55 protein-coding genes and 1 pseudogene (1 of these 56 cut by a window edge) are annotated in these 56,548 nt (G+C 71.2%); 17 read left to right on the top strand and 39 right to left on the bottom strand.

What is annotated here, in order from left to right; all coding sequences use genetic code 11:
- Positions 1-124: pseudogene (locus LUU90_RS00005) on the top strand (IS481 family transposase); the annotation flags it as partial.
- On the opposite strand, the gene LUU90_RS00010 reads toward LUU90_RS00005, so the two are convergent.
- Positions 121-2,214: a M3 family metallopeptidase gene (locus tag LUU90_RS00010; RefSeq protein WP_275001137.1), complete on the bottom strand. Its 2,094-nt coding sequence runs from the start codon at positions 2,212-2,214 to the stop codon at positions 121-123. The pseudogene LUU90_RS00005 and the gene LUU90_RS00010 sit on opposite strands and share 4 nt — an antisense overlap.
- Positions 2,215-2,254: 40 nt before the next feature.
- On the opposite strand from LUU90_RS00010, the gene LUU90_RS00015 reads away from it, so the two are divergent.
- The gene (locus LUU90_RS00015; RefSeq protein ID WP_275001138.1) at positions 2,255-2,704 is read left to right on the top strand and encodes a DUF6314 family protein; all 450 of its coding nucleotides are present in this window, start codon (positions 2,255-2,257) and stop codon (positions 2,702-2,704) included.
- A 47-nt stretch (positions 2,705-2,751) separates the two neighbouring features.
- On the opposite strand, the gene LUU90_RS00020 is transcribed toward LUU90_RS00015, so the two are convergent.
- The 8 genes from LUU90_RS00020 to LUU90_RS00055 form a co-directional block, all read right to left on the bottom strand.
- Positions 2,752-4,056 (bottom strand): alginate lyase family protein, encoded by a 1,305-nt coding sequence (locus tag LUU90_RS00020; RefSeq protein ID WP_275001139.1) that lies wholly within the window; start codon positions 4,054-4,056, stop codon positions 2,752-2,754.
- Positions 4,056-5,336, bottom strand: coding sequence for a ricin-type beta-trefoil lectin domain protein (locus tag LUU90_RS00025; protein WP_275001140.1), 1,281 nt, complete (start codon positions 5,334-5,336; stop codon positions 4,056-4,058). The genes LUU90_RS00020 and LUU90_RS00025 overlap by 1 nt, the downstream gene beginning before the upstream one ends.
- 236 nt (positions 5,337-5,572) lie before the next feature.
- Positions 5,573-6,601, bottom strand: a complete 1,029-nt coding sequence (locus LUU90_RS00030; protein ID WP_275001141.1) for a chitinase — start codon at positions 6,599-6,601, stop codon at positions 5,573-5,575.
- A gap of 97 nt (positions 6,602-6,698) precedes the next feature.
- Positions 6,699-8,429, bottom strand: coding sequence for an ABC-F family ATP-binding cassette domain-containing protein (locus LUU90_RS00035; RefSeq protein WP_275001142.1), 1,731 nt, complete (start codon positions 8,427-8,429; stop codon positions 6,699-6,701).
- A 242-nt stretch (positions 8,430-8,671) separates the two neighbouring features.
- Complete coding sequence (locus tag LUU90_RS00040) at positions 8,672-9,187, bottom strand: DoxX family protein (RefSeq protein ID WP_275001143.1); 516 nt, start codon at positions 9,185-9,187, stop codon at positions 8,672-8,674.
- 144 nt (positions 9,188-9,331) lie between these two features.
- Positions 9,332-10,249 carry an ABC transporter permease gene (locus LUU90_RS00045; protein WP_275001144.1) on the bottom strand — a complete coding sequence of 306 codons (918 nt, stop codon included), beginning with the start codon at positions 10,247-10,249 and terminating at the stop codon, positions 9,332-9,334.
- The gene (locus tag LUU90_RS00050) at positions 10,246-11,259 is read right to left on the bottom strand and encodes an ABC transporter ATP-binding protein (RefSeq protein WP_275001145.1); all 1,014 of its coding nucleotides are present in this window, start codon (positions 11,257-11,259) and stop codon (positions 10,246-10,248) included. Before LUU90_RS00050 ends, LUU90_RS00045 begins: the two co-directional genes overlap by 4 nt.
- Positions 11,256-12,347 carry a LolA family protein gene (locus LUU90_RS00055; protein ID WP_275001146.1) on the bottom strand — a complete coding sequence of 364 codons (1,092 nt, stop codon included), beginning with the start codon at positions 12,345-12,347 and terminating at the stop codon, positions 11,256-11,258. Before LUU90_RS00055 ends, LUU90_RS00050 begins: the two co-directional genes overlap by 4 nt.
- Before the next feature lie 181 nt (positions 12,348-12,528).
- Here LUU90_RS00055 and LUU90_RS00060 point away from each other — a divergent pair, with 181 nt between their 5' ends.
- Both LUU90_RS00060 and LUU90_RS00065 read left to right on the top strand, forming a co-directional pair.
- Positions 12,529-13,212: a response regulator transcription factor gene (locus LUU90_RS00060; protein ID WP_275001147.1), complete on the top strand. Its 684-nt coding sequence runs from the start codon at positions 12,529-12,531 to the stop codon at positions 13,210-13,212.
- Positions 13,213-13,244: 32 nt separating this feature from the next.
- The gene (locus LUU90_RS00065; protein ID WP_275001148.1) at positions 13,245-14,543 is read left to right on the top strand and encodes a sensor histidine kinase; all 1,299 of its coding nucleotides are present in this window, start codon (positions 13,245-13,247) and stop codon (positions 14,541-14,543) included.
- Between the two features lie 22 nt (positions 14,544-14,565).
- On the opposite strand, the gene LUU90_RS00070 is transcribed toward LUU90_RS00065, so the two are convergent.
- A complete protein-coding gene (locus LUU90_RS00070) occupies positions 14,566-15,138 on the bottom strand; it encodes a TetR family transcriptional regulator (protein WP_275001149.1) in 573 nt (190 codons plus the stop codon).
- 106 nt (positions 15,139-15,244) lie between these two features.
- Here LUU90_RS00070 and LUU90_RS00075 point away from each other — a divergent pair, with 106 nt between their 5' ends.
- Positions 15,245-16,645 (top strand): FAD-dependent monooxygenase, encoded by a 1,401-nt coding sequence (locus tag LUU90_RS00075; RefSeq protein WP_275001150.1) that lies wholly within the window; start codon positions 15,245-15,247, stop codon positions 16,643-16,645.
- A gap of 36 nt (positions 16,646-16,681) precedes the next feature.
- Here LUU90_RS00075 and LUU90_RS00080 read toward each other — a convergent pair whose 3' ends face one another.
- From LUU90_RS00080 to aspS, 5 genes are all read right to left on the bottom strand, one after another.
- The gene (locus tag LUU90_RS00080) at positions 16,682-17,266 is read right to left on the bottom strand and encodes a DUF4190 domain-containing protein (RefSeq protein WP_275001151.1); all 585 of its coding nucleotides are present in this window, start codon (positions 17,264-17,266) and stop codon (positions 16,682-16,684) included.
- Positions 17,267-17,402: 136 nt separating this feature from the next.
- The gene (locus tag LUU90_RS00085; protein ID WP_275001152.1) at positions 17,403-17,984 is read right to left on the bottom strand and encodes a DUF4190 domain-containing protein; all 582 of its coding nucleotides are present in this window, start codon (positions 17,982-17,984) and stop codon (positions 17,403-17,405) included.
- A gap of 133 nt (positions 17,985-18,117) precedes the next feature.
- Positions 18,118-18,687: a DUF4190 domain-containing protein gene (locus LUU90_RS00090; RefSeq protein WP_275001153.1), complete on the bottom strand. Its 570-nt coding sequence runs from the start codon at positions 18,685-18,687 to the stop codon at positions 18,118-18,120.
- 97 nt (positions 18,688-18,784) lie between these two features.
- Positions 18,785-19,567, bottom strand: coding sequence for a GNAT family N-acetyltransferase (locus LUU90_RS00095; protein ID WP_275001154.1), 783 nt, complete (start codon positions 19,565-19,567; stop codon positions 18,785-18,787).
- Positions 19,564-21,366 carry an aspartate--tRNA ligase gene (gene aspS / locus LUU90_RS00100; protein WP_275001155.1) on the bottom strand — a complete coding sequence of 601 codons (1,803 nt, stop codon included), beginning with the start codon at positions 21,364-21,366 and terminating at the stop codon, positions 19,564-19,566. The genes LUU90_RS00095 and aspS overlap by 4 nt, the downstream gene beginning before the upstream one ends.
- 247 nt (positions 21,367-21,613) lie before the next feature.
- Between aspS and LUU90_RS00105 the strand changes: the two genes are divergently transcribed.
- From LUU90_RS00105 to LUU90_RS00125, 5 genes are all read left to right on the top strand, one after another.
- Complete coding sequence (locus tag LUU90_RS00105; protein ID WP_275001156.1) at positions 21,614-21,937, top strand: hypothetical protein; 324 nt, start codon at positions 21,614-21,616, stop codon at positions 21,935-21,937.
- The gene (locus LUU90_RS00110; RefSeq protein ID WP_275001157.1) at positions 21,934-23,610 is read left to right on the top strand and encodes a polymorphic toxin-type HINT domain-containing protein; all 1,677 of its coding nucleotides are present in this window, start codon (positions 21,934-21,936) and stop codon (positions 23,608-23,610) included. Before LUU90_RS00105 ends, LUU90_RS00110 begins: the two co-directional genes overlap by 4 nt.
- A 95-nt stretch (positions 23,611-23,705) precedes the next feature.
- Positions 23,706-23,981, top strand: coding sequence for a hypothetical protein (locus tag LUU90_RS00115; protein WP_275001158.1), 276 nt, complete (start codon positions 23,706-23,708; stop codon positions 23,979-23,981).
- A gap of 119 nt (positions 23,982-24,100) precedes the next feature.
- Entirely contained in the window at positions 24,101-25,345 is a 1,245-nt protein-coding gene (locus LUU90_RS00120; protein ID WP_275001159.1) for a hypothetical protein, read from the top strand.
- 69 nt (positions 25,346-25,414) lie between these two features.
- Complete coding sequence (locus tag LUU90_RS00125) at positions 25,415-25,885, top strand: PPOX class F420-dependent oxidoreductase (protein ID WP_275001160.1); 471 nt, start codon at positions 25,415-25,417, stop codon at positions 25,883-25,885.
- 10 nt (positions 25,886-25,895) lie between these two features.
- On the opposite strand, the gene LUU90_RS00130 is transcribed toward LUU90_RS00125, so the two are convergent.
- Positions 25,896-26,501 (bottom strand): hypothetical protein, encoded by a 606-nt coding sequence (locus tag LUU90_RS00130; RefSeq protein ID WP_275001161.1) that lies wholly within the window; start codon positions 26,499-26,501, stop codon positions 25,896-25,898.
- A gap of 180 nt (positions 26,502-26,681) precedes the next feature.
- On the opposite strand from LUU90_RS00130, the gene LUU90_RS00135 reads away from it, so the two are divergent.
- A complete protein-coding gene (locus LUU90_RS00135) occupies positions 26,682-27,896 on the top strand; it encodes a pyridoxal phosphate-dependent aminotransferase (protein ID WP_275001162.1) in 1,215 nt (404 codons plus the stop codon).
- Between the two features lie 195 nt (positions 27,897-28,091).
- On the opposite strand, the gene LUU90_RS00140 is transcribed toward LUU90_RS00135, so the two are convergent.
- The 4 genes from LUU90_RS00140 to LUU90_RS00155 all read right to left on the bottom strand — a co-directional run bounded on the left by LUU90_RS00140 (position 28,092) and on the right by LUU90_RS00155 (position 33,082).
- On the bottom strand, positions 28,092-30,260 hold the full coding sequence (locus tag LUU90_RS00140; RefSeq protein ID WP_275001163.1) for an intein-containing Rv2578c family radical SAM protein: 2,169 nt from the start codon (positions 30,258-30,260) through the stop codon (positions 28,092-28,094).
- Positions 30,261-30,329: 69 nt separating this feature from the next.
- Positions 30,330-31,709, bottom strand: a complete 1,380-nt coding sequence (gene hisS / locus LUU90_RS00145; protein WP_275001164.1) for a histidine--tRNA ligase — start codon at positions 31,707-31,709, stop codon at positions 30,330-30,332.
- Between the two features lie 30 nt (positions 31,710-31,739).
- The gene (locus LUU90_RS00150) at positions 31,740-32,423 is read right to left on the bottom strand and encodes a DinB family protein (protein WP_275001165.1); all 684 of its coding nucleotides are present in this window, start codon (positions 32,421-32,423) and stop codon (positions 31,740-31,742) included.
- Positions 32,420-33,082: an MBL fold metallo-hydrolase gene (locus LUU90_RS00155; protein ID WP_275001166.1), complete on the bottom strand. Its 663-nt coding sequence runs from the start codon at positions 33,080-33,082 to the stop codon at positions 32,420-32,422. The genes LUU90_RS00150 and LUU90_RS00155 overlap by 4 nt, the downstream gene beginning before the upstream one ends.
- Positions 33,083-33,285: 203 nt before the next feature.
- Here LUU90_RS00155 and LUU90_RS00160 point away from each other — a divergent pair, with 203 nt between their 5' ends.
- From LUU90_RS00160 to LUU90_RS00175, 4 genes are all read left to right on the top strand, one after another.
- A complete protein-coding gene (locus tag LUU90_RS00160) occupies positions 33,286-34,050 on the top strand; it encodes a peptidylprolyl isomerase (RefSeq protein ID WP_275001167.1) in 765 nt (254 codons plus the stop codon).
- Positions 34,047-36,029, top strand: coding sequence for a DUF349 domain-containing protein (locus LUU90_RS00165; protein WP_275001168.1), 1,983 nt, complete (start codon positions 34,047-34,049; stop codon positions 36,027-36,029). Before LUU90_RS00160 ends, LUU90_RS00165 begins: the two co-directional genes overlap by 4 nt.
- A gap of 73 nt (positions 36,030-36,102) precedes the next feature.
- Entirely contained in the window at positions 36,103-36,720 is a 618-nt protein-coding gene (locus tag LUU90_RS00170) for a hypothetical protein (protein ID WP_275001169.1), read from the top strand.
- A gap of 9 nt (positions 36,721-36,729) precedes the next feature.
- Positions 36,730-37,833, top strand: a complete 1,104-nt coding sequence (locus tag LUU90_RS00175; RefSeq protein WP_275001170.1) for a DNA polymerase domain-containing protein — start codon at positions 36,730-36,732, stop codon at positions 37,831-37,833.
- Positions 37,834-37,960: 127 nt separating this feature from the next.
- Here the strand turns inward: LUU90_RS00175 and LUU90_RS00180 are convergent, their stop codons facing one another.
- Complete coding sequence (locus tag LUU90_RS00180; protein WP_275001171.1) at positions 37,961-38,230, bottom strand: DUF7218 family protein; 270 nt, start codon at positions 38,228-38,230, stop codon at positions 37,961-37,963.
- A gap of 112 nt (positions 38,231-38,342) precedes the next feature.
- Here LUU90_RS00180 and LUU90_RS00185 point away from each other — a divergent pair, with 112 nt between their 5' ends.
- On the top strand, positions 38,343-38,906 hold the full coding sequence (locus LUU90_RS00185) for a dihydrofolate reductase family protein (RefSeq protein ID WP_275001173.1): 564 nt from the start codon (positions 38,343-38,345) through the stop codon (positions 38,904-38,906).
- Between the two features lie 14 nt (positions 38,907-38,920).
- Complete coding sequence (locus tag LUU90_RS00190; protein WP_275001174.1) at positions 38,921-40,090, top strand: ATP-dependent DNA ligase; 1,170 nt, start codon at positions 38,921-38,923, stop codon at positions 40,088-40,090.
- A gap of 21 nt (positions 40,091-40,111) precedes the next feature.
- Here the strand turns inward: LUU90_RS00190 and LUU90_RS00195 are convergent, their stop codons facing one another.
- From LUU90_RS00195 to LUU90_RS00280, 18 genes are all read right to left on the bottom strand, one after another.
- Positions 40,112-42,451 carry a RelA/SpoT family protein gene (locus LUU90_RS00195; RefSeq protein ID WP_275001175.1) on the bottom strand — a complete coding sequence of 780 codons (2,340 nt, stop codon included), beginning with the start codon at positions 42,449-42,451 and terminating at the stop codon, positions 40,112-40,114.
- Between the two features lie 75 nt (positions 42,452-42,526).
- Positions 42,527-43,111, bottom strand: coding sequence for an adenine phosphoribosyltransferase (locus tag LUU90_RS00200; protein WP_275001176.1), 585 nt, complete (start codon positions 43,109-43,111; stop codon positions 42,527-42,529).
- A gap of 10 nt (positions 43,112-43,121) precedes the next feature.
- Positions 43,122-44,213, bottom strand: a complete 1,092-nt coding sequence (secF, locus tag LUU90_RS00205; protein ID WP_275001177.1) for a protein translocase subunit SecF — start codon at positions 44,211-44,213, stop codon at positions 43,122-43,124.
- Positions 44,213-46,069: a protein translocase subunit SecD gene (secD, locus tag LUU90_RS00210; RefSeq protein ID WP_275001178.1), complete on the bottom strand. Its 1,857-nt coding sequence runs from the start codon at positions 46,067-46,069 to the stop codon at positions 44,213-44,215. The genes secF and secD overlap by 1 nt, the downstream gene beginning before the upstream one ends.
- 81 nt (positions 46,070-46,150) lie before the next feature.
- A complete protein-coding gene (gene yajC / locus LUU90_RS00215) occupies positions 46,151-46,582 on the bottom strand; it encodes a preprotein translocase subunit YajC (protein WP_275001743.1) in 432 nt (143 codons plus the stop codon).
- A gap of 145 nt (positions 46,583-46,727) precedes the next feature.
- Entirely contained in the window at positions 46,728-47,840 is a 1,113-nt protein-coding gene (ruvB, locus tag LUU90_RS00220) for a Holliday junction branch migration DNA helicase RuvB (RefSeq protein ID WP_425596153.1), read from the bottom strand.
- The gene (gene ruvA, locus LUU90_RS00225) at positions 47,833-48,468 is read right to left on the bottom strand and encodes a Holliday junction branch migration protein RuvA (RefSeq protein WP_275001179.1); all 636 of its coding nucleotides are present in this window, start codon (positions 48,466-48,468) and stop codon (positions 47,833-47,835) included. Before ruvA ends, ruvB begins: the two co-directional genes overlap by 8 nt.
- Positions 48,469-48,628: 160 nt before the next feature.
- Positions 48,629-49,195: a crossover junction endodeoxyribonuclease RuvC gene (gene ruvC / locus LUU90_RS00230; protein WP_275001180.1), complete on the bottom strand. Its 567-nt coding sequence runs from the start codon at positions 49,193-49,195 to the stop codon at positions 48,629-48,631.
- A 110-nt stretch (positions 49,196-49,305) separates the two neighbouring features.
- A complete protein-coding gene (locus LUU90_RS00235; RefSeq protein ID WP_275001182.1) occupies positions 49,306-50,067 on the bottom strand; it encodes a YebC/PmpR family DNA-binding transcriptional regulator in 762 nt (253 codons plus the stop codon).
- A 68-nt stretch (positions 50,068-50,135) separates the two neighbouring features.
- Complete coding sequence (gene pdxT / locus LUU90_RS00240; RefSeq protein ID WP_275001183.1) at positions 50,136-50,771, bottom strand: pyridoxal 5'-phosphate synthase glutaminase subunit PdxT; 636 nt, start codon at positions 50,769-50,771, stop codon at positions 50,136-50,138.
- A gap of 57 nt (positions 50,772-50,828) precedes the next feature.
- The gene (locus LUU90_RS00245) at positions 50,829-51,248 is read right to left on the bottom strand and encodes a hypothetical protein (protein WP_275001184.1); all 420 of its coding nucleotides are present in this window, start codon (positions 51,246-51,248) and stop codon (positions 50,829-50,831) included.
- Positions 51,245-51,886 carry a hypothetical protein gene (locus LUU90_RS00250; RefSeq protein ID WP_275001185.1) on the bottom strand — a complete coding sequence of 214 codons (642 nt, stop codon included), beginning with the start codon at positions 51,884-51,886 and terminating at the stop codon, positions 51,245-51,247. The genes LUU90_RS00245 and LUU90_RS00250 overlap by 4 nt, the downstream gene beginning before the upstream one ends.
- On the bottom strand, positions 51,883-52,566 hold the full coding sequence (locus tag LUU90_RS00255; protein ID WP_275001186.1) for a hypothetical protein: 684 nt from the start codon (positions 52,564-52,566) through the stop codon (positions 51,883-51,885). Before LUU90_RS00255 ends, LUU90_RS00250 begins: the two co-directional genes overlap by 4 nt.
- Positions 52,563-53,264 (bottom strand): signal peptidase I, encoded by a 702-nt coding sequence (locus LUU90_RS00260; protein WP_275001187.1) that lies wholly within the window; start codon positions 53,262-53,264, stop codon positions 52,563-52,565. Before LUU90_RS00260 ends, LUU90_RS00255 begins: the two co-directional genes overlap by 4 nt.
- A 13-nt stretch (positions 53,265-53,277) precedes the next feature.
- Entirely contained in the window at positions 53,278-53,817 is a 540-nt protein-coding gene (locus LUU90_RS00265) for an alternate-type signal peptide domain-containing protein (protein ID WP_275001188.1), read from the bottom strand.
- Positions 53,818-54,194: 377 nt separating this feature from the next.
- Positions 54,195-54,761 carry an NUDIX hydrolase gene (locus LUU90_RS00270; RefSeq protein WP_275001189.1) on the bottom strand — a complete coding sequence of 189 codons (567 nt, stop codon included), beginning with the start codon at positions 54,759-54,761 and terminating at the stop codon, positions 54,195-54,197.
- 137 nt (positions 54,762-54,898) lie between these two features.
- Entirely contained in the window at positions 54,899-55,669 is a 771-nt protein-coding gene (locus LUU90_RS00275; RefSeq protein ID WP_275001190.1) for an ABC transporter ATP-binding protein, read from the bottom strand.
- An 11-nt stretch (positions 55,670-55,680) separates the two neighbouring features.
- A protein-coding gene (locus tag LUU90_RS00280) for an ABC transporter permease (RefSeq protein WP_275001191.1) crosses the window boundary here: on the bottom strand, positions 55,681-56,548 show its final stretch. 1,571 nt of this gene lie beyond the right edge of the window; 868 of the gene's 2,439 nt are visible here — the last part of the coding sequence; its start codon lies off the right edge, out of view; the stop codon is at positions 55,681-55,683.

The raw sequence follows: 56,548 nt of genomic DNA on the forward strand, positions 1-56,548 counted from the left end.
GGCCGAACGCCGCACCGAACTACCGGGCTGGCTTCACTTCTACAACCACCACCGCACCCACTCAGCGATCGGCAACCAACCACCCATCAGCCGACTGAACAACGTCCCTGGACATCACAACTAGGCCAGCCCGCGGCGCTCGAGCAGCGGCGTGATGTCCGCGGGGCGGCCCCGCAGGTCCTCGAACGAGGCCAGCGGGTCCTGCGACCCGCCGCGGGCCAGCAGCTTGCGGCGGAACGCCTCGCCGTTCTCCCGCGTCAGCCCGCCGTTCTCGGCGTACCACTCGACGGTGTCGGCATCGAGCACCTCGGACCAGATGTAGGAGTAGTACCCGGCCGAGTACCCGCCGCCGAAGATGTGGTTGAAGTAGGTCGTGCGGTACCGCGGGGGCACCGCGTCGAGGTCGACGCCGGCCGCGGCGAGCGCCGCCGCCTCGAAGGGCAGCACGTCCTCCACCGACGTCGGCACCTGCGACGGCGTGAGCTGGTGCCAGGCCTGGTCGAGCAGCGCGGCGGCGAGGTACTCCGTCGTCGCGAAGCCCTCGCCCCAGATGCGGGACGCGAGCATGGTGTCGACCCACTCCGCAGGCATCGGCTCGCCGGTGGCGTGATGGACGGCGAACGACCGCAGGATCTCCGGTTCCCAGGACCACATCTCGTTGACCTGAGAGGGGTACTCGACGAAGTCGCGCGGCACGGACGTGCCGGACTGCGACGGGTAGCGCACGTCGCTGAGCAGGCCGTGCAGCGCGTGCCCGAACTCGTGGAAGAGCGTCGTGACCTCGTCCCACACCAGCAGGGTGGGCTCGCCGGCGGGCGGCTTGACGATGTTGAGGTTGTTGACGACCACCGGCTTCTGGTTCAGCAGGTGGTTCTGGTCCACCAGGCTGTTCATCCAGGCTCCGCCGCGCTTGGACTCGCGGGTGTACCAGTCGGCGAGGAACAGGCCGAGTCCGGTGTCCGGCTCGCCCGGCTCGGGCGCGTCGAACACCTCGAAGACGCGCACGTCCGGGTGGTAGCGGGGCAGGTCGTGCCGCTCGGTGAAGGAGAGCCCGAACAGGAGGTTCGCGGCCTTGAACACGCCGTCGTGCACCACCCGCTCGAGCTCGAGGTAGGGGCGCAGCGCGGCGTCGTCCAGGTTGAACCGCTCCTTGCGCACGGCCTCGCTGAGGTAGGACCAGTCGGCGGCGGCCACGCTGCCCGACGCCGACCCGCTCACCTTCGCGAGCTCGCTCGCCTCGCGGCGCGCGTTGGCGACGGCGGCGGGCGCGAGCCGGGCGAGCATCTCGTTGACGGCGGCCGTGGTTCCCGCCGTCGCGTCCGCCGCGATGTAGGCGGCGTGGTGCTCGTAGCCGAGCAGCTGCGCGTGCTCGGCCCGCAGCCGGGCCAGCTCCAGCAGCACCTCGCGCGTGTCGGTCTCGCCACCCGTGGCGCCGCGCGCCATGGAGGCCTCCTGGACCCGCGCCCGGAGGCCGGCGTCGGCGAGGGATGCCAGCACGTTCTGGTGGGTGAAGAGCTGCATCTCCAGGAGCCAGCCGTCCTGCCCGCGTGCCTCGGCGGCGGCGCGCGCCCCGGCCTTGGCGTCCGCGGACAGCCCGGCGAGCTCCGCCTCGTCGGTCACGAGCACGCTCGCCTCGTTGGCGCCCGCGAGGAGCTTGCGCCCGAAGCTCGCCTGCAGGGTCGTGATGCGGGAGTTGAGCTCGCGCAGCCGCTCCTGGTCGGTCTCGGACAGCTCGATGCCGGACCGCTTGAACCGCGTCATGAGCTTCTCGAGCAGGTACGCGGTGTGCGGCTCGAGCGCGAGAGTCCCGGCGGCGTCGGCCAGGGACCTCACGCGCGCGAAGAGGCGTGCGTCCATCAGGATGGCGTCCTGGTGGGCCGCGAGCTGTGGTGCGATCCGCTCCTGGATGTCCTCCAGGCCCGGCGTCGAATTCGCGGGCAGCAGGCTGTAGAACGCCGTGACCGCGCGGTCGAGCAGCCGCCCCGCCCGCTCGAGCGGCTCGAGGGTGTTCTCGACGGTCGCCGGTTCCGGGTTCGTCGCGATCGCCTCGACCTCCGCGCGGTGGACGGCCATGCCCTCGACGATCGCGGGCTCGTAGTGCTCCTCGCGGATCGCCGTGAAGTCGGGCAGCTCGTACGGGAGCGTCGACGGGGCGGCAAAGGGGTTGGCCGGGTCCAGCTCCGCGGAGCGGGTGGTCTGATCGATCGAGGTCATGGGGACATCCTTCCCCATACCGTCGCCGTAGGATCGGTCCGTGGATCCGCTCCGCCTCGTCGGCACCTGGGACTTCCGGCGGGAGGTCCGGGACCACCGCGACGGCTCCGCGTACACCGCGCGGGGCGAGGCCACGTTCCGCTCCGAGGACGACGGCCGGATCCGGTGGGCCGAGAACGGCACCCTCACCTGGTCCGCCGGGACCACGCCGGTGACCCGCACGCTGTTCCTGGTCCGGGACGAGCCGGGTGTCGCAGCCGCCTCGTCCGGCTGGCGCGTGACGTTCGAGGACGGCCGCGACTTCCACCCGTGGACGGGCGGCGCCGTCGAGCACCTGTGCGGCCGCGACCTCTACCAAGGTGGCGTGACCCTCCCGCCCGGCCCGCCCCGGTCGTGGGAGCTGACCTGGCGAGTTCAGGGTCCGGAGAAGGACTACACGATGCACACCCGGTACTCGCGCCCTTTCGAGGTCAAGGTTTCTCCGCTCTGAAACGCTTCAGAGCGGAGAAACCTCGACCTCGAAGTGGAGCCGGCTCGTCAGCCGAGCACGTTCGGGTTGTCGGCGTGGGTGAGCGTCTCCCACGCGACGAACAGGTTGTTCGTACCTTGCGGCCGCATGGACTCGGTGAGGGCCTGGGTGTTCGTCATGGCGAAGCCCTGCCGGTTGTGCAGCGCGTTGAACCCGACCTCGGTGACCGGCCCGAGCCCCAGGTGGACCGACCCGCCGCAGAGCCACGACGGCACAGCGGTGCCGCGCTGGTAGGCCGAGTGGAACCCGAGCGCATGCCGTAGCCGCTCCCCCACCTGCGGGTACAGATCGTCACCCTGGATAGCAGCGGTCTCCGCCACGTGCGAGATCGCCGCGATGCCGTAGCCGGTGTGCGTGAAGTCCCGGCAGGTCTCCTGCGAGAGGCCGTTGACCAGTGTGCGCTGGTCGTGCCAGAACGCGAAGATCTGGTCAGGTGTGTCCCGGCCGGTTCCGGGCACGGTGCGCGGGACCGCGCCGTCGGACGTCAGGTAGATGAACGCGGGCACCCGCACGAGGAACCGCTGGCGGGCGGAGGCGTACGCGTTCCGGTCGTCGAGGAAGACGGCGATGCCGATGGCGGCCTCCATCATCGACAGCTCCCAGTTGCCGTTGCTGCGGGACCCGTTGATCACCTCCGGCAGGTAGACGGTGCGCAGCATCGTCTCGAACCGGTCGACCTCGGACGCCGCCCATCCGGCACCGGTGTACCGGATGATCTCGGCGGCCCGGGGCCACACCGAACCTGCCCACGCCGTCTGCAGCGGCGCGTTGGAGTTGGTGTGGTCCCGGATCACCTGCGACCACGCGTTCATGATCGATATCGACTTCTGCGCGTACCGCGAGTCGCCGGTCACCGACCAGGCCAGGGCGTGGGTGTAGGCCGCTATCGCGTCCTCGCGCTCGTCGGTGCACCCGTTGTTCGGGTTGGAGTACGACCCGCACTCGACGACGGCCCTCGGGTGCGCCGTGTACGACAGCGACGCGTACCGGCTGGCCATCATCGAGTCGTACGCCCGCCGCCACGGCTGGGCGCCGGCCTGCACCCGCTGCCGGACGAAGTCGAGCTGGGACCGGCTGACGTGCACCCCGGGGTGGGTGAACGTCGTGGGCACGTCGGCGAGCACCTCGGCGGGCACCTCGGCGGGCACAGCGCCCGCCCCGCTGCCGGGCAGGGCCTGCTGCCCGACGGCGGTGGCCGTCCCGCGCGTGGCGCCCACCGTGCCGCTGGCCACCCCCGCCGTCGACAGGAGCAGGCCGGCGGCTGCCGCCACTGCGATCAGTGCACCGGCCGCACGGTGCCGTCCGGTGCGCATCAGAATCCCGCCGTGATGCGCGTGAACTCGAACCCGGGCTGGTCACGGTTGACGGACCAGAACGCCAGCCGCGTCAGCCCGTTGTTCCGTGCGTAGTCGCGGATCTGGGTCCAGGCGGCCGTGGTGGTGACCTCACCCTGGTCGGAGCTGCCGTTCATGCCGGAGATGCCCATGTGCGCGTACGCCTGGGCGTCCGACCAGCCGTTGGCCGCCTTGAGCTGGTTCTTCAGGCCCTCGGACGCGTTGATCGTGTCCTGCGCGATGTTCGAGGAACCGAAGTTGAACGGCATGATCGTGTAGTTGTCGATGGGGACGCCCAGCTCGGCGGCCCGGTTGATGAGCCGGGTGCCCGCACCCTCCGGGCCGCTGCGGCCGGTGCCGATCGTGACGGCGATCTTCACGTTCGGGTTGTTCTGCTTGACGATGATCAGGCCCCGCAGGATCCGGTCCTGGACGGCTGTGTTCTCGAACTCGTCGGCGTTCTCGATGTCGAAGTCGACGACGTGCGGCTGGTGGGCGTTGATGACCTGCTGCACAGCACCCGCGTACGCGGCGGGCGTCGAGCAGTTCGGGCCGAGCTTGTTGCCGGACCAGCCGCCGAACGAGATCTGCACCTGGCCGCCTGCTGCCTTGATCGCGTTGATGGTCTGCTGGTCGACGCCGCCGGTGAGCGGGCGGCTGCCGTCCCAGGCGGGGTTGCAGCCGCCCGAGGACAGGATGAACGCCATGGTGAACGCCCGCACGCCCGTCTGGCTCATGACCGACGTGGCGCTCGGCGGGTTGCCCCAGCCCAGGTAGAGGTAGGGAGCGGCCGGCATCTTCGCCGGGTTGCCCGGGTTGCTCCCGCCGGACGGGAGAGTCCAGCGCTGGTTGGCGGCCCCGGCGGTGCAGTCCCACAGCTGCAGGGGTGTGCCGTCGGCCGAGCTCGGCCCGGTCGCGTCGAGACACTTGCCGAGTGCCCGGAGCGTGCTGTCCGCGCCCGCGGTCCAGCGCTGTGCCGCGGTGCCGTTGCAGTCCCAGAGCTGCACGCGGGTGCCGTTGGCAGAGCTGCCGCCCGCCGCGTCGAGGCACTTGCCCAGGGCGCGGACGGTGCCGTCGCTCCGCACGTCCCAGCTCTGGGCGTTCGTGCCGTTGCAGCCGTACAGCTGGACCTGCGTGCCGTTCGCGGTGTTCGCCGCGGCGACGTCGACGCACTTGCCGCCGTAGCCGGTGATGGTTCCCGTGGCGGCCTGCGCGGGAACCGCACCGCCCCCGACCGCCAGCGCGGTGACGAGTGCCATGGACAGAACTGCGAGGCCACCGAGTACACGGCGCCGTAGACGTGCTTGCATGGTCGTCCTCCCTCAACTTTCAGGCCTGTAAGTTGAGGAGAACGTACGGCTCGCGGAGCCCTGCCACATCAGGGCTTCCCCGTACAGCGACCACAGCACGCGCCCTTCCTGGTTGTGGGCGTGATCGTTGCGCCTACGACGGACGAACCCTCGTAACCATCACGCCCACAACCAGAGGGGGTGGTTCAGAAGCCCGCGGTGATGCGGGTGAACTCGAGGTTGCCCTGGTCGATGCCGCTGCAGTTCGACGTCACGCCGCCACCCGGGCAGGGCCGGTCGCGGTTGACCGCCCAGTACGCGAACCGGGAGACGCCCTGAGCGCTCGCCCAGTCCCGGATCTCGGCCCACTGCGCGGGCGTCGTGGTCTCGTGCATGTCCGAGAGCCCGTTCATGCCCGAGATCCCCGAGTGGGCGTACGCCTCGGCGTCCGTCCAGCCGTTCGCTGCCTTGAGCTGGTCCTTCAAACCCTGCGCGGCGCTGATCGTGTCGGCGACCATGTCGGAACCGCCGAAGTCGAACGTCATGATCGTGTAGTTGTCGATCGGCGTGCCCAGCTCGGCGGCCCGCGTGATGAGACGAGACCCCGGGCCGGCCGGGCCGCTCGTCGCGGTCGGGATCGTCACGACGGTCCGTACGTCCGCGTTGTTCTGCTTGACGATGGCGATCGCCTGCAGGATCCGGTCCTGCACCGCATAGTCCTCGTACTCGTCGGTGTTCTCGATGTCGAAGTCGACGGCGTCGGGGCCATGCGCGTCGATCACCTCCTGCACCGCGCCCGCGAGCGCCTCCGGGCTGGAGCAGTTCGGCCCCAGCTTGTTTCCGGAGTACCCGCCGAACGAGATCTGCACCTGCCCGCCGGCGGCCTTGATCGCGTCGATCGTCTGCTGGTCGACGCCCCCGGTCAGGGGCCGCTGGCCGTCCCACACGGGGGTGCAGCCGCCGGAGGACAGCATGAAAGCCATCGTGAACGCCGAGACACCGGTCTCGCTCATCACGGAGGTCGCGTCCTGCGGGTCGCCCCACCCCAGGAACAGGTAGGGCGCGCCGGGCATCTTGGCAGCCTCGGCCTGAGAGGTCGCGGCCGGGCCGCCGGCGCCGGCGGCGGTGTCGAGGGCGGTGCCACTGGTGGCGGCGGCGCCGGCCGCGCCACCGGTGGCGAGGAGCACCGCCGTGAGCGCGCTGAGCACGCCGAGGCGCCTCGGGTGTGTCTTCATCGTCGTCTCCCGAAGTTGTCGGTCAGAGAAGCACCGCGACCGTACAACCGGGTGAAATTTGGCACATCAGGGCAATCCCGTACCCATCCGAACCCCGCTACCGCCGCGCCTCCGTCAGGTTCCCATCCGCGTCCAGCCGGATCTCCGCGTCCAGATCCAGTCGGTCCAGGAACGCCTTGTCGTGGCTCACCACGAGCAGCGCGCCTCGGTACGCCGCCAGGGCGGCGACGAGCTGGTCGGTGCTCGCGATGTCGAGGTTGTTCGTCGGCTCGTCCAGCACCAGCAGCTGTGCCGGCGGGTCAGCCAGGAGCAGCCTGGCCAGCGCCACCCGGAACCGCTCACCGCCCGACAGCGTCGCGACCGGCCGGTCCACCGCGGCCCCACGCACCAGGAAGCGCGCCAGCCGATTGCGCAGCTCCCCCGGCGGCACGTGCGGCGCACCGGCCCGCACAGCCTCCAGCACCGGGGAGTCGTCCGGCAGCACGTCCATCCGCTGCGGCAGATAGGCGGTGCGCTCGGTCAGCAGCTCGCCCGATGCCCCACCCGGTTGAGTGCTGGCTATCTGTGGAGCGGAATCGGTTTCGTCGCGCACATATCCAGCACTCAACGGGGAGGTGGGGTGGTGGGTGGACAGCAGGCGTTCCAGGAGGGTGGTCTTGCCGACGCCGTTCGGGCCCGTCAGCGCGATCCGTTCCGGACCCTGGACCACGATCTCCCGGCCGTCCGCGCCGCGCAGCACCGCCAGCCGCCGCCCGGCGGGCACCCTCGGGTCGGGCAGGTCCACGGAGATCCGGTCGTCGTCACGCACCGCACGCTCCGCCTGGTCGACCGCCGCCCGCGCGGCCTCGACCTTGTCGTCCAGCATCCCCCGGCGTGAGCCCTGCGACTTCTCCGCGCTGTTGCGGCGGTCGTTGATCACCGCCTTGACGTACTTGCTGTTCGCGGCGTCCTTGCGGCCCTTGCGCTCGCTGTGCGCGATCCGCTCCTCGGCCTCGATCCGCTGCCGCTTCTCCCGGCGCAGCGTCTGCTCCGCCGAGCGCAGCGTCTGCTCGGCCGCCTCCTGCTGCACCTCGAGCCATTCCCGGTACTCCGAGTACGGGCCACCGAACGTGGTCAGCGTGCCCGCACGCAGCTCCGCCGTCTCGTCCATCAGCTCCAGCAGCGCCAGGTCGTGCGAGACGACGACGAGCGCGCCCCGCCAGCCCCGCACCAGCTCGTAGAGGCGCTCGCGGGCATCGCCGTCGAGGTTGTTGGTCGGCTCGTCGAGCAGGGCGACCGAGGCGCTCCCGTTCGACTGGCGCAGCCGCACGCCGGTGATCGCGGTGAGCATCGTCTCGCCGCCGGACAGCGTCGCGACCGAGCGGTCGAGCCCCGTGGGCAGGCCGGTGGCGGAGAGCAGGGCCACCGCGCGCTCCTCGACGTCCCAGTCGTCGCCGACGACGTCGAAGTGCGCGGGGTCGACGTCCCCCGACTCGATGGCGCGCAGCGCCCGCACGACCGGCGCGATGCCGAGCAGGTCGGCGACGGTCGCGTGGCCTCGGGGTCCTCGCGAGATCCCGGAGCGGAGCGACGGAATCTCGTGGGGAGAGGCGTCGAGGGTGATCCGTTGCGGCAGGTAGTCGGCGGTCCCGCTCAGCGTGACCTTGCCCGACGTCGGCGTGAGCAGGCCGGCGACCAGGCGCAGCAGGGTCGACTTGCCCGCGCCGTTGAGGCCGGTCAGGCCGGTGCGGCCGCGGCCGAACGAGCCGGAGACGTGGTCGAGCGCGACGGCGCCGTCGGGCCAGGCGAAGGTGACGTCGTGCAGCACGACGGAGGGGTTGGACAACATGGAAGGACTCCCGGGTGGTGGCTGATGCCGACGCCGGGGTGCCGCAGCGGATGGTGCGGCAGGGCAGACGTCAGCGCGAGGTGGTCTCGTACCGGGAGATGTCTGTCATCACAGTCCTTCGAGTAGCTCCCTCACACGCGCGGCACACCCGCAGGAGCGAGACCAGCCTGACACGGACCCTTTCCGGGGCGCAACGTGATTGCCGGCTCCGTCGCCGTGGCTCACGGCGCGCCCCGGCAGGATCAGCGTCCGGTCAGGACGGCTCCGCGGATGCGCTCGCTGCGCAGGAACAGCGCCGCCCAGATCGCGACGGCGTACAGGACGGGCATGAGCGTGTGCGACACCGAGTCCTCCAGCCGGATGTGCGCGGCCACGGCGCCGCCCAGGTAGGCGGTCAGGAGCAGTCCGCCGAGGAACGCCGTCCACGGCACGAGGTAGAGCACCACCGCCACGCCCTGGAGCACCCCGATCAGGAAGACGGCGGACGCCGGGTAGCCGATGGCCTCGAACATGCCGACGGACCGTTCGGACTCGGTGAGCTGGCCGTACGCGCCCTGGGCGAGGTTCGCGGCGACCGCCAGCGTGACGATCCAGCCGAGCACGGGAGCGGCCCGACCCGCGAACGCCCACCAGCCGCGGTAGCCGGTGGCCGGGGCCGGTTCGGCGTCTCGTGCCGGGGGCTGCGGGGCGGCCTGTGCCGCGGTGCGTGGTGCGGAGGGCCTGACGGCCTCGGTGGGGCCGGGAGCATCGATGGTCATGTCGTGGTCTCCGTCTCGTGCGACGTCAGCGGCGCGGTCACAGGAAACGTAGGACGACGTATCGCCGCAGGACACGGCACTAAACGTTTAGGAAGCCGAACTCGCACGGGTGGTCGCGCGGGGCCGGCGGCCCCGCGCGACGGCTCAACCGTCCTTGGTCGTGATGCGGGCGTAGGCCAGCGACATGCCGATCACGAGGTAGCACCCGGCCCGGAACGCGCCCTCGGCCAGCCCGTCGAACGACACCGGGTCGCGGATCAGGTCGACCATGCTGGTCAGTGACGACGGCAGCAGGTAGGGGTGGAGCCAGTCCAGTGCCGAGATCTGCATCAGCACGACGGAGACGATGAGCCCGCCGAGCACGCCCACCACGACCACCATCGGGTGCTCGGTGAACGCCGAGATCGCCAGGGCGACCGCGCCGATCGCCATCAGGTAGAACGTCGCCCAGGCGACGGCAACGCCCAGCCGCCACAGCACGTCGCCCATCGACAGCTCGGTGCCGGACATCGACACCAGCCCGTCCGTCCCCGTGAGGACCAGCCCCGTCACCATTCCTGACGCGACGACCAGCCCGGACGCGACCAGCGCGACGACGAGCACGCCCGCCGACTTGACCAGCAGCAGCCGGCCACGGGACACGGGGGCGAGCAGCCAGCCACGCAGCGTGCCGTGGGACTGCTCGCCGGCCAGCGCGTCGCCGCTCGCCATGGCCACCGTCAGCGGCAGCATGAGCATCAGCAGCGTCATGAGCGAACCGAGCGGCAGCACGAAGGCGCTGGCCGCCATGGTCACGAAGATCGGTGGGCCGCCGTCGGACGCGCCCGGACCCGCTCCCGGCGGCCCCGTGTCGACCGGCGCACCGCCGCCGTTCAGCGTCAGGTCGACGGCCACTCCCGTGATCACGGGGAGCACGGCGAGCAGGGCGAGCACGACCAGCGTCCGCGGACGCCGGAAGATCCAGCGCACCTCGGCGCGCAGGAGGCGCCAGAGCGGAGCGCGCCGGCGGGCAGGCAGCTCTGCGGGCGGGACGTCGGGTAGGACGTCGGGTAGAGCTGTCATCGCACGACCTCCGGCTCCTCGGCCTCCAGCTCGCCGACCAGGTCGCCGACATCGTGCGTCAGCCGCGCGAAGGCCTCCTCCAGACCGGTGCGCTCCCGCCTGGCCTCGTCCACGCGTGCGCCGGCACGGACCAGCGTCTCGATGACCGCCGCCGGAGCGGTCGTCGTGATGTCCACGCGGATGCCGTCCGGTGCGAGCCGTGCGGGGATCCGGTGGTCCCGCAGGGTCTCCACGGCGGCTGCCCCGTCGGGCGTGGACACGAGCAGCGTCGGGCTGCCGGACTCCAGCAGGTCGTCCAGGGCACCCTGCGCCACGATGACGCCCTGGTTCAGCACCACCACGTGGGTGCAGGTGGCCTCGACCTCCGCCAGGAGATGGGAGGACACGAGCACCGTCACACCCCGGTCGTGCAGCTCGGCGATGATCCGGCGGACCTCCTGCGTGCCGGCCGGGTCGAGACCGTTCGTCGGCTCGTCCAGCACGACGAGCCTGCGCGGCGCGAGCAGCGCCGAGGCGAGCCCCAGCCGCTGCTTCATGCCGAGCGAGTACGCGCGGTACTTCTTCCGGGCGGCGCCCGCGAGGCCCACCCGCTCCAGCGCCGCCGACACGGCGCCGTCCAGCTCCCCGCCGGCCAGCAGCGGCTCCGCGGCGGCGAACCGCAGCAGGTTCTCCCGACCGGACAGGAACGGGTGGAAGCCCGGCCCCTCCACCAGCGCCCCGACGTGCGGGAGCACCCGGTCGGCGGCCTCCGGCACGGGTACGCCCAGCAGCTCGATCTCGCCCTCCGTCGGCTGCACCAGGCCGAGCAGCATCCGGATGGTCGTCGTCTTGCCCGAGCCGTTCGGCCCGAGCATCCCGACCACCGCGCCCTCCGGGACCTCCAGGTCCACACCGTCCACGGCGACCGTGCCGCGGTAGACCTTGCGCAACCCCCTGGTACGGGCCGCCAGGGCGGTACCGGAGCCGTTCCTGGCCTCCGGTACCGCCCCTCCGGCGCGCGCTGTGGTCACTGGCGGACCGTGCCGTCGAGGGCGTCGACGAGCACCTGCCGCGGTACCGCACCGGCCGCGATCCGGCCGTCCTCGGTGACGACGGCGCCACCGACGGCGATCCGGACATAGGTGCCGGAGCCGAACTCGCCGGTCACCGGCGTACCGATCTGCTGCAGGAGCCCGTCGAGGTCCTCGCCGCGCTCACCGGCGTCCCCACCGGAGTCCCCGACGGAGCCCTCGACCGGGGCCTCCCCGACCACCACGGTGTCCCAGCCGGTGCCCACCGTCGTCATGCGCTGGCCGACGCCCGCGTCCTCGGTGTCCTCGAGCGTCCGCACCGCGTCGTCTGCCTCGGTGGTCTCGACCTTTGCGCCGTCCGGCGGCGTGAACTCGAACAGGTCCGCGTCCTGCGCACCGATCTCGAGCTCGACGAAGCCGAGCGACAGGACAGGGTCGGACGTGCCGTTGGCGAACACGTCGAACCGCAGCGGAACCCGCGTCTCCTCGTCGATCGCCACGGTGATCTCCCGCAGCAGCGTCTTCTCCGACGGCTTCGGCGTCAGCACCAGCTCGTAGGCGGCGCGGCCTGCGACGCTCGCCGTGCCGTCCACGGCGATGTCGCTCGTCGGGCGGAGCTGCTCGATGATCTCCGCCGCCGACTGCGACGGGTCCGCCATCCCCGCCTCGGCGTGCCCCCGTGCCGCTTCCGCGTCGTCCTCGTCCCACGTGAGGGCCTTGGCGGTGCGCTCCTGGGAGTCGTAGGCCCACGCCTCGTCCGCGTTCTTGACGAACGTCAGCTCGGAGGCCTGCCGTTCGACCTGGACCCGGGCGCTCTCCTCGCCGTCGTGGAACACCCGCACCTTCTCGAAGTCGAGCGCCTCCGTCCCCGGCACGGCGGGCAGCCCGAGCTCGTTCTGCAGCTCGGCCACGCCGGCGAAGGCGGGCGCCCGGGCGGCCAGCGTCGAGGCGACCAGCTCCTCCGCACCGATCGCGGGCAGCACCGGGTCGTCGTCCGCTCCGGCGGGCAGCGAGCTCAGCGCCAGACCGGCTATCCCGACGGTAATCCCTGATCCCGCGGCGACCAGTGCTCTTGTCCTCGGACCCATGTACAGCTCCTTCGCTCTTCGACCGGCGTGCTCTGCCGCATCCTGTACCGAGTCCTGTACCGGATCGTGTACCGGATCGTGTACCGACACCGTCAACGATGCCCCCTACCGGCTGAGACCTTCCTCAGGGAGCCGTTCCAGGATGCTCCAGGAGGGCGCCGCGTACGGCATGCTGGCAGGCATGAGGCCGCAGATACTCGTGGTCGACGACGAGCCAGGCGTGCGCAAGGCGCTCGATCGTGGGCTGCGCGCCGAGGGGATGGACGTGACGGTCGCCGCCGACGGGCCGTCCGCCCTGCGGCTGGCGCGCAGCGGCTCGTTCGACGCGATACTCCTCGACATCATGATTCCCGGCCTGTCCGGGTACCGCGTGCTCGAGCAGCTGCGGGCCGACGGGATCGCGACACCGGTGCTGCTCGTGTCGGCGAAGGACGGCGAGGTGGACCAGGCGGACGGCCTGGACCTCGGCGCCGACGGCTACGTGGTCAAGCCGTTCTCGTTCGTGGTGCTGCTCGCCCAGCTGCGTGCGACCCTGCGCCGCGCGGCGGCGTCGACGGCCCGGGACCTGATCCGGCTCGGGCCGCTGACCATGGACCGGCAGGCACGCACCGCACGGTACGACGACGCCGACGTCCCGCTGAGCCCTCGCGAGTACGCACTGCTCGAGGCGCTGGCCGTGCGGGCCGGGACCGTGCGGACGAAGGAGGAGCTGCTGCACGAGGTGTGGGGCGACGAGTGGGCGGCGACCAGGAACGTGGTGGAGGTGTACATCGGCTACCTGCGGCGCAAGCTGTCCGCCGCCGGTGGCGGCGACCTGGTGCGGACCGTGCGGGGCCGCGGGTACCAGCTCGGGGAACCCCGCTAGTGCGTGCGCCGGCGGGCGGGCGTCGCACGGGCATGTCGCTGCGCCTGCGGATCACCGCCCTCGCCACCGCCGTCACGCTGGCCTGCCTGCTCGGTCTGGCGACGGTCGCCGGGAGGGGCCTCGGGCCGCTGCTGACGGACGCCGTGGACGACGAGCTCCAGGAGGCGCTGGGCGGCGCGACCCGCGCGGTCGCCGCCGGTGATGCGCCGGTCTCCCCCGACGGTCTGGAGGTGCGGGTCCTCGACACCGCGGGCGGCCCCGTCGACGACGGCCCACCACCCGCCCTGACGCGCGCGGAGGTCCGCACGCTGAAGGCCGGTACCCCGGCCACCACGGGCGGCCGGGGGTCGGTTCGCTGGCACGGCGCGGTCGTCACGGCCCCCGACGGGAGCCAGCGGCTCGTGGCCGTCGGGACCGGGCTCGTGGGACAGGACGCCGCCGAGGCCTCGGGCAGCCGCTGGCTGCTGGTCACCGCCCTCGTCGGCACGGTGGTGGCCGGGGTGGCGATCTGGTTCGCCGTCGGGTCGGCGCTGCGCCCGGTCGCCCGGATGCGCCGGTCCGTCCGCCGTCTCGCACCCGGCGCCCGCATCGAGGTGCCCGACGCCGCGGCCGGCGAGCTGCGCGCCCTGGCTGACGACTTCAACGCCCTCCTGGACCAGCAGGACGCCACCGCGGAACGGCTGCGGCGGTTCACCGGTGACGCCGCGCACGAGCTGCGGTCCCCCGTGGCGTCGATCCGCGTGCTGTCGGAGGTCGCGGCGGCCAATCCCGACCCCGAGCTGTCGCAGGAGGTGCATGCGGACGTCCTGACGGAGGCCGAGCGGCTGTCCGCGCTGCTCGACGGGCTGCTGGCGCTGGCGCGCTCGGACGCCGGCGAGCTGCCCCCGGCGGATTCCGTCGACCTGGTCGGCGAGGTGCGCGCCGCGGTGGACCGCGCCGGGGAGCAGCCCGTGCCGATCGTGGTCAACGCCATGACCGGACGGGCCTGGGCCGCCGCCGCGCACACCGAGATCGAGCTGGTCCTCGACAACCTGCTGCGCAACGCCTGCCGGTACACGCGCACCCGGGTGGTGGTCTCGGTGCTCGCGAGCCGCTCCACCGTGCGCGTGCTGGTCGACGACGACGGGCTCGGCGTCCGGCCGGAGCACCGGTCGAAGATCTTCGACCGCTTCTACCGGGTCTCGGACGACCGCGCCCGCGCCTCCGGTGGCGCCGGGCTCGGCCTGGCGCTGGTCGCCGAGCTCGTCCGCCGCAGGGGCGGTCGGGTCGCCGTCGGCGAGTCGCCCGACGGCGGCGCCCGGTTCACCGTCGTGTGGCCACGGGCCGGCTGAGTCGCGCCCTCGGCACCGCCGGTCAGGGCGCCTCCGCGGTGATGTACCGCTGCACGGTCGGCGCCAGCCAGGCGATCACATCCGCTCTGGACATGTCCGCGGCAGGGCCGAACTTCAGCACGTACCGCACCAGCGCCATGCCCAGCACCTGTGACGCCACGAGCGCGGCACGCCGTTCGGCGTCGGCCGGGTCGGGGACGAACGCCCGGGCCGCCGGTACGAGCTGGGTGGCGAACACCTGACGCAGGCGGTCGGAACCGGACTCGTTCGTCACCCCCACCCGGAGCAGGGTGCGCAGAACGGTGTCGCGCTCCCACAGCTCGAGGAAGTGCGTGACCAGGACGACGCCCAGCCGGTCCGGGTCGAGCTCGCCGAGGTCCGGGAAGTCGAGCTCGACGTCGATCACCGCGGCGAACAGTCCTTCCTTGGAACCGTAGTAGCGCATGACCATGGAGGGGTCGATCCCGGCGTCCCGGGCGATGGCCCGCACGGTCGCGCGGTCGTAGCCGTCGGACGCGAAACGCTCCCGGGCCGCCTCCAGGATCGCGGTGCGGGTCACGTCGGAACGACGGCGAGGAGTCTCGGGGCCTGTCATGCCTACAACTGTAGGCCAACACCCGTTGACCTCCGCGCCCGACTCTCGCTAGGGTGGTCAACAAGCGTTGGCAAACAACCGTTGGCCAAGCATCGGGGAGGACACCATGGACACGGACGTCGTCGTCGTCGGAGCAGGGCCCACCGGCCTCCTGCTCGCGGGGGACCTCGCCACCGCCGGTACTCGGGTCACCGTGCTGGAGAAGCGCCCGGCCCGGCTGAGCAACCTCACCCGCGCGTTCGTCGTGCACGCCCGCAGCCTCGAGGTGCTCGACGCACGCGGCCTCGCGGACGAGCTGGTCGCCACCGGGCAGCCGGTCCGGAGCATCCGGCTCTTCCAGCGCCTCACGATCAGCCTCGAGGACCTGCCCTCCCGGTACCCGTACGTGCTGGTCGTGCCCCAGTACGAGGTGGAGAGGCTGCTACGCCGCCGGGCCCAGGAGGCGGGCGCCGAGCTTCGCTACGACAGCGAGGTCGTGGCCCCGGCGCAGGACGACGAGGGCGTCACGGTCACGACCGCCGACGGCCCCGGCCTGCGCGCGAGGTACCTGGTCGGCACGGACGGCGCCCGGTCCACGGTGCGGAGCGCCGTCGGTATCCCGTTCCCGGGCCAGGCGGTCATCCGGTCGATGGTCCTGGCCGACGTCCGGCTGGCCCGCGAGCCCGCAGACACCCTCACCGTCGCGACGGCGGACGAGTCGCTCGGCTTCATCGCCCCGTTCGGCGACGGCTGGTACCGGTTCATCGGCTGGCACGGGAACCGCGACGTGAGCGAGGACGAACCGGTCGACCTCGACGAGGTGCGCTCCATCGCGCGTGCCACCCTGGGCGACGACTACGGCATGACCGAGCCCCGCTTCCTGTCCCGGTTCCACTCCGACGAGCGCCAGGCGCCCACCTACCGCAAGGGCCGGGTCCTCCTCGCCGGAGACGCCGCGCACGTGCACAGCCCGGCGGGCGGGCTCGGCATGAACACGGGCATGCAGGACGCCGCGAACCTCGGCTGGAAGCTCGCCGCGGCACTCCGGCTGCCTGCCGGCTCCGGCGCCGCAGTCCTCGACTCCTACGAGGCCGAGCGGCACCCCGTCGGCCGGCAGGTCCTACGCGCCAGCGGCGGGATCCTGCGGGCGGCGACCAGCCGGGGACCGGTCGCCAAGGTCGCGAGCGCCATCGGCGTCGGCATCGTGTCGCGGGCGGCGCCGGTCCGGCGCCGGGCGGCGGGCTTCGTCTCCGCGCTCGGCATCGCCTACCCGCGGCCCCGCGGGGCACACCCGCTGGTCGGCACACGGGCGCGCGACCTGCCGCTGGAGGGCGGCTCACGCCTCGCCGAGGCGCTGCGCCAAGGCCGGTTCGTCCTGGTCGCGCCGGCGGGCGCGCCGACGCCCGACCTGCCCGCCACGCTCGGCGAGGTCGACCCCGCCGAGCGCGTCCTGACCCGCCGGGCCGACGGCGGCGCCACCGCCCTGCTCGTCCGCCCCGACGGCTACGTCGCAGCCGTCCAGGTGTGACGCCGGCGGCATGGCCCGGGCTCAGCGGTCCCGAGCTCAGTACTCCGAGTAGGAGCTCGAGTCGCCGAAGAAGCCCTCGCGGAACTCCGGGATGCTGAACACGATCGCGGCGCCGATGACCACGAGAGCGGTCAGCCCGATCGTCACCCAGCCCGTGATGAGGCCACCGAGGGCCAGACCCCCGTTGTCCGCCAGACCCTCCTTCTGCGCCTTGCGGCTCATGTGCCCCGTGATGACGGCGGGGATGGCCGCCAGGAACCCGACGAGGCAGCTGAACAACATGACGATGCTGAGGATCCCGAGCACGAGTGACCACACGCCGAGCGCGTTCTTCTCGGGCGGAGCCGCGTACCCGTAGGGCGCTCCGTAGTGCGGCGGCTGCGGCTGCCCGGGATGGTAGGCGGGCCCCTGCTGGTACGGCTGCTGGTACGGCTGGTACGGCCCCTGCTGGTAGGGCTGCTGCGGAACGGGCTGCTGCAGGTCCGGGTAGGGCTGCCCGTAAGGGGGCGGCACCGCGGCCTGGCCCGGGACCGGGGACCCGGCAGCCGGGTCGGGGACCGGCCCCGGGGTGTCCTGCTGGGGCGGGTCGTACGGGGACTTCCACCCGTCGGACTGGGTCATCGTGCTGCCTTCCGTGCTCGGCTGCGCCGGGCGGCGCCGTACGTGAACGTGCAGATCAGCCCGTCACACGCCGGGTGAGGTACGCCTCGGGCGTGACGGGCTGACCGGGACCTGCTGGACGATCGCGGAGGCTGGACTAGCCGTTCTCGAGCTGCTCGAGCTGGTCGAGCGCGTCCTGGAGCTCGGGGTCGATCGACGGGTCGACGCCCTGCTCCTCGAGACCCTGGTCGAACTCCTGCTCGTACTGCTGCTCGAGCTCCTGCTCGAAGTCGTTCTGGAATTCCGGCGAGTTGACCAGGAAACCGATGAACACGAGGTACGCGGCCCAGCCCAGGGTGATCAGCACCGTGCCGATCCAGCCCATGATCAGGCCGGCCAGGCCCATGCCGCCGTTGTCGGCCTGGCCCTCTCGCTGCGCCCGACGGCTCTTCGAACCGGTGATGATGGCGGCGATACCGGTGAAGAGACCGCAGCCCAGGATCGACAGGATGCCCAGCACGAGCGACCACACACCGAGGCTGTTCTTCGGCAGCGGCGCGGCACCGTAGGCCCCGGGCTGGCCGCCCTGCGCGTAGACCGGACCCTGCGGCGCCTGCGGATACGGCGTCTGCTGGTACGGCGCCGGCTCCCCCGGAGCCGCACCTGGCTGGCCCTGGTCGGGCTGCTGCGGCTGCTGCGGCGGGTCGTACGGCGACTGGCCGCCGTCGGGCTGGGTCATCGTGCTGCCTTTCTGCTTGCGTCATGCCGGGGCTGAACCGGCGGAGAGGTGCCAAACCTACAGGTCGGAGGGCCTGTACGGCACGTGAATCGGATGGGGAGGGCTACCCGTGCGGGAGGCCGCCGGAGGTTCATCAGTCGTTCATGTAGCTCCACTGGCTGATACCGCCGGACAGCAGCCCGGCTCCCAGCACGAAGATGAAGAACACGACGCCGAGGATCGCCAGCGCCACGTTGATCCAGCCCAGGATCAGGCCCGCGGTCGCCATGCCACGGTTGTTCGCGAGACCGTCGTCCGCGGCCCGGCGACCCATGGTTCCGGTCACGATCGCCGCGATGCCGAGCAGGAGCGGGCACGTCACGTAGCTGAGGATTCCGGTGACCAGCGACCAGACGGCCAGGTCGTTCTTCGGCGGCGTCGCCGCGTACCCGTACTGGGTGACGGCGGGCGCCGCCGGCTGGCCATATCCCGCGCCATATCCCGCTGCCCCGCCCTGCTGCTCGTACGGCGTACCCGCCTGCCCGTACGGCGCATCCGCGCCGGCCTGTCCATAGGGTTGGGTCGCGCCCTGCTCGAAGGTCTCGCTGCGGCCGGGATCCGCCGGGGCCGGCTCCGCTCCGAACGACTCGGGCACCGGCTGCGTGGGCGGCGTCTCCGGATCCCGCTGAGGATCGCGTGGTGTGCCGCCGGCGTTCTCGGTCATGAGGCGTCCTTCCAGGTCTGAGTCCCGGGGCGCCGGGACCGGCGCCCCGGCTCCACCTAACCAGTGAAAACGTGGGCGCGCCCGGGAAACACGCGGGTCAGACGGGGTACCACGTCTCCACCTCGTGCGCGAGCACGAAGCCGAGCCGCTCGTAGACGCGGCGCGCGGCGTGGTTGTCGTCGTACAACCCGAGCGTCGCCAGCCCGCACTCGGCGACACCGTCCGCCGTCATGCGCGCTGTCAGGGCGCCGGCGTACCCGCGCCCGCGGAACGCCGGCAGAGTCCCGATCGAGCCGAGGTGGACGGCGCCGCCCGGAACGGGCGTGGCCGAGCCGACCGCGACGAGCACGCCCGCCGGGCGACCTGCCCTCTCGGCCGTCGTCCGGACCCCGTACCAGCGCGCGCGGCGCGCGTGCGGGCCGCGCAGGCCGCGCCGCGTGTCCGGGTTGGCCTCAGCGAGCGTCTCCGCCATCTCGTCGGCGTCGCGGTCCAGGTCGAGCCGCGCCACGACGACGCCGTCGACGTCGGGCACCTCCGGTGCGGTCTCGGTGACCATCCGGTCCCACGTGGTGGCCGGTCCGAGGCCCCAGCCGGAGAGGATGTCCCCGGCCAGGGCCCCGGTACCGCGGGTGACGGCCACGCCGCGCACCGTGTCCCGGGGCGTCACGGTGCCGAGCAGCGCGGCCACCCGTACGGGCTCGCCGACCGCCGTGACGACCCGTCCGGGTCGCTCGCCCGTCGGGTCGACGAGCTCGAGGACGGCGGCCGCGCCAGCGTCGTCAGGCGCCGTGCTGTCGGTCCACGACCGCGCGACCTCGAGGAAGTCCGTCCGGACGGTGTGGAAGACGTGGTCGAGCCCGTGCCGACCCAGCCGGGTCACGCCGTGGTGGCCGCCACGGGCACGGCGGCCTCGGGCTTGAAGTCGACACCGGCCTCCTTGCGCTGCTCCGGCGTGATCGGCGCGGGCGCCGCGGTCAGCGGGTCGAACCCGCCGCCCGACTTCGGGAACGCGATGACGTCGCGGATCGAGGCCGACTTCGTCAGCAGCGCCACGATGCGGTCCCAGCCGAACGCGATGCCGCCGTGCGGCGGGGCGCCGAAGGCGAAGGCGTCGAGCAGGAAGCCGAACTTCTCCTGCGCCTCCTCCTGGCCGATCCCCATCACCTCGAAGACGCGCTCCTGCACGTCACGGCGGTGGATACGGATCGAGCCGCCACCGATCTCGTTGCCGTTGCACACGATGTCGTAGGCGTAGGCCAGGGCGTCGCCCGGTGCCTGCTCGAACGTGTCGATCCACTCGGGGGTGGGCGACGTGAACGCGTGGTGCACGGCCGTCCAGGCGGACGAGCCGAGGTCGACGTCGTCGTCCTCGCCCGCCGGCTTGAACAGGGGCGCGTCGACGATCCACACGAACGCCCAGGCGTCAGGTGATTCAGGACTGTCGATCTGTCCGAGCTTCCGCGCGATCTCGACGCGCGCCGCACCGAGCAGCGCGCGGGAGTCGGAGGTCTTGCCCGCGGCGAAGAACACCGCGTCACCCGGCTCCGCGCCGGTGACCTTGGCGAGGTTCGCGCGCTCGTCGTCGGACAGGTTCTTGGCGACCGGGCCGCCGAGCTCGCCCTCCTCCGAGAACGTCACGTACGCGAGGCCACGCGCGCCGCGCTGCTTGGCCCACTCCTGCCATGCGTCGAACTGGCGGCGGGGCTGCGACGCGCCGCCCTTCATCACGACGGCGCCCACGTACTCCGCCTGGAACACGCGGAACGGCGTGTCCTTGAAAAAGTCCGTCAGCTCGACGATCGGGTTGCCGAAGCGCAGGTCGGGCTTGTCGGAGCCGTAGAGGCGCATGGCCTCGTGGAACGTCATGCGCTGGATCGGGGTCGGGATCTCGACGTCGATCAGCGCCCACAGGGCCTTGAGGATCTGCTCGCCCAGGGCGATGACGTCGTCCTGGTCCACGAAGCTCATCTCGACGTCGAGCTGCGTGAACTCCGGCTGACGGTCCGCGCGGAAGTCCTCGTCGCGGTAGCAGCGGGCGATCTGGTAGTAGCGCTCCATGCCGCTGACCATGAGCAGCTGCTTGAACAGCTGCGGCGACTGGGGCAGGGCGTACCAGGAGCCGGGCGCCAGGCGGGCCGGGACCAGGAAGTCGCGGGCGCCCTCGGGAGTGGACCGGGTGAGCGTCGGCGTCTCGATCTCGACGAACTCCTGCTCGTCCAGCACGCGGCGCGCGGCCTGGTTGGCCTTCGACCGCAGGCGGAGCGCGGCGGCGGGCGCCGGACGGCGCAGGTCGAGGTAGCGGTGCTTGAGACGCGCCTCCTCGCCGATGACCTCGGTGTCCGCGAGCGCGGTGGACACCTGGAACGGCAGAGGGGCCGACTCGTTCAGGGTGATGACCTCGGTGGCGACGACCTCGATCTCGCCCGTGGCGAGGTTGGGGTTGGCGTTGCCCTCGGGGCGACGGCCGACCTCACCGGTCACCTGCAGCACGTACTCCGCGCGCAGCGGGTGGGCGATCTCCTCGTCCCGGATGACCACCTGGGCGATGCCCGACGCGTCACGCAGGTCGATGAACGCCACTCCCCCGTGGTCACGGCGGCGATCGACCCAGCCCGTGAGGGTGACGGTCTGGCCGATGTGCTCGGCCCGTAGTGAGCCGGCCGTGTGGGTGCGGAGCACTGAGCGTTCCTTTCGTACGGAAGATGGGGTCCCGACGCCGGGCGCCCTGGCGGGCGGGACGACGACGTGGGGAGCGCCTCACGGCGCGCCGACGAGTCTAGTGCGTGGCGACCGCAGATGGTCTCGGGGAACGGTCCATGGGTACTTATATCCATGGTGTGCGCGCGTCCCGCCCAGTATTCTCGCTGCTCAGCAGGGGTAGGACGGGGGCCTGTGCGGGCCATGGACGGATGGAAGGGGCGGGCCGATGGTTGACCTGAAAATGGATCTGGATGCGGTTCGAGAGCTGGGTTCGAGCCTGACGACGGTGGCGAACGAGTTCGAGAACGCGAATGCGAACAGTGACCGGATCGCTGGTGCCGTCGGGCACGAGGGACTGGCAGGGGTCGTGCGGGACTTCGCGCACAAGTGGGACGACACGCGGGAAAAGATGACGGAGAACCTGCGGACGCTGGCGGAGGCGTCGACGCAGGTGGCAGAGGCGTTCTCGGACATCGACAAGCAGCTGGCCGACGGAGTCTCGGGTGAGGGGTCGGCGCCGGCGCCGACGTCGGGGAACACCCCCGTATGAGGCCGTCTGACTGGTCGCCGGTGGGGTTGGATGCTGATCCGACGCCGGGTGATCCGGTGCTGGTGCTCTCGGGCGGGCAGGAGTATCTGGAGGTCGCGTCCTCGATCGACAACGCCGCTTCCGCCATGTCGCGGTTGGATGTCGCAGGCACCGTCTCGCAGGCCGTGGATGCGTTGATGGAGCGCAAGGAAGACACCATCGGCGAGATCCGCAAGGCCCACGGCCGATACCTCGCCGCCGGGGAAGCGCTGGTCGGGTACGCGTCCTCCCTGGAACGCGTCCAGTCGGAGACGCTCACCGCGTTGGACCAGGCCCGGGATGCGCAGGACCAGGTGCAGGCCGCGTCGGGGTCGAAGGACCGGTGGCAGGACCTGGCCGACAGTGCGAAGGATGAGACAGAGAAAGCGGAGTACGAGCAGAAAGCCCGCCAGGCCGACGGCGAGGCCGACCAAGCCGCCGGGATCATCTCGTCCGCGAAGTCGACCATCGACTCCGCAGTCTCGGACCGGAACCGCGCCGCCGAGCATGCGATCGACCGGATCGAGGAGATCACTTCTTCGGATGATCTCAACGATGGGTGGTGGGACGACTGGGGGTCCAAGCTCGTCGCCGCGATCGCCGACATCGCCGACATGATCTCCACCATCGCGGGCATCCTCGCGATCATCGTCGCGTTCATCCCCGTGGTCGGCACCGCCCTCGCCGGTGTGCTGCTCGTGATCGCGGCGGTCGCCGCCATAGTCAGTGCGGTCGCGAACATCACGCTCGCGGCCACGGGTGAACGCTCCTGGGCCGAAGCAGGGCTGGCCATCGCCGGTGCCGCACTCTCCCTCATCGGACTCGGTGGTGCTGCCAAGGCCGCTATGGGTCTGGCGAAGGGCATCAGCAAGGGCGCGGTCAAGCAGGGCATGAAGAACGGGTGGTGCAAGTTCGGCTTCGGGGCCTGCTTCGTCGCCGGGACCCCGGTCCTGACCGCCGACGGCACCAAGCCGATCGAGGACATCGCCGTCGGGGACAAGGTCTGGACCCGCAACCTCGTCACCGGACTGGACGAGCTGCAGCTGGTCGCCGAGACCTTCGTCCGACAGACCTTGGCCCTGCGCCACCTGACCCTGCGCACCGGTGTGATCTCCACGACCCCGGAGCACCCGTTCATGGTCGAAGGCCGCGGCTGGCAGCTGGCCGGCAACCTCCGCCCGGGAGACGTGCTGATCACTCCCGACGGTACCGCCGCGATCGAGACAGTGGACGTGGAGGAACGAGACCTCGCGGACATCGTCACCGTGTACAACTTCCACGTCGAGAACAACCTCAACTACTACGTCCACGCCGGCGACACACCCGTACTCGTCCACAACAACCACAGCAAGATCCCGAAGGGGATCAAGAATGCCTCCAAGGGCATGAAGGACCTCTTTGCGGACGGCTCGATCCGCGGGAAGCCGATCATCAGCATCCGCGACACCCTCAAGCGCGACGGGTTCACACAGGAGCTCGCCAAGAACAAGAAGGGTTACCTCTTCCGTAACAGCAACGGAGAAGAGGTTCGCGTCATGCGCAGGGACGGCGCCTGGGACGTTCGCGCACGCAACGGGTTCGGAAACTATCTTGACGAGTTCGGGAACGTCGCCAGTCCAGGCCAGACTCACCAGATCGGAGTGGTATCCAAGTGAACGGGGTAGACGAGGCGACGGCCCGGCTGGAATCGATGACACATCTCGAGGAGGCCATTCTCACTGCGCTGACCACGCGAAACTTCGGGTACAGCGTGGACCTCGCGTTCGTCGTTCCTGTGGGCGCTGCCAGCGGGACCGACCACGAGCGTCAGGTGAGGATCGAGCTGGACGGCGTGCATCGCCTGCTCCTCGAGGGCGGCCTGACCGAGCAGATGACCGGCTCCCCCGAGTCCATCAACTGGGGGCTCGGCGAGGTCGCGCTCGTGAGAGTCGGTAGCGACGGAGATCATGCATGCACCGAGGTGCTCTGGGAAGGCGACCGGAAGATCGAAGTGATCTCGCAGGCCGTCACGATCATCGAGCTCTGAGACCGGGTGCACCGGGAATCGACGACCATGTCCTGGTCCGGCCCGATCAAGGCCGCGCCACCCGGCTCCAGGACCCGCGACGCGTTGACGGTTGAGACGACAGTGAGAGGCATCCACGCATGACCGAGACGACACCCCAGGACGACCCGACGGGGACACGTGACCCCCGTGTACCGGCGACCGTCAACCCCCAGTCCGACGTCGGCTCGCCCGCACTGGCCCTGGCCCTCGCCGCAGGTGACCGCACCGCCGTCGGCGAGGCTCTGCGGGAAGACGCCGTCGTGGTGCCGATCTTCGATCGCGGCGACGGCACGCCCCAGGTCCAGGCGTTCCCCGCTCCGGAAGGTTCCACCAAGCCCTACCAGCTGTGCCTGTTCTCGACGACGCAGACCTTGGGCGACTTCCTCGGAGACGCCCCCGACCGGGCCTTCAGCCTGCGCCGCCGAGAGTCGCTGGCGCCGTTCATCACGCGGCACGGGGAAGCGCTCGAGCAGGTGGTCATCGACCCCGCCGGTCCCAGCCCCATGACGCTCGGGGTCGCCGAGACGCTGGCGCTCCTCGACCCGCAGCCCCCGGCCGACGACCCCACCGGCCTGTTCGACGAGACGGGCGCCGGCATCAGCGGCGAGGCGCTGCACGCCCTCGGGACCGTCGAGGAGCCGGGCGGGTACCGCGGCATCGGCATCGAGCTGAACCTGCCCGACCACTGGGCCATCATCGAGCTCGACGAGCCCGAGCAGCGCGAACGCCAGATCCGCGAGATCGTCAAGCAGCAGACCGCCAAGCTGGGCGACCGTTCCGCTCCCCTGCGGCGCGACCTGCGCCAGAAGATGATCGAGGTCGCCGACAAGGCCGAGGCCGCCGGCGGCAAGGTCATGGCGTACCTGCTCCTGCCCGGCCAGGAGGCCACGCTCGCGCTGAACGCGACGCTCTACTGGCACGACCTGGGACCCGAGGAGGGCAGCTCGAGTCACCTCCAGCGCATCCAGGACCGGCTCGGCGCCAACCTCGGTCCGGACGACGCGCTCACCCGCACCGAGACCCTGTCCGGCCCGTTCCTGCGCCACATCCGGCTCACGCACGGTTCGGAGGAGGTCGGCGGCCAGGACGTCCCGCTGCTCCTGATCGACTACTGGGCCGAGGCGCCCGGCAAGCAGTCCGTGGCACGGCTCGCGTTCTCCACCCCGCACGTCGGGATCCGCGACGAGATGCTGCGCCTGACCGACAAGGTCCTGTTCTCCACCGAGTGGATCCTCGGCCAGCCGAGCGAGAACACGCCGACGGACGCCGCACCGGAAACCGGTCCGGCCGACCCGAGCCCCGCGACGCCCCCTCCCCCGGCGCCCAGCCCGGCCGGCGTCTGACCCTGACGGGCAGGAGCCCTGGCGAGCCGTCGCCGGGGCTCCTGCCCTGCCTGGCGTAGCCTGCTGCGCATGGCCAGGACGATCGCTACGAACACCACTGTGACCCGTGACGAGCTGCTGGAGTTCCTCCGCTCGCGCCACAACGGGATCCTCGTGACCAGCCGGGCCGACGGCGCCCCGCAGCTCAGCCCCGTCACGTACGGCGTGGACCCGCAGGGACGCGTCGTCGTCTCCACCTACCCGGAACGCGCCAAGGTGCGGAACCTGAAGAAGCGCCCCGCCGCGTCGTTCATGGCGCTCGGCGAAGGCTTCAACGAGGCGTGGGTCCAGGTGGACGGTACCGCCGAGGTGCTGGACGTCCCCGAGTCCGTGGAGCCGCTGGTGGACTACTTCCGCGCGGCCGCGGGCAAGGAGCACCCCGACTGGGACGAGTACCGCGCCGCCATGGTCGAGCAGGGCAAGTCCCTGGTGCGGATCACCATCGAACGCTGGGGCCCTATCGCGACGGGCGGATTCCCTGCACGCCTCGCGGAGGAGTGACCGGTCCTCGTCAGGGGCCGATCGCGGGATGGCGGCTACGGACAAAGGCCCACGTGCCTGCGACGAGCCCGAACCTGAGCAACCAGTTCCAGACGTCGGGCGACGAACCCACCCCGACGTTGATGCCGAAGGTCCGGTCCAGAGTTATCTGGACGCCCGCGAGCACCAGCACGATGGCGACCCACAAGGCCAGGACGAGAACCACGGTCACGCCGACCGCCGACCGTCGGCCGGAGATCCGTTCTCGTCCGGCCGAGGAACCGCCCCTGGGATGGCGGTTGCTGACCAGGGCCCACGTCCCTGCGGCAGCAGCAGCTGTGAGTACCCAGTTCCAGACGCCGGGTAGCGCACCGATCTCGAGATCAGTGCCGAAGATCCGGTTCAGGAGCATCTGGATGCTCACGACCACCAGCACGATGGCGGCCCACAAGGCCAGGAGGAGAACCACGGTCACGCCGGCCGCCGACCGTCGGCCGGACGTCTGGTCCGGTCGCGTCACACCGGGCTCGTCTGCCTGGCCCGCCGGCGGGCTGCTGTCGGGTACCAGGGTGTCGTCCGTCTTTCGCGGCGGCTCGGAGAGGCTGTCTGGTCCCGACGTGTCGTGTGAAGCGGTCATGTGTTTCCTGTTCCGTGTCCGACCCGCCGGTCGAGGTCCGCCCGGCTTGCGATGACAGACATAGAGAGGGCATCGCCGCTGGTTACGGACCATCGACCGCTCCGACATCGTCCGGAACCACCAACAGTGCACTGGTGTGCCGGTGCGGATGCCGGCCCGGCGGTCTGAGAGCATGAGCCCGTGCGAGAGATCAGGCAGAGCAGCAAGCTGAAGTCCGTCCGCTACGACGTCCGGGGTCCGATCCTCGAGGAGGCGTACCGGCTGGAGGCGGAGGGTCACAAGATCCTCAAGCTGAACATCGGCAATCCGGCGCCCTTCGGGTTCGAGGCGCCCGAGGCGGTCCTCGCGGACATGATCCACCACCTGCCCGAGGCGCAGGGCTACAGCGACAGCCGTGGCATCTACTCGGCGCGCACCGCCGTGGCGCACTACTACCAGTCGCACGGCATCAACACCCACGTGGACGACGTCTACATCGGCAACGGTGTGTCCGAGATGATCAGCCTGGTGCTGCAGGCCCTGATCGACGACGGCGACGAGGTGCTGGTTCCCGCACCGGACTACCCACTGTGGACCGGGGCCGTGAGTCTGCAGGGCGGCACGCCCGTGCACTACCGGTGCGACGAGGAGAACGGCTGGAACCCGGACCTTGAGGACATCGAGGCCCTGATCACGCCGGCCACCAAGGCGCTCGTGATCATCAACCCGAACAACCCCACGGGCGCGGTCTACAGCGAGAGCACCGTCAAGGGTCTGGCGGAGCTGGCACGCAAGCACGACCTGGTGCTCCTGAGCGACGAGATCTACGAGAAGATCCTGTTCGACGGCGCCACCCACCACCACACCGCCACGTACGCGGCCGACGACGTCCTGTGCATCACGTTCAGCGGGCTGTCCAAGGCGTACCGGATCTGCGGCTACCGGTCGGGCTGGGCCATGATCTCCGGCCCCAAGCACCGCGCCGCCGACTTCATCGAAGGTCTCACCCTGGTGGCGAACATGCGCATGTGCGCCAACGTGCCGGCACAGCACGCCATCCAGACGGCCCTCGGCGGCTACCAGTCGATCGACCAGCTGATCGTGCCCGGCGGCCGGTTCTACGAGCAGTCCATGCTCGCCGACAAGCTGCTCAACGAGATCCCGGGCGTCACCTCGGTGCGGCCCCGCGGCGCGCTGTACTGCTTCCCGCGACTGGACCCCGAGGTGTACCCGATCAAGGATGACGAGGCGTTCGTCATCGGCCTGCTGCGCGCCAAGAAGATCCTGGTCACCCACGGCTCCGGATTCAACTGGCCGGAGCCCGACCACTTCCGCCTCGTGACCCTCCCCGACGTCGGCGTCCTCACCGAGGCGATCGGCCGGATCGCGGAGCACCTGGAGACCCTGCGCCGTTGATCCCCGTTCCGCTGGTCGAACTCGTCGCGACCTGTGTCTCGACGGGGGCGACCAGCGCAACGGCCGGGATCAGCGTCCGGGCCACCATGGCCACACGCTAGCGCCGCAGGTCACGGGGCGGCGTGCACGTCGCCGGTGCGGGCGATGGCCGGGTGGCCGGCGTGCGCGAACTCGCAGTCGAGCACGGCGGCGACCTCAGAACAGCGTCTCGCTGCCGACGTCGCCACCCACGGACGCCGCGCCGGCCCCGTCGGCGGGCACCCCGCTGAACGCGCCGCGTGGGTAGTCGCCCTCCATGTGCTGGTCACCTCCGTGCGCCCCGGCGGCCCGGGCCCGGTGCATGGCGGTGCTGCCCAGCCCGCGCTCGTCGATCAGCGGCCGCACCCGCTCCCAGAGCCAGTCCCGGTAGCCCTTGTGCGCGTAGGCGCCGCGTGCGTAGACCCTGCCGTAGCCCTCCACCAGGTGCGGATGCTCCCGTTCGAGCCAGCCGAGGTACCACTCGCGGGCGCCGGGCCGCAGGTGCAGTGGCAGCACGGTGACGCCCGTCGCGCCGGCGTCGACCAGGGAGTCGAGAAGACGTTCGAGGTGGGCGAGGGAGTCGGTGAGCCACGGCAGGACCGGCGCGACCATGACACCGCACGGCAGGCCCGCGGCCCTGATCGCACGGATCAGGTCGAGGCGGGCTCGGGGCAACGGCGTTCCGGGCTCGACGGCTTGCTGCAGCTCCCGGCCGGCGGGCGAGTCGGCGAAGGCGAGCGACACCCCGAGGCCGACGTCGACCTTCTCGGCGGCCTGTACCAGGAGGGGAAGATCGCGCCGCAGGAGCGTGCCCTTGGTGAGGATCGAGAACGGTGTGCCCGAGTCCGCGAGCGCCGAGATGATCCCGGGCATGAGTCGGTAGCGGCCCTCGGCCCGCTGGTACGGGTCGGTGTTGGTGCCGAGCGCGACCGCCTCGTGGGTCCAGGAGGGTTTGGCGAGCTCGGCGCGGAGCACCTGGTCCGCGTTGACCTTGACGACGACCTGGGAGTCGAAGTCGTGCCCGGCGTCGAGGTCGAGATATTCATGGGTCGGCCGCGCGAAGCAGTTGTGGCTGATCACGCCGTTCGCGATGAAGTCGCCGGTCCCTGTCGTAATGTCGACCATCTCGGAGTCGCCACCGAGACTCTCGATGGAGACGATCCGCAACGAGACGGAGGTCTTGACGGCAGCACCGACGATCTTGAGCTTCCGGGTGATCGCGGGGTTGGTCAGCGCGAAGAAGCGGCGACGGCTGGACAGCCCGCCGACGACACGGATATTGGCCACGCCGATCTTGTTGGCGGGCTCTCGCACGTGCGGTATGCCCAGCACGTCCAGTGCACGCATGGTCGTGGTGAGCATGCGGTCGTCCGAGTTGGAGATGCGCAGGATCTGACCGTCGCAGCCGCCCTCGGCATCGAAGATCCCGGCGAGGAAGCCGATGTACCAGTCTCGGCTCGGTGCTTCTGGCCACTCGATGATCTCGTGGATCGCCGCGAACGTGGCGCGCTTGGCCGTGAAGATCCCGTCCATCGCGCGCCGTTGCTCGGTCGCGGTCGCGAAGGGACGGCGATCGGTGGCCACACCGGACGCGGCGAGATAGTCCTGCGAGCGGTTCAGCGCCTCCTCGTCGGTCAGGGCGAGGCGGAACATCGTGACCCGTGTCGTCCCGCCCCTCTTCCTCGGGTAGGTGCCGTCAAAGAGCATCCCGTCACCACGGATCATGCCCGTGAGGTACCCCCGCCGGTACTCCGCTGATTCGAGCGGCGCGGCATAGGCGTCGGAGACCATCCCCAGTCCAAACCCTTGGAGCCGGTTGTTGGTCGTCAGGTACGGCCGCTGGCCTTCACCCTTGGCCGGCGGGGCCACGTACTTCCAGCCGCGCTCGGTCAGGAACCGGTGGTCACCGCTGGCCACGATGTCCGTGCCGTCCTCGAGCGTGACCCGATAAGCATGCTTGGTCGTGCCCCAGCGCGCCTGGACCTCGGTCTCGACGTAGCGCCGGTACTTGCCGTCGAACTCGGTCCCGACGATCCGGTCACCGACCATGACGTCGCGGATCGCCTTCTGGCGGCCGTCCGCCATCAGGACGAGCGTCGACGGGTCCACGCAGTAGGTGCACGCGTGCGAGCAGCCCCGGTAGGGGTTGACCGTCCACTTGAACGGCATCTGCGACGCCGCCGGCACCTTCGACAGCGCACTCTTGGCCAGCACCTCGTGGAAGGTCACGCCCGCGAACTCGGGCGAGCGGACCGTGCGCAGCAGCCCGGCGGTGCGCAACCCGGGCATCTCCAGCCCGGGAAGCGCACCGTCGTCATGATTGATCGCCTGACCGTGCCATCGCATACCTGATTCGAACACTCGTTCGAACAGACGTCAAGTCGATGGACCGGCAGCGCCGGGTCAGGCTGAGCGTCAGGACGCCGGGACCACCCGCGGCCAGCGGTCCTCGGCGGACGGCTCCCACGTCGCGGCGTCGGCGTCCACCTGCTCACCCGAACGGATGTCCTTGACCTGGTCGGGGCCGACCACGCCGTCCTCCCCCGCGGAGCCCGGGAACCACACGAACGGGATGCCCCGCCGGTCGGCGTACTTGATCTGCTTGCCGAACTTCGCCGCGCTCGGCGCCACCTCGACCGGGATGTCCCGGGACCGCAGAGCGGTGGCCACGGCGTCGGACACCGCGCGCTGCTCCTCGGACGCCACCGCCACGAGCACCGCGGACGGCACCGACCGCGTCGCCTGGACGAGCTCCGCGGACAGCAGCCGCGAGACCAGGCGGGAGACACCGATCGACAGCCCGACGCCCGGGTAGGTGTTCCTGCCGTCCGAGGCGAGCGTGTCGTAGCGGCCGCCGGAGCAGACCGAACCGAGCTGCTCGTGCCCCACCAGCACCGTCTCGTAGACGGAGCCCGTGTAGTAGTCGAGGCCGCGTGCGATCTTGAGGTCGGCCACGACCACGCCCGGGGCGCGCTCCGCGGCCGCCGCGATCAGCGCCTCGAGCTCCCCCAGACCGGTCTCCAGCAGCTCCGTCACCGCGCCGTGCGACTCGGCGAGGGCACGCACCTCCGCGATCACCCCGACGTCGGACCCCGAGATCGACGCGAGCGCGAGACAGGCCTTGGCCTGGTCGTCCGTGGCGCCGCACTCGGTGACCAGGAGCTCTGACACCTTGTCGGGCCCGATCTTGTCGAGCTTGTCGATCTGGCGCAGCACGCCCTCGACGTCGTCCAGCCCGATGCCACGGTAGAAGCCCTCGGCGACCTTGCGGTTGTTGACCAGGATCCGCACGGGCGGCAGGCCGATCTCGGCCAGCGCGCCAAGCGCCTCCGCCATGACCAGCGGCGCCTCGACCTCGAAGTGGTACGGCAGCTCACCGGCCCCCACGACGTCGATGTCCGCCTGGATGAACTCGCGGAAGCGGCCCTCCTGGGGGCGCTCACCCCGCCAGACCTTCTGGATCTGGTAGCGGCGCAGCGGGAACGCGAGCTTGCCCGCGTTCTCGAGCACGTACCGCGCGAACGGCACGGTCAGGTCGAAGTGCAGACCGAGCTGCTTCTCGGAGCTCGCACGGCCGGCGGCGTCCTCGTCCTGCAGCCGCGACAGCAGGTAGACCTCCTTGGAGGTCTCGCCCTTGCGGAGCAGCTGGTCCAGCGGCTCGACGGCCCGCGTCTCGATCCCGGCGAACCCGTGCAGCTCGAAGGTGTGTCGCAGCGTGTCGAGGACGTGCTGCTCGACGATGCGACCGTCAGGGAGCCATTCGGGGAAACCGGAGAGAGGAGTGGGCTTTGCCATGCCACAGATCTTCCCACGAGCGGGGCGCTGTCAGCCCGGGCTTTCCACAGCCGCCTGCTCGACCAGCCGGGCGAGCACCTCGAGCTCGCCGCGTTCATGCCAGGCGAGCCTGCGCAGCACCTTGACGCTCGTCCAGCTCCCGTGGCGGTCCGACGTCGCCGTCAGGTCCGGCGCCATCTGGGACACGACCCGGCGCACGTGCGCGCCCGACTGCTCGAGCTCGGTCACGAGATCGCCCGCCCGCTCCCTCGCGGGGAGCCCGAGCAGCGGCAGGTAGTAGCGCGACTCGATGTCCGCGATGTGCAGCGCGACCTGTCCGACGGTGTGCCACCAGGCGTAGGGCGGGAGCGTACGGTTCGGGTCGCGGTACGCCAGCACGGACGGCGGGGCGCCCCGCACCAGCTCCAGGGTCCTGGCCCGTGCACGCTCCAGGATCTCGAGGGTCACCACCCGCTCCGCGTCCGACGCAGGCACCCGGTCCCGGTCGAACACCGTCTCGTCGCCGCTCGCCGGGCGGTCCACCCGCTCGGCGACCTGGAGCGCCCCGGTGGCGGCCGCCGCCGCGCCGAGGCCGCACCGGATGCCGAGGTCGGCCAGCGCCGCGGCGGCGTCGGGCCCCTGACCGCAGGTGCCCCAGTGCTCGAGGTCGAACGTCCACGCCGCCGACCAGCCGTCAGCAGCCATCCCGGCGCGCTGGTCGACGTAGGCCCTCATGTGCGGTCCGCGGCGAGGAACGGGTTGGTCTCCAGCTCACGAGCAACGGTCGTGGCGGGCCCGTGCCCCGGTACGACGGCGAGCGCCGGGTCGAGCCCGCGCACCACGTCACGCAGCGTCTCGCCCATTGTCTGGCCGGAGCCGCCGTGCAGGTCGGTGCGGCCGACGGAGCCGGCGAACAGGACGTCGCCCGTGAGGATCACGTCACCGTCGGGCCGGTAGAGGGTGGAGCCCTCCGTGTGACCGGGCGCATGGAGGGCGTGCAGGGTGACCTGCCCGAAGGTGAGCACGGCGGACCCGCCGGGCGTGGCGAACGGTTCGACGACGGCGGGTGCGCGGTAGTCGTCACGGTGGAGGCCGAGCGCGGCCTCCAGCGCGGGGCTCAGGGTCCCGAACGGGTCCGCCAGACGGTAGGCGTCGGCCTCGTGCAGGCGCATCGGGACCTCGTAGCGCGCGCAGAGCTCTGCGGCGTCCCAGGTGTGGTCGGCGTGGCCGTGCGTGGCGAGGACGGCGCGCGGGGTGAGACCCTCGTCGTCGACCAGCCGCGCGACGGCGTCCACCACGCCCGCGCCGGCGTCGACGACCACGCAGTCGGTGCCGGAGGACACGACACAGCAGTTCGTGCCGAACACCGGTGCGACCACTACACGAAGCTCCACGCCGCCCACGTTAGCGGCTGCTGTCCGCGCTGACAGGGCCCGCTTCACCCCTCGGAGAATCGGCTCAGACAGTATGACCTGGCATCCGATGCCTACACTGTCCCCGCACGGGGTGATTCGCCCCGGATCCGGCAGTGAATCGGTCCAGCGTGGCCAAGCCCCGGGTCAAGGCGAGCACGAGAGAGCACGGAGAGAGGAACGCGGTGGCGTCCAGCAAGCAGCGGCAGCGCGCGCAGCAGGCCAGGCAGGCGGAGAAGCGAGCGCAGCGGCAGGCGGCCAAGCGCGCCCGCAAGCAGCGCGTCTGGGGCCTGGTAGCGCTGGTCACGGTGCTCGCGCTCGTGGGCGCCTTCGTGGTCGCCGCTCTGGTCGGGAACGAGCCGCCCGAAGCCGCCGGCGCCTGCCCCGCGGGTGTCGAGGAGGCCCGCGAGGACTACGAGCTCGCCGAACCGTCGGTGGCTGAGAACCGCACGTGGACCGTCACGCTGCAGGCCTGCTCGGGCGACACCGAGGCGGACATCGTCCTCGAGCTCGACGGCGAGAGCGCACCGCAGGCCGTCGCCAACTTCGTCACGCTCGCCCAGGCCGGCTACTTCGACGGCACCGGCTGCCACCGCCTGACGACGTCCGGCATCTTCGTGCTGCAGTGCGGCGACCCGACCATGACGGGCCAGGGCGGACCGGGCTACAACTTCGGCCCGATCGAGAACGCCCCGGAGGACGACGTCTACCCCGCCGGCACCGTTGCGATGGCGCGAGTGGGCAACGACGGAGAGTCCATGGGCTCCCAGTTCTTCCTCGTCTACGAGGATTCGACCATCCCCGCCGACACCGCCGGCGGGTACACGGTCTTCGGCACGATCACATCCGGCCTGGACTTCGTCCGGGCAGTCGCTGACGCGGGAACGGCGGGCGGCGAATCTGTTGCGCCCGCCACCCCGGTCACCATCGAAGGAGTTGAGACCCAGTGAGCGAACCCACTTCCCGCTCGGCCGAGCCCGTCCAGCAGGACGCGCCCGCCGAGCCCGTGGCCGAGACTCCGACCGCAGCCGAGTCCCCCGCCGAGGCGGCGAGCGAGGCGACCGAGGCACCTGAGCCGGCCGAGGCGCCGGCCGAGGTGGAGGCACCCCAGGACGCCGTCGAGGCAGCCCCTGCGGCCCCCGCCGAGGAGCAGGTCGCCGACGAGACGCCCGCAGCCGAGGTCCCGACGGAGGAAGCTCCGGCCGAGGAGGCTCCGGCAGCCGAGGCTGAGCCCGAGGTCACCGAGGTGGCACCTGCGCCGGAAGCTCCAGCGGCGGACACCCCTGGGGAAGAGGCTCCGACGGCGGAGGCTCCCGCCGAGGAGCCGGCGACGGAGGATGCCCCTGCGGCCGACGCTCCTGCGGCAGACGCTCCAGCGGCGGAGGCGCCCGCGGCAGAGGATGCTCCTGCGGTGGAGGCTCCCGCGGCAGAGGTCCTGACCGAGGAAGCGGCCGCTGAGGCTCCGGCGACCGAGGCCGAGGCTCCGGTCGAGGAGAAGCCCGCCCCGGCTCCTGCTCCCCAGCCGGCGACGCCGAAGCCGTCCGCGATCCCGTCGCCGGCCGCGCTCGCGCGGCCGCGTGCGCCCAAGCCGGGCGCGCCGTCGGCTCCCGCGGCGCAGGCGGCCCCGGCCGCCCCTGCCCCGGTCGTGCCGGTGGCGGTCGACGCCGCCGCGCACACCGAGGCCGAGAAGTTCGGCCGGGTCGACGACGAGGGCAACGTGTACGTCCGCGAGGCCGCCCGTGAGCGTATCGTCGGCCAGTTCCCGGGGGTCACCACCGAGGAGGCCCTGGCGCTGTACGTGCGCCGTTACCTCGACCTGGCCGCGAAGGTCGGCCTGTTCGAGGCCCGCCTGGAGAGCGCCGACCTGTCGGTGCGCGAGATCGACCAGACCCTGCAGAAGCTCGGCGAGGAGACCGCGGAGCCGGCCGCCGTCGGCGACCTGGACGCCCTCCGGGCTCGGGTCGAGACGCTGCGCGGTCTCGCCGCTGAGCGTCGGGCCGCCCTCGAGGAGGCCCGGTCCGCCGCCAAGGCGGAGGCCGTCGCCGCTCGTACCTCGATCGTGGAGGCCGCCGAGAAGATCGCGGCGACCGACCCGAGCAAGATGCAGTGGCGCCCCGCGGGCGAGGAGCTGCGCTTGCTGCTGGACCGCTGGAAGGAAGCCCAGCGCTCCGGGCCGCGCATCGACCGCCCCACCGAGGAGTCCCTCTGGAAGCGGTTCAGCCACGCCCGCACCGCGTTCGACCGCGAGCGCCGGCACTTCTTCGCCGACCTGGAGCAGCGCAACAACGCCGCCAAGGTCGAGAAGGAGAAGCTGGTCTCGGAGGCTGAGTCGCTGTCCACGAGCACCGACTGGGGCTACACCGCCGGTGCGTACCGCGACCTGATGACGCGGTGGAAGGCGGCGGGTCGTGCGTCGCGCAAGGACGACGACGCCCTGTGGGCCCGGTTCCGGGCGGCGCAGGACCGGTTCTTCCAGGCCCGGGACGCCGAGAACGCCGTCATCGACGCGGAGTACGGCGAGAACCTGAAGGTCAAGGAGGAGCTGCTGCTGGAGGCCGAGGCGCTGGTGCCGGTCAAGGACCTGAACAAGGCCAAGGCCGCGCTGCGCAACATCCAGGAGCGCTGGGAGGAGGCCGGCAAGGTCCCGCGAGGTGACATCCAGCGCGTCGAGGGCCGGCTGCGTGCGGTCGAGACCGCGATCCGCGACGCCGACCAGGCGCAGTGGAAGCGGAGCAACCCGGAGACGCGTGCGCGTGCCGAGGGTGCGGCCGCACAGCTCGAGGCGGCGATCGAGGGTCTCGAGGCGGACCTCGAGGCCGCACGGGCCAAGGGCGACAAGCGCAAGATCTCCGAGCTGGAGGCGGCGGTCACTGCCCGTCGCTCGTGGCTCGAGCAGGTCGTCAAGGCGGCGGAGGACTCCAAGGGCTGACGTCCTTCGAGTTGTCCACAGCGGGGCCCGGTCGCAGTGCGCGACCGGGCCCCGCTGCGCGTAGGTTCTGCGCATGTCCCCGTGCACATCTCTCGCCGCGCTGCTGGATCCTCGGCCGGCGGCCGCGCCGCTCGTGGTGACACCCGCGGACGTCGGCGGCGCGGTGGCCTGGTCCGACCTACGGCGGGCCGGCGCCCTCGTCGAGCTGCGCGACGGCGCGGCGGTCGGCACGGGCTCGGTCGTCGGGTCACAGCACCGGGCGCTGGCGCTCGCGGGCGACGTGCCCGTGCGGTGCGTGCTGGCGGCCTCGACGGCGGCCTGGGTCCACACCGGCGTGTACGACGGCGTCGTCGCCGGGGCCTGGCCCGCGGACGCGCCGGTCGAGCTGGCCTACTCCCCCGACACGCACTACCCGGCGCCCCACCCCGGGCGGGTGGCGCGGCGTGCGCCAGGGCTCGCGCGGGACACCGTCCGGCTCGCCGGTGTGCCCGTGACGGGCCTGACCCGTACCGCCGTCGACGTCGCCTGCACGGTGCCGCCAGGGGCCGCGGTACCCGTGCTCGTGGCCCTGGCGGAACTTGGTCTGGACCTGGGGACCGCCAGGCGGGTGCTCGACAGGCGCGCCCGCGTGGTCGGCCGTCCTGCGGCGCACCGGGCGTTCGCGGCAGCGCTGGCGCGGTTGGAGCGCTAGGTTCGGGTCATGGCCGGATCCAAGACACCCGCGGTGGAGCTCGATGTCGCAGGCCGGACGGTGCGCGTCACGAGCCCGGACCGTGTCGTCTTCCCTCGCGGAATCACCAAGCTGCAGGTCGTCGAGTACTTCGTCGCCGTGTCCGACGGGATCACCGGCGCCCTCCTGCACCGCCCCACGACCCTGGAGCGCTGGCCCAAGGGCTGGCACGAGGGCGCGCGCCTCACCACGCGGATGCCGAAGCCTGACGACCCGAAGGGGGACGGCTTCTACCAGAAGCGTGTGCCGAAGGGTGCGCCGGACTACGTGGAGACCGCGACCATCGCGTTCCCGTCCGGCCGGACGGCGGACGAGGTGTGCCCCACCGAGCCGGCGGTGGTGGCCTGGGCGGCCAACATGGGCACGCTCACCTTCCACCCGTGGCCGGTGCGGCGCGACGACGTCGAGGCGGTCGACCAGCTCAGGATCGACCTCGACCCGCAGCCGGGCACCAGCTTCGACGAGGCGGCCGCCGTCGCCCCGCACCTGCGGGAGCTGCTGGGCGAGCTGAACATGACGGGGTACCCCAAGACGTCGGGCGGGCGCGGGCTGCACGTGTTCGTGCCGCTGGAGCCACGGTGGACGTTCACGCAAGCGCGGCGGGCGACGATCGCGATCGGGCGCGAGCTGGAGCGGCGGCTGCCCGGCAAGGTCACCACCCGCTGGTGGAAGGAGGAGCGGGGCGAGGCCATCTTCGTGGACTACAACCAGATGGCTCGCGACCGCACCATCGCCTCCGCCTACTCGATCCGGGCGAACGGCAGGGCCACCGTGTCGATGCCGCTGGACTGGGACGAGGTCGCGGACGTGCACCCGGACGATTTCGACGTCCTGACGGCGCCGCCCCGGTTCGCCGAGCGTGGTGACCTGTTCGCCGCGCTGCGCGCCGACCGCGACCCGGGCCTGGACTGCTCGCTCGACGCCGCCCTGGAGCTCGCGGCCCGCGACGAGGCGGACGGGCTCGAGGACCTGCCGTACCCGCCGGAGTACCCGAAGATGCCGGGCGAGCCCAAGCGTGTGCAGCCCAGCCGCGACAAGGACCGCGACAAGAGCCAGGACGCCGCCGGCGACTGACCCCGCCTGCTCCCGCCGTACCGCTCTCTCTTCGAGGTCTAAGTTTCTCGCGTCTGAACCGATTCAGAAGCGAGAAACTTAGACCTCGAAGAGGCGTCGGGGCGGGGAGGCGTCGGGGCGGGGCGGGTCAGTGATTGCGTAGCGCCTTGATGAGGTCGCCCTTGCGCATCTTGGAGCGGCCGTCGATGCCGATCTCGGCCGCGCGCTTGCGCAGGTCATCGGCGGTCCAGTCCTCGTACTCGGGAGACTTGCCGCCCTTGTGACCGACGCTCTTGCGCGAGGAGTTCGCCGCGGCGTTCGCGATGCGTGCCGACTTCTCCTTGGAGTTGCCCTCGTCACGAAGCTTCTCGTACAGCTCGTCGTCCTTGACGCTCGGACCCGGGTCACGCTTCGGCATGACTGCTCCTCCCACTCAGGCGGACCGTTCACCATCCACGATGGCCCACCCCGGAGCGGCTCGCACGCTCGCGGACCGATGAGTTCCGCCCCGCCATGCCGTCGGACAGTGCATGGGAACTCTGAGCTACTTCGCCAGCATGTCCGCCGACGGGTACACGGTGGACGCCGAGGGGAAGTTCGACTGGATGGTGCCCACCGACGAGGTGCTCGCGTTCATCAACGAGATCGAGACGGATGTCGCCGTCTACGTCCACGGCCGGCGCATGTACGAGACGATGGTCTACTGGGAGACGCACGATCCGGGACCGGACCCGAACCCGCACATGGCGCGGTACGCGAAGATCTGGCAGGGCGTGGACAAGGTGGTCGCGTCGTCGTCCCTGCCGGAGGAGGCGATCACGTCCGCGCGGACGCGGATCGTGCGTGACCTGCAGCTGGGCGAGCTGCGCCGGATCGCGAACTGCGCGCCCGGCGTCGTCTCGGTGGGCGGGCCCACCGTGGCCGCGGAACCCATCCGGCACGGGCTCGTCGACGACTTCCGCCTCTTCGTCTACCCCGAGGTGGTGGGCGGCGGACTGCCCGCGCTGCCTCCGGGCGCCCGGCTGAGCCTGCGCCTCGTCGACACCCTTACGTTCGCGAACGGGTCCGTCTACCTGCGCTACGTCCCGCGCTGAGGCAGGCTCGTACCGTGACCACACTCAACCTGCCCGTGCAGCCACCGGTCCGGCCGATGCTCGCCAAGAGCGTGCCGTCGATCCCCGCCCAGTCGGCGACCGACGTCGGCCCCGCCTACGTCTACGAGCCGAAGTGGGACGGCTTCCGCGCCATCGTGTACCGCGACGGGGACGAGGTCCGGATCGACTCCCGGAACACGAAGCCGATGGACCGCTACTTCCCCGACGTCGTCGCGGCGGTCCGCGAGGCGCTCCCGGAGCGGTGCGTGGTCGACGGCGAGATCGTCATCGCGCAGCCGTCGGCGGCGGCCTCGACGGGCAGCGGGGCGCGCCTCGACTTCGAGCTGCTGTCCCAGCGCATCCACCCGGCGGCGTCGCGCGTGAAGATGCTCGCCGAGACCACCCCCGCCGCGCTGGTCGTGTTCGACGTCCTGGCACTGGGCGACGAGTCGCTCGTGGACCGGCCGCTCGCCGAACGGCTCGAGGCCCTGGACGGGCTGGGGTTGACCGGTCCGCTCGTGTTCGCCACCCCGCGCACGCAGGACGCCGCGGTGGCCGAGGAGTGGTTCGGCTCGTTCGAGGGCGCCGGCCTCGACGGCGTCGTCGCCAAGCCCGCGGACGGCCCTTACGCGCCGAACAAGCGCGCCATGCTGAAGATCAAGCACACGCGCACTGCCGACGTCGTCCTGGCGGGCTACCGCCTGCACAAGACCTCGACGCCTGAGCAGCCCGTGCTGGGCTCGCTGCTGCTCGGCCTGTGGGACGAGTCCGAGGACGGGCCTCGCCTGCAGTTCGTCGGCGTCGCCGCGTCGTTCTCGGCGACCCGGCGTGCGGAGCTCGTCGCCGAGCTTGCGCCGCTGGTGGTGGAGCCCGGCACGCCCGCGGCGGACGAGCACCCGTGGCAGGGCTGGTCCGACCCGGCGAACGCCGAGGTGGGCGACCGGCTGCCCGGCGCGCAGTCCCGCTGGAGCTCGGGCAAGGACCTGTCCTTCACACCCCTACGTCCGGAGCGTGTGCTGGAGGTGGGCTACGACCACATGGAGGGCACCCGGTTCCGGCACACCGCACAGTTCAAGCGCTGGCGCCCGGACCGCGAGCCGGCGTCGTGCACGTACGAGCAGCTGGAGGAGCCGGTCCGGTTCGACCTGGGCAAGCTGCTGCCGGGCGCGCCGGGGACCGCCTGAAGGCGCCCCGGCGCGCCCACGTCAGACCGGCAGCTGCGGCCGCTCCACCGGCTTGGTGCCGGTGATGCGGTGTACGTCGAACACGCCCTCCACCTTCCGGACGGCCGCGAGGACCGTCGCGAGGTGGGCGGGCTCAGCCATCTCGAAGATGAACCGCGAGACCGCCAGCCGGTCGTCCGACGTCGAGACGAACGCCGACAGGATGTTCACGTGGTTCTCGGACAGCACGCGCGTCACGTCCGACAGGAGCCGTGACCGGTCGAGCGCCTCGACCTGGATCTGGACCAGGAACATCGTGTTGGCGCCCTGTGTCCACTCGACCTCGACCAGGCGTTCCGGCTGCTTGCGGAGCCCGTCCAGGTTCACGCAGTCCGTGCGGTGCACGCTGACGCCCTGGCCGCGGGTGACGAAGCCGACGATCTCGTCGCCCGGCACCGGCGTGCAGCACTTGGCGAGCTTGACCCACACGTCGGAGGAGTCGGAGCCCTTGAGCATGACGCCCGGGTCGCCCGAGCGCACACGCCGCGCGGTGAGCCCGCCGGGGCGGGTCGCCTCGGCGACGTCCTCCTCCGCGCCGTCCGCACCACCGAGCGCCTTGACCAGCTTGTCCACCACGTGGGCAGACGAGATCTGGCCCTCGCCGACGGCCGCGTACAGCGCCGACACGTCCTGGTAGTTCATCTCGTTCGCGACCCCGACGAGGGTCTCGTGCGACATGAGGCGCTGGATCGGCAGGCCCTGCTTGCGCATGGACTTGGCTATCGAGTCCTTGCCGGTCTCGACGGCCTCCTCGCGGCGCTCCTTGGTGAACCACTGGCGGATCTTGTTCCGCGCCCGCGGCGACTTGACGAACCCGAGCCAGTCGCGGCTCGGCCCCGCCGTCTCCGACTTCGAGGTGAGGATGTCGACGACGTCGCCGTTCTCGAGCGGCGAGTCGAGCGGCACCAGGCGGCCGTTCACGCGGGCGCCCATGGTGCGGTGCCCGACCTCGGTATGCACCGCATACGCGAAGTCGACGGGCGTCGCGCCGCCCGGCAGCGCCATCGCCATACCCTTCGGCGTGAAGACGTAGACCTCGTCGCCGCCGATCTCGAACCGCAGCGAGTCGAGGAACTCCGCCGGGTCCGCGGTCTCACGCTGCCAGTCCACGAGCTGGCGCAGCCAGGCCATGTCCTGGTTCTTCGGGTCGTTGGCGCCGCCGCCCGCCGGCGTCTTCTCCTTGTACTTCCAGTGCGCCGCGACACCGTACTCGGCGCGGCGGTGCATGTCGTGCGTGCGGATCTGGATCTCCACGGGCTTGCCGCCCGGGCCGATCACCGTCGTGTGCAGCGACTGGTACATGTTGAACTTCGGCATCGCGATGTAGTCCTTGAACCGGCCGGGGACCGGGTTCCACCGCGCGTGCATGGCGCCGAGCGCCGCGTAGCAGTCACGCACCGTGTCCACCAGGACACGCGTGCCGACGAGGTCGTAGATCTCCGCGAAGTCGTGACCGCGCACGATCATCTTCTGGTAGATCGAGTAGTAGTGCTTCGGCCGGCCCGTCACCGTCGCCTTGATCTTGGCGCTGCGCAGGTCGGACTCGATCTGGCCCCGCACCACGCCGAGATACTCCTCGCGCGCGGGGGCCCGCTCTGCCACGAGATGCACGATCTCGTCGTACACCTTGGGGTACAGGGCCTGGAAGGACAGGTCCTCCAGCTCCCACTTGATGGTGTTCATGCCGAGCCGGTGGGCCAGGGGCGCGTAGATCTCAACGGTCTCGCGCGCCTTGCGCTCCGCCGACTTGGACGGCACGTACTTCCAGGTGCGGGCGTTGTGCAGGCGGTCGGCCAGCTTGATGACCAGCACGCGGATGTCCTTGGCCATCGCCACGACCATCTTGCGCACGGTCTCGGCCTGGGCCGCGTCGCCGTACTTCACCTTGTCGAGCTTGGTGACGCCGTCCACCAGCAGCGCGACGTCGTCGCCGAACTCGGCGCGCAGCGTGTCCAGCGCGTAGTCGGTGTCCTCGACCGTGTCGTGCAGCAGGGCGGCCGCGATCGTCGTGCCCTCGAAGCCGAGCTCGGCGAGGATCGTCGAGACGGCGACAGGGTGCGTGATGTACGGGTCGCCGCTCTTGCGCATCTGCCCGCGGTGGGCCTTCTCCGCGACGACGTAGGCGCGTTCGATCAGCGCCACGTCGGCCTTGGGGTGGTTGCTGCGGATCGCCTGCAGCAGCGGCTCGATCGCGGCGGACGAGCCGCCGCTCATGCTGCGTACACCGAGGCGCACCAGCCGGTTCCGCATCCGGTTGCCACCGGGCGGCGTCGGCGGATTCTTCTCGGGCACCGGAGCGCGTGACACCGTGTTCTCAGCCATGTACGCGCCTCCTTCCCCGGGTAGTACCCGGAGTCGCCAGTCTAGCCCTGGACCTCTATTCCCCGTACGTACGGCTCAGTCGCCGGACGACGTGCCTACCCGCAGGAGAGTATCGACGTTGTGGCCCTGAAGCCTGTCCCGGCCGTGGAGTGCCTCCAGCTCGAGCAGGAACGCCAGCCCGGCCACCACTCCCCCGCACTGCTCCACCAGCTGTGCGGCGGCCGCCGCGGTACCACCCGTGGCGAGAACGTCGTCGATGATCAGAACACGCGCACCAGGCGTAAGTGTTCCCGAGCGCAGCTCGATGGCCGCCGAGCCGTACTCCAGGTCGTACGACACGCTCTCGGTGGGCGGCGGGAGCTTGCCCGCCTTCCGCAGGGGCAGGAACCCCAGGCCGAGCGCGTGGGCGACGGGCGTGCCGAGCAGGAAGCCACGCGCCTCCATGCCGGCGACCACGTCCACGCCGTCCGCCAGGGCCAACCGGGTGAACGCCTCGATCACGTCGGCCAGCCCTTCGGCGTCGGCCAGGAGCGGGGTGATGTCCTTGAAGAGGATGCCCGGGGAGGGAAAGTCAGGGACGTCCACGATCAGGTCGCGAACGCGCGTCGCCCTCTCCGGCAACAAGCCGGAGAGGGCGACGTCGGTCAGGTCGTCTGCCACGAAGCGGAGCCTACCGGCGACGCTTGGGCTGAGCGGTATGTCCCCGGTGATGTCCGGGAACGAGCTGCGCGGAGCCGGACGCCGCGGCGGCCAGCACGCTCTCGTCGACGCCCTCGGCCGCGAGGCCCGCACGCAGGTCCATGACCTTCTTGGTGTGCGCGGCGATCTTGGGCTCGCCCTCGCGCAGCGCCACGTCGAGCGGCGTGGCCAGGAAGATGGACGACGTCGCGCCCACCGCGATGCCGACGAACAGCGACAGCGAGATGTCCTTCAGCGTGCCGGCCCCCAGGAGGAAACCACCCACGAAGAGGATGCCCGCGACCGGCAGCAGCGCCACCACCGACGTGTTGATGGACCGGACCAGCGTCTGGTTCACCGCGAGGTTCGCCCGCTCGGCGTAGGTGCTACGGGTCTGCTCGGTCAGGGCGACCGTGTTCTCGCGGACCTTGTCGAAGACGACCATCTTGTCGTAGAGCGAGAAGCCCAGGATGGTCAGGAAGCCGATGATCGTCGACGGCGTGACCTCCCAGCCGATCAGGGCGTACACGCCCGCGGAGACCAGCACGTCCGCGAGCATGGCCACGATCGCAGCCACCGACATGCGCCAGGCCCGGAAGTAGATGGCCATGAAGAGAGCCGCGGCGACGATGAACGTCACGGTGCCCCACAGGGCCCGCATGCTCACCGACTGGCCCCAGGTCGGGCCGATGAAGTTCGTCGTGACTTCCGACGCCTGCACGCCGTACGCCTGCGCGAGGCCGTCCTGGAGCTGGTTGGTCTGGTCGTTGTCCAGCTCCGAGACCTGCACCCGGACACCGTCCGTACCCACCCGGCTCACGTGCGGTTCCTGGCCGGGGGCCACCTCCGCGACGGCGTCGAGAGCGATGTCCTCGTCGGTGCTGGACACGCCCGAGACGGTGAACTCGGAACCACCACGGAAGTCGATACCGAGGTTGAGGCCCTGGAAAACGAGCACCAGGATCGACGCAGCCGAGAAGAGGCCGACGATCGAGAACCAGAGACCCCTCTTCTGGACGATCGGGTAGGACCGTCGCCCCGTGTAGAGGTCGTTGCCCCACTGGGCGAAGCCGCCGCGAGCCATCAGTGCTTCTCCTCGTTCTGAGCCGCTTCGGCGGCAGCCTTGCGCTCGGCGGCACGCCGCTCCGCGATAGTCATCCTGCGGCCGTCCTCGGCGACGCGCGGCGCGTTGCTCACGGACTGTGCCGAGACCAGCTCACGCTCCCGGTCGGGCGCGTCGGCGACGGGGGCATCGGCGACCTCGGCCGTCGAGCCCGAGAACCGCCCGGCGCCCCGGTACCGCGGTGCGACGTCGAGACGGTCGGGCGAGAGGCCCGACCACTTGTGCCCGTCGCGGAAGAACGGCACCTTGGCCAGGAGCTCCATGACCGGGTGGGTGAACCAGATGACCACCATGACGTCGATGATCGTGGTCAGACCGAGGGTGAACGCGAAGCCGCGCACCCCGCCGACGGTCATGAAGTACAGGATCACCGCGGAGAGCAGGTTCACTGCCTTGGCCGCGTAGATGGTGCGGCGAGCTCGGAGCCAGCCACGCTGGACGGCAAGCCGGAGCGTGCGCCCGTCACGTAGCTCGTCCCGAATACGTTCGAAGTACACTATGAACGAGTCCGCGGTGAAGCCGATGGCCACGATCAGACCGGCGATACCCGGCAGGGACAGGCGGTAGCCCATCCCCCAGCTCAGGAGCGCGATCACCACATAGGTCATCGCCCCTGCCACGATCAGCGACATGACGGTCAGCAGACCGAGGGTGCGGTACTGGAACATCGAGTAGACGACGACCAGTGCCAGGCCGATGAGGCCGGCGAACAGACCGCGCTGCAGCTGCTCGGAACCGAGCGTCGCCGAGATCTGGTTCTGACCCTCCACCTCGAAGGTCAGCGGCAGCGAGCCGAAGCTCAGCTGGTTGGCCAGCGTCGCCGCCGAGTCCCTGGTGAACGAGCCGGAGATGCTGGCCTGTCCGTTCGTGATCGGCTGGTTGCTGCTCGGTGCCGACACGATCAGGCCGTCCAGCACGATGGCGAACTGGTTGCGCGGCGGCTCGAGCGGCGTCAGGCGCTCGGTGGTCTCGCGGAACTTCGTCGTGCCCTCGGAGTTGAAGTCGAGGCTGACGCCCCAGGTGTTGGAGACGCTGCCGTTCGCGCCCGGGATCAGACCGGACGTGGCGGAGGTCAGGTCGGTGCCGTCCACCTCGACGGGACCGAGGATGTACTTGGCCGAACCGACCTGGTCACACGTGACGAGCAGCAGGTTCGGGTTGTCGCCGCCACCGCCCTCGCGGTTCTTCGGGTCGGTGCAGTCGAGCGCGTCGAACGCCGCCTGGACCGACGGCGTGATCTGCGCCAGGTCGGACGGGTCGGTCGCCGACTCGATCGCCTCCTCCTGCTCGGCGATCTCCTTCTTCGTCGGCTGGTCGGCCGCGGCGCCGTCCTCGGCAGCCGCGTCGTCGGCAGCGTCGCCGGACGGGCTCGCCGAGGGCTGCGCCGTGGGGATCGGGTTGCCGATCGTGAGGACCGGGCGGAACTTCATCTGCGCGGCCTGGGAGATCAGCGCGACGGTCTCGTCGTCCACCTCGCCGGGGATCTCGACCACGATCTGGTTGTCGCCCTGGCTCGCGATCTCGGCCTCGGTGACGCCGTTGGCGTCCACCCGCTGCCGGATGACACCGATGGCCTCTTCCATCGCCTCCGGGGTCACCTCGGACCCGTCGGAGGTGACGGCCTTCAGGATGACCTGGGTACCGCCCTGCAGGTCAAGAGCCAGGCCAGGGGCCAGGCTCGCTCCGTCAGGATTGTCGCTCGACTTACCGTCGAACTGCCAACCAGCCAGGAGGGCGCCGAAGGGCAGCAGGATCGTCAAGATCGTCAGGAGCACGATCGTGCGAACCGGCCGCGAGCGCCGGGTGTCAGTCGCCAACGTCTGTCTCTTCTCGTGTGCGCACCGGGGTACGTCCGGTGCGGGTTCGGCGCCGCCCGGGGTTACCGGACGGCGCGGCCGTCACTTGCCGTCCGCGTCAGCGTCCCGCCGCTGCTGCTCCTGGTACTCGCGCTTGGCGGTGTCCAGGTCTGACAGGTCGTCGGGAACGTCCTTCGCGTCGGGGCTGATCGTACTTGCCGTTTCGCCCTCTGCTGTGACATCGGACTCATCGGACGCGTCGTCGAGGTCCGCGTCGTCGGCGACGGGCTCCTCGATCTTCTTGGAGATGGCGGCGCGGAGCCAGGTGGTGGGGCTGCCCGGGAAGGACTCGATGGTCACCTGGTCGTTCGCGTCGTCGACGTCGAGAACGGTGCCGATCATGCCGGAGGCGGTCATGACCTTGGTCCCGACCGTGAGGTTGTTGCGGAACTCCGCGGCCTCGCGCTGCTGCTTGCGGGTGCGGGAGGACATGAAGAACATCACCACGAGGAGGATCGCGACGAGAATGAGCATTTCCACGGTAAGGGTCCCTGTTCGATTGCTGTGTCGGATGAGCCGCGCTCGCATGCGTCGCGCAAGTACGACGAGGATCCAACCCAGTGTAGTGCTCGGGGTCGAATCCTCGGGCGCCCCGGCGAGGGGCGCCACATGATCAACGTCAGGGCTCCAGCAAAGTTCCCGATCCCGGGCCCGGGCCGGGCGTCCAGGTTGCCGATCCGGGTGCCGGAGGGGGCGGGGTGAGCCCCAGGTGCTCCCACGCCGCGGGGGTGGCGACGCGCCCTCGGGGGGTGCGCCCGATCAGGCCCTCGCGCACGAGGTAGGGCTCCGCGACGGTCTCGACCGTCTCGGCCTCCTCGCCCACGGTCATGGCCAGCGTGCTGAGCCCGACGGGTCCGCCACCGAACCTGGTGCACAGCGCGGTGAGCACCGCGCGGTCGAGGCGGTCCAGACCGATGGGGTCCACCTCGTAGACCTCGAGGGCGGACCGTGCGGCGTGCAGGTCGAGGCGTCCGTCGCCGCGGACCTGCGCCCAGTCGCGCACGCGGCGCAGCAGCCGGTTGGCGATGCGGGGGGTGCCGCGGGAGCGGCCGGCGATCTCGTGCGCGGCAGCGTGCTCCAGGTGCACGCCGAGCAGCCCGGAGGAGCGCAGGATCACGCGCTCCAGCTCCTCGGGCGAGTAGTAGTCCATGTGCCCGGTGAACCCGAAGCGGTCACGCAGCGGGGCGGGCAGCAGGCCGGAACGCGTGGTCGCGCCGACGACGGTGAACCGGGGCAGCGCCAGCGGGATCGCGGAGGCGCCGGCGCCCTTGCCGACGATGACGTCGACGCGGAAGTCCTCCATCGCGACGTAGAGCAGCTCCTCGGCGGGCCGGGCGAGGCGGTGGATCTCGTCGATGAACAGCACGTCCCCCTCCTCGAGCGAGGACAGGACGGCGGCGAGGTCGCCGGCGTGCTGGATCGCCGGGCCGCTGGTGAGCCGCATGTGCGACTCCAGCTCGCCCGAGATGATCATGGCGAGGGTCGTCTTGCCGAGTCCGGGCGGGCCGGACAGGAGCACGTGGTCGGGCGGGTTGCCGCGCGCGATCGCCGCCTGGAGCACGAGCGAGAGCTGGTCGCGCACGACCCGCTGGCCGACGAAGTCGTCGAGCCGCTTGGGCCGGAGCGCCGCCTCGGCGGCGCGCTCGATCTCGTCGGCGCTCGGCGCGACGATGCGGTCCCGCTCGCCGGTCGAGCCCGTTCCGGTGGCCGAGCCTGTGGAGACCTCAGCCACGGTGGCCTCCCAGCAGACGCAGCGCGGAACGGAGCGTGGCGGCGACCTCGTCGGCGGCTATCGCGTCGGTCCCCGCCTCGGCGAGCACCTTCGCGACGGCGTCCTCGGCCTGCTTGGCGGGCCAGCCCAGGCCGGCGAGAGCCTCGACGACGCGCTCGGAGTGGTCGCCGACGTTCCCGGCGGGTCCTGCCGCGGAGCCGTCGACCGCGCCCGCGGCCGCCCCGGACGGCGGCCCGAGCCGGTCGGCCAGCTCCAGGACGATGCGCTGGGCGCCCTTCTTGCCGATCCCCGGGACGCGGGTCAGCGCGGCGAGGTCCTCGCCCGCGACGGCGCGGCGCAGCGCGTCCGGCGTGTGCACCGCGAGCATCGCGAGCGCCAGGCGCGGCCCGACGCCGGAGACGGTCTGCACCACCTCGAACACGTCCCGCTCGTCGGGGTCCGCGAACCCGTACAGCGTCATGGAGTCCTCACGGACCACCATGCTCGTCGCGACCCCAGCCGTCTCGCCGACGCGCAGCCCGGCCAGCGTCGTGGGCGTGGCGTGCACGAGGTAGCCGACACCACCGACGTCGACCACCACACGGTCCAGGCTCACGTGGGCCACGGTTCCCGTCAGCGAGGCGATCACGGGCTCCTCCTTCTCGGGTCCTGGATGAGGGCTCGGTGGTCCAGCTCGCCGAGACCCACTCGAACGTTCGTGCGACGACCCTAACAAGTCCGGCCGCCCCGCTGCCCGTGCCACGCCGCCGATCACCGGTCGTGCGGCAGCGCCGACCGCCGCCGGGCGCTCAGCGGCGAGGGCGCTGCTTCGCCGCCTGTTCCGCGGCGGCCCAGGCGCGCTGCGCGGGGGTGAGCTCGTGCCGGTCTCCGCCCTGCAGGGCGCCGGAGGGCCGCCACAGGTGGCAGACAGCGAGGGCGAGCGCGTCGGCGGCGTCGGCGGGCCGCGGCGCCTCGTCGAGGTCGAGGATGCGCGTGATCATGGTCGTGACCTGCGCCTTGTCGGCGCGGCCCGATCCGGTCACCGCGGCCTTCACCTCCGACGGCGTGTGGAGGGCGACGGGCACGCCCCGGCGGGCCGCGGCCACCATGGCCAGGCCCGCCGCCTGGGCGGTCCCCATCACCGTGCCGACATTGTGCTGGGCGAACACCCGCTCGACCGCGACGACGTCGGGCACGTGCTCCTCGAGCCACGCATCCAGTCCCTCAGCGATCTTCAGCAGCCGCAGGTCGGTGGACAGGTCCGGTTCGGAGCGGATCACGCCGACCGCGACCATCCGTGCCCGCCGTCCGGGCAGGGAGTCGACCACACCGATTCCACACCTGGTCAGGCCGGGGTCGACCCCTAGAACGCGCATGGCGTCAGGTTCTCATGGCGCCGGGCGAGGTCTTGACAGGCTCGACCAACGGGTGCGGCCCGGCCTGCGCAGTGGGCCGGACCCGCAACGCGGTCAGACAAGCAGAGCCGTCACTCCTCTTCGTCGAGAGCGGCCATGACCTCGTCGCTCGCGTCGAAGTTCGCGTAGACGCTCTGCACGTCGTCGCTGTCCTCGAGCGAGTCGATGAGGCGCATGATCTTGCGGGCGCCCTCGACGTCCACCTCGACCTGCATGGACGGGTGGAAGATCACGTCGGCGGAGTCGTACTCGATGCCGGCTTCCTGGATGGCCGTTCGCACGGACACCAGGTCGGTGGCCTCGGTCAGGACCTCGATGACCTCGCCCTGGTCCGTGACGTCCTCCGCGCCGGCGTCGAGCGCGGCGAGCATGACCTCGTCCTCGCCCACACCCTCGGTCTTCGGCACCACGATCAGGCCCTTGCGGGAGAACAGGTAGGAGACCGAGCCCGGGTCGGCGAGGTTGCCGCCGTTGCGGCTGAACGCCAGGCGCACCTCGGAGGCCGCGCGGTTCTTGTTGTCGGTGAGGCACTCCACCAGGACGGCGATGCCGTTGGTGCCGTAGCCCTCGTACATGATCGTCTGGTAGTCGACGGCGTCGGCGCCCTCGCCCGAGCCACGCTTCAGCGCGCGCTCGATGTTGTCGTTCGGCACGGACGACTTCTTCGCCTTCTGCACCGCGTCGAACAGCGTCGGGTTACCGGCGAGGTCGCCGCCGCCGGTACGAGCCGCGACCTCGATGTTCTTGATCAGCTTCGCGAAGAGCTTGCCGCGCTTGGCGTCGATCGCGGCCTTCTTGTGCTTGGTCGTGGCCCACTTGGAGTGACCTGACATGCCTCTACCTGACTCCTTGCATTTCCGATGGCTCTAACAGTGGCGTCGAACGGTAGCGGGGAAACCGCTCAGCCGCCCGCAACCATGCCGACGAACAGCCCGTGCACACGCGTGTCCCCCGTGATCTCGGGGTGGAATGCGGTGGCGAGCAGCGGTCCCTGCCGTGCTGCGACGATCCTACCGGCGGCCGCCACAGGACGGCCCTGCGTATCCACAGCGGGGATCCGCGCCAGCACCTCGACGTCGCGCCCGGCCTCCTCGATCCAGGGGGCGCGGATGAACGCGGTGCGCACCGGGTCGCCGGACCCCGCGTCGGAGATGCCGACGAAGTCGAGGTCGGTCTCGAAGGAGTCGACCTGCCGCCCGAACGCGTTGCGCCGCACGACGACGTCCATCCCGCCCACCGTCTGCTGGTCGGCCGTGCCGTCGAGGATCCGGTCGGCGAGCAGGATCATCCCGGCGCACGAGCCGTACACCGGCAGCCCCTCCTTGATCCGCGCCTGCAGCAGGTCGCGCAGCTCGAAGATGCGCAGCAGCTTGTCGATGGTCGTCGACTCCCCGCCGGGGATCACGAGCCCGTCGACGGCGGCCAGCTCGGCCGGACGCCGCACGGACACGGCACGCGCGCCCACGGACTCCAGGGCGGTCAGGTGCTCACGGACGTCGCCCTGCAGGGCGAGGACTCCGACGGTTGGTGCTGTCACAGCATTCCATCCTATGCGCCACGGTCAGGGTCGACCGCCACGGGCCGGGGGCACCTGTCACAGGCAGACACCCACCGCGAGCGCCACCACCGTGTACGTGCGGGAGTTCGACGGTACCGACGTCCAGGTGGTCGCTGCGAACTGCCGCTGCACCTCGACGTAGAACGTCCCGCTGGTGATGACCCCTGTGGCCTGGAACTGGGTGGTTCCCGCCGGCAGGGTCTGCGTGCTGGCACCGCCCGCACCGAAGTGCGCCACGTAGCCCGTGGCACCAGGGACCGCGGTCCAGGTGAAGGTCACCGACCCGACCCCGAGCGTGCCACAGCTCGTGGTGGTCGTCGGGATCGTTCCCGCGCTGAGTGCGCCGGTCGCGACGGTCGCCGTGTCCGCCCACGCGGCCCAGGCCGGGCCACGCGGGACGGCGACGGCCAGGAGGAGCACCAGGGCAGCGACGACCGCGAGCGCCGCCCGTCTCACGGCGTGCCCGCCTGTCTCGCCGTGAACAGGAACGTCGCCGCGGTGGACGCGCCCTGGACCGACGACGGTGCGCCGGGGCTGAGACCGAGCACGGCACAGAGCGTCACGGTCGTACCGGACGCCACCCGCACCGGGCCCAGCGCCGGTGTCGCAGTGGTCGTCACCGGTGCCGTCGCGCGGGAGACCGTCCCCGTACAGGTTCCCGTGCGCAGGCCGTTCGTCGTGGTGTTCGTCGCGGAGCCGCCCGTGGTGGTGCTCAGGAGGAGGCTCTGGCCCAGCGCCGCGGTCGACGAGGTGACCGTCGCGGAGACGTCGACTGCCGTCGTACCGGAGCTGCGCAGGACGACGGTGCGGGCGACACTCTCGCCGGGCAGCATGCCGGTGAGCCCCAGCGCGGTGTACGTCCACGTCCCGCCGGGACCGGCCAGCTGCTCCGCGCCCGTCACCGGTCCGACCGTGAGGTCCAGGCTGCCCGCGGTGATCTGCTCGGGGGTGACCGTCCCCGTGCCACCCCACCAGGCCCACGCCGCCACGGCGCCTGGCATCAGCAGGGCCAGGGCGAGGGCGGTGAGCCCGCGCCGCCAGGCGGTGGTCCGCCGTTCGCGGCGCGACGAGGACGGGCGTTCCGGCTCGGTCATGGTCCGGCCTCGCCATGGTCCAGCCTGCGTCCGCGCCGCTCCCGGAGCAGCAGGAGCATGCTCCCGGCCAGCACGGCGGCCACCGCCGCGATCGTGTGCGCCAGCAGGTTCGCGCCGGTGCGGGGCAGAGCGTCCGGCCCTTCCGCGGCAGGAACCGACCCGCCGTCCTCCCCCGGGTCCGTCGCGGAGAGGAAGACTGCGACGCCGAGGCGCGCGGTCCGCAGCTGCGAGGCGTTCGTCGCGGCAGGGTCGAGCTCGACCCGGATGCCGATCGGTAGCTCCTCGCCTGGTCGCAGGTCGGTGATCATGGACCGGGGACCGTCGCTCCACGAGCCGGACCCCGTCCGGACGCGCACGTCCAGCTCCTCGACCAACGGGTCGCCCGCGCCGTCCGGACCGCCGTCGACGTGAACCGTCACGGCGGCCGTCGCGTTCTCCTCGGACACGTTGCGCGCGTACAACGTCCCCGTCACGGCGTCGCCGGGCACCCAGACCAGGTCCGGGTCGAGCAGCGGTGTCGTGACGTCCGGCGTCCACGTGGTCCCGTCGACGCTCAGGACCAGCCGGTCGTCTGCCGCGGCGGGTACCGCCGTCGGCACCGCGGCGTGCGCCGGGCGCACCGCCGCGGCCGACAGCACGAGGAGCACGGCGACCAGGGCTGCCCGTCGTCGGCGCGTCATCGTCCGCCTCTGTCGCCAACGCGGCGGGCCGGCTCGGATCGGTCGCGCCACTCGGTCGGGCCGTCCCCGGCTCGCCGAGCGGGCCCGTCGCCGTCGGCCACCCCAGAGCCGACGGCGACGGGCGCTACGGGGGCCCGTGCGGACCGCTCGCGGGCGGCGCCGAGCTCCTGCCATCCCGCGTAGCCGAGCAGCAGGACCGCGGCGATCGCGCCGATCGCCTTGCGCTCGCCGGTGAACGCGCCGGCGACGTGGCCGAGGTGCGGCACCTGGTACCAGACGGCACCGCGCACCTGGACGTCGCGCACGGGCTGCGCGTCGGGCACGTCGTTCGCGTCGCCCTGGGTCAGGTAGGTGCGCTCGCCACCGATCGTCATGCCGATGCCCACCACCCGGTGGGTCACGAGCCGCTCCTGCCCCGAGCGGAGCTGGTAGGTGATCACCGAGCCGGTGCTGATCCGTTCCGGCTCCACGGGGCGCGAGACGACCAGCGTGCCGACCGGCAGGCTGGGCTCCATGGAGTCGGTGAGCACCACGTAGGGCGTCGCGCCGGCCGCCCGGGGCACGATCACCCCGAGCACGAGCACCGCGCCCGCCACGGCGATGACGACGGCAGCCAGCCCGCGCACCGCGTGCCGTGTCACGGCCTGCACCGTCTCGTCCGTCTCGTCCGCCTCGTCCGCGCTCGGGGCCCCGTCCACGCTCGCGGTGCGGTCAAGGTGTCGTCGGGGCGAGGTGCGCCTGTGTGACCTGCACGGTCACGTCCTCCAGGCTCGCGGTCAGCGCCTGCGTGTCGTTGCCGGAGTCCTCCGGGAAGGTCGCCGCGACGGTCACCACCAGGTCGGAGGCCGCCTCCACCGCCACCGGGTCGGTCAGCGGAAGGGTGAGCTCCGTGCCGTCGAGCGTCGCACCGTCCACCGCCACCTCCAGCGCACCGGTGAGCGCGTTCGTCTCCGCCCAGGTCGGGGCGGAGACCGTGATGTCGCCCAGCGCGAGATGGTCGCCCGTGCCCCCGACGGTCAGTGCGCAGTCGGCGGTCACGGTGTCGCCCGGCACGATGCCCCCGGCGACGGTGCCCCCGCCGTCGAGCGTCCAGGCGCCGCACGTCCCGTCGGTCACGGTGAGCGTCCCCGAGGTGACGTCGGTGCCGGTCGCGAGTCCTTCGTCGGTCCAGAACGCCAGGGTCCCGGCTCCGCCGAGGAGCAGTACAGCGGCGCCGCCGGTAGCCAGCGCTGCCTTGGTCAGTCTTTCCATGACTGGAACCTCCCGTGGTGGTTGCCCCCGTGCCACCACATAAACAGCCTCCGGCACAAAGCGCGCGGCGTATCGCCGCACTTTTATGTTTTCACCGGCATTCCCGGATAAATACTGCCAGATATGACCGCTCGGCCCCGTAGTGGACCGGTTACAGCCCTCATGAAAACGAATGGATCAGGGCGGCGACACCCTGTCCGGGGAGAAGACTCCGCTCCGACATTTCAGCGATACACACCGGAGAAAGAGGACGACCAGCGCCCATTCTTCATATCAAGAAATGGCCCGGCATCGCTGCTATACCCCGGAGATAAAGAAAGGAGGCGGGCTCATCAATGCACAACGATGGATACGCCAGTGGCGTCGCGCAGACCGCTCTAATCGTCGAACTGCTCGCCCAGGTGCCGCACCTGCCCGTCCCAGCCCGCCACGAGCCGGTCGACGACGTCAGGCAGCTCCGGTGGGAACACCTCCAGCGGCTGCTCGCGCAGCTCGTCCGCCGTCAGCCAGGCCATCTCGTCGAGCAGCTCGCGCTCGGCGGCGGTCCAGCCGGCAGTCGTCACCTCCACCGCCTCCGGCGTCCGCGCGAGGTAGAAGACCTCGTACTGGCGGCACGTCTCGGCGAAGAACTCGAAGATGCCGGTCCGCGTGAGCACGGGACCGACCAGGTCACCCGCGTCCAGCGCGATACCCACCTCCTCGTAGGTCTCCCGCAGCGCGGCCTGCTCCGGGGACTCACCCGCGTCGATGCCACCGCCCACCGTGAACCACCAGGACCGTTCCGGCTGGTTCACGTCGTGCCCGCGCACCACGAGCACCCGGCCGTCGGCATCCATCAGGATGACGCGCGCCGCCGAACGCTCCCGGATGCCGTCCGGGCCCGGCACCCAGTCGTCCCCGAGGGACGTGGTGCCGGGGCCGTCGGCCGGTGAGGCAGACGTCACCAACGGCGCTCCGCCGGGCGGACGGGCACCGGCTCCTCCTCGACGCTGATCGGAGCTGTCGCTTCGCCAAGTCATGCGGACGACCCTACGTTCACAGCGGGCAAGGTCCCGCACCGACGATTCTCCAACGGCTCGGATCAGAAGCCCAGGTCCCTGAGCCACGCCAGAAGGACGTCCTCGCGCCGGTGTGCCGTGTCAGGCTCCCAGCGCCCGATCTCACGCGCGGCCACGACAGCGCCGTCGCGCAGGTAGATGACGCGCTCGCCACGGACGGCGACACCGGGGTCGTGGGTCACCATGACGATCGTGGTGCCGCCGCGGTGCACCTCGGTGAACGCATCCATGACCTCGGCGGTCTTGCTGCTGTTCAGCGCGCCCGTGGGCTCGTCCGCGAACAGCACGGACGGTTCGCCGGCCAGCGCCCGGCAGATCGAGGCGCGCTGCAGCTGCCCACCCGAGACCTGGGTGATCCCGTGACTCCTGACGGGCGCGATGCCGAACCGCTCCATCAACGCGTCCACCCGCGAGATCGCGGCCTCCCGGCCGTGCCTGGGTGCCGCCTTGAGAGCAGGCAGGAGGATGTTGTCCCGCACGTTCAGGTTGCTCAGGAAATGCGGCTGCTGGAACACGAAACCCATCCGGGTCAGACGGACCTTGCTCATCTCCGTGTCACCGAGCGAGGTGAGCTCCCGACCCTCCAGCGTGACGCTCCCGCTGGTGGGCCGGTCCATGCCGCTGATGCTGTACAGCAGCGTGGACTTCCCGGACCCGGACGTGCCCATGACGACGAGGAACTCTCCGGCACGGACGGACAGGTCGATGCCGCGCAGGACCTCGGTCGGCGGTTCGGTGGAGAAGTACGTCTTGCTCAGCTCGTGTGACTCCAAGGTCACCGCTGCCTGGTTCATGAGTCGTCCCCTCATCGTCGGATCCATTCGCTCTTGTCGGCACGCCGGACGCCGGACGTGAGCACGGCGACGCCGAAGTACCCCGCCCCGAGCAGGAGCAGCGGGTACAGCACGTACACGAGCCACGGGTTCGGGATGAACGTCAGATCCGTGATCCCGAGCTGGACGGCGGTCAGAGCAGCGCTCGCCAGCGACTGCCCCGCAGTGGCCGCGAACACCACACCCGCCGCCGTTCCAGCGGCCACCGCCAGGAGCGTCTTGGTCCGCACCTGCCCCACGAGCTCCTGGGCCGCGAACCCGATCGCGGACAGCACGCCCATCGTCGACCGGTCGCGTGCGAGCCGGAGCTTGAGGAACAGGCTCGTGATGAGCACCACAACCCCGAGGCCGAACACGAGCGCGACCCACGCCGCGCCCCGCATCGAGTCGGTCAGGACCGCCATGGTCTCCCGCACGTACTCCTGGGTCGGCTTCACGCCCGCCGTCGGGAACTGTTCGTCGTACTCGTCGGCGATCCCGCCGGGGTCCGCCCCGCCGTCCGCCAGATCACCCGCCAGGTCCGCGAAGACGGTGTAGGCCGCCGCGCCCTCGGTGACCTCGCCCGACATCTTGGCGGTCTGCCCGCCGCTGGTGATGTCCTGGTAGATCCCGCTCACCTGCACGGTGATCGGCTTGTCACCGTCGTGGATCGTCAGCTCGTCCCCGACCCCCACCCCGTACTTGTCCGCGTTGAGGACCGACAGCGCGATCTGGCCGTCCCGCGGCAGGCCACCCTGGCTGAACCGGATGCCTTCGTCATCGGGCCGGTTCCCGACCTCGACGCGCAGTCTCGCCGGCCCGTCCTCGCTGTCGGCGGTGTAGTCGACGTAGGCGTAGGAG

Source organism: Promicromonospora iranensis, from assembly GCF_028994775.1.
Taxonomy (GTDB): Bacteria; Actinomycetota; Actinomycetes; order Actinomycetales; family Cellulomonadaceae; genus Promicromonospora; species Promicromonospora iranensis_A.

Excerpts from the sequence above, each read along its gene's own strand:
- LUU90_RS00010 (WP_275001137.1), bottom strand. The coding sequence starts at position 2,214 with ATGACCTCGATCGATCAGACCACCCGCTCCGCGGAGCTGGACCCGGCC.
- LUU90_RS00020 (WP_275001139.1), bottom strand. The coding sequence starts at position 4,056 with ATGCGCACCGGACGGCACCGTGCGGCCGGTGCACTGATCGCAGTGGCG.
- LUU90_RS00025 (WP_275001140.1), bottom strand. The coding sequence starts at position 5,336 with ATGGCACTCGTCACCGCGCTGGCGGTCGGGGGCGGTGCGGTTCCCGCG.
- LUU90_RS00030 (WP_275001141.1), bottom strand. The coding sequence starts at position 6,601 with ATGAAGACACACCCGAGGCGCCTCGGCGTGCTCAGCGCGCTCACGGCG.
- LUU90_RS00035 (WP_275001142.1), bottom strand. The coding sequence starts at position 8,429 with ATGTTGTCCAACCCCTCCGTCGTGCTGCACGACGTCACCTTCGCCTGG.
- LUU90_RS00040 (WP_275001143.1), bottom strand. The coding sequence starts at position 9,187 with ATGACCATCGATGCTCCCGGCCCCACCGAGGCCGTCAGGCCCTCCGCA.
- LUU90_RS00045 (WP_275001144.1), bottom strand. The coding sequence starts at position 10,249 with ATGACAGCTCTACCCGACGTCCTACCCGACGTCCCGCCCGCAGAGCTG.
- LUU90_RS00055 (WP_275001146.1), bottom strand. The coding sequence starts at position 12,347 with ATGGGTCCGAGGACAAGAGCACTGGTCGCCGCGGGATCAGGGATTACC.
- LUU90_RS00060 (WP_275001147.1), top strand. The coding sequence starts at position 12,529 with ATGAGGCCGCAGATACTCGTGGTCGACGACGAGCCAGGCGTGCGCAAG.
- LUU90_RS00065 (WP_275001148.1), top strand. The coding sequence starts at position 13,245 with ATGTCGCTGCGCCTGCGGATCACCGCCCTCGCCACCGCCGTCACGCTG.
- LUU90_RS00070 (WP_275001149.1), bottom strand. The coding sequence starts at position 15,138 with ATGACAGGCCCCGAGACTCCTCGCCGTCGTTCCGACGTGACCCGCACC.
- LUU90_RS00075 (WP_275001150.1), top strand. The coding sequence starts at position 15,245 with ATGGACACGGACGTCGTCGTCGTCGGAGCAGGGCCCACCGGCCTCCTG.
- LUU90_RS00080 (WP_275001151.1), bottom strand. The coding sequence starts at position 17,266 with ATGACCCAGTCCGACGGGTGGAAGTCCCCGTACGACCCGCCCCAGCAG.
- LUU90_RS00085 (WP_275001152.1), bottom strand. The coding sequence starts at position 17,984 with ATGACCCAGCCCGACGGCGGCCAGTCGCCGTACGACCCGCCGCAGCAG.
- LUU90_RS00090 (WP_275001153.1), bottom strand. The coding sequence starts at position 18,687 with ATGACCGAGAACGCCGGCGGCACACCACGCGATCCTCAGCGGGATCCG.
- LUU90_RS00105 (WP_275001156.1), top strand. The coding sequence starts at position 21,614 with ATGGTTGACCTGAAAATGGATCTGGATGCGGTTCGAGAGCTGGGTTCG.
- LUU90_RS00110 (WP_275001157.1), top strand. The coding sequence starts at position 21,934 with ATGAGGCCGTCTGACTGGTCGCCGGTGGGGTTGGATGCTGATCCGACG.
- LUU90_RS00120 (WP_275001159.1), top strand. The coding sequence starts at position 24,101 with ATGACCGAGACGACACCCCAGGACGACCCGACGGGGACACGTGACCCC.
- LUU90_RS00125 (WP_275001160.1), top strand. The coding sequence starts at position 25,415 with ATGGCCAGGACGATCGCTACGAACACCACTGTGACCCGTGACGAGCTG.
- LUU90_RS00130 (WP_275001161.1), bottom strand. The coding sequence starts at position 26,501 with ATGACCGCTTCACACGACACGTCGGGACCAGACAGCCTCTCCGAGCCG.
- LUU90_RS00140 (WP_275001163.1), bottom strand. The coding sequence starts at position 30,260 with ATGCGATGGCACGGTCAGGCGATCAATCATGACGACGGTGCGCTTCCC.
- hisS (WP_275001164.1), bottom strand. The coding sequence starts at position 31,709 with ATGGCAAAGCCCACTCCTCTCTCCGGTTTCCCCGAATGGCTCCCTGAC.
- LUU90_RS00150 (WP_275001165.1), bottom strand. The coding sequence starts at position 32,423 with ATGAGGGCCTACGTCGACCAGCGCGCCGGGATGGCTGCTGACGGCTGG.
- LUU90_RS00170 (WP_275001169.1), top strand. The coding sequence starts at position 36,103 with ATGTCCCCGTGCACATCTCTCGCCGCGCTGCTGGATCCTCGGCCGGCG.
- LUU90_RS00175 (WP_275001170.1), top strand. The coding sequence starts at position 36,730 with ATGGCCGGATCCAAGACACCCGCGGTGGAGCTCGATGTCGCAGGCCGG.
- LUU90_RS00180 (WP_275001171.1), bottom strand. The coding sequence starts at position 38,230 with ATGCCGAAGCGTGACCCGGGTCCGAGCGTCAAGGACGACGAGCTGTAC.
- LUU90_RS00185 (WP_275001173.1), top strand. The coding sequence starts at position 38,343 with ATGGGAACTCTGAGCTACTTCGCCAGCATGTCCGCCGACGGGTACACG.
- LUU90_RS00195 (WP_275001175.1), bottom strand. The coding sequence starts at position 42,451 with ATGGCTGAGAACACGGTGTCACGCGCTCCGGTGCCCGAGAAGAATCCG.
- secF (WP_275001177.1), bottom strand. The coding sequence starts at position 44,213 with ATGGCTCGCGGCGGCTTCGCCCAGTGGGGCAACGACCTCTACACGGGG.
- yajC (WP_275001743.1), bottom strand. The coding sequence starts at position 46,582 with ATGCTCATTCTCGTCGCGATCCTCCTCGTGGTGATGTTCTTCATGTCC.
- ruvC (WP_275001180.1), bottom strand. The coding sequence starts at position 49,195 with ATGCGCGTTCTAGGGGTCGACCCCGGCCTGACCAGGTGTGGAATCGGT.
- LUU90_RS00235 (WP_275001182.1), bottom strand. The coding sequence starts at position 50,067 with ATGTCAGGTCACTCCAAGTGGGCCACGACCAAGCACAAGAAGGCCGCG.
- LUU90_RS00250 (WP_275001185.1), bottom strand. The coding sequence starts at position 51,886 with ATGACCGAGCCGGAACGCCCGTCCTCGTCGCGCCGCGAACGGCGGACC.
- LUU90_RS00255 (WP_275001186.1), bottom strand. The coding sequence starts at position 52,566 with ATGACGCGCCGACGACGGGCAGCCCTGGTCGCCGTGCTCCTCGTGCTG.
- LUU90_RS00265 (WP_275001188.1), bottom strand. The coding sequence starts at position 53,817 with ATGGAAAGACTGACCAAGGCAGCGCTGGCTACCGGCGGCGCCGCTGTA.
- LUU90_RS00275 (WP_275001190.1), bottom strand. The coding sequence starts at position 55,669 with ATGAACCAGGCAGCGGTGACCTTGGAGTCACACGAGCTGAGCAAGACG.